49 protein-coding genes (2 of these 49 only partly in view) are annotated in these 57671 nt (G+C 68.5%); 20 read left to right on the top strand and 29 right to left on the bottom strand.

The features are described 5' to 3' along the window. On the top strand, positions 1-373 hold the end of the coding sequence (locus QZM35_RS21620; protein ID WP_301776747.1) for an ion channel. Its footprint begins 590 nt before the window's first position; the window shows 373 of its 963 coding nt (coding positions 591-963); the start codon falls outside the window, past its left edge; it ends in the stop codon at positions 371-373. Between the two features lie 52 nt (positions 374-425). Here QZM35_RS21620 and QZM35_RS21615 read toward each other — a convergent pair whose 3' ends face one another. Then, positions 426-1040: a glutathione S-transferase family protein gene (locus QZM35_RS21615; RefSeq protein WP_089426459.1), complete on the bottom strand. Its 615-nt coding sequence runs from the start codon at positions 1038-1040 to the stop codon at positions 426-428. 357 nt (positions 1041-1397) lie between these two features. Between QZM35_RS21615 and QZM35_RS21610 the strand changes: the two genes are divergently transcribed. Both QZM35_RS21610 and QZM35_RS21605 read left to right on the top strand, forming a co-directional pair. Continuing rightward, positions 1398-1955: a sugar O-acetyltransferase gene (locus QZM35_RS21610; RefSeq protein ID WP_089426458.1), complete on the top strand. Its 558-nt coding sequence runs from the start codon at positions 1398-1400 to the stop codon at positions 1953-1955. A gap of 2298 nt (positions 1956-4253) precedes the next feature. Further along, the gene (locus QZM35_RS21605; protein WP_301776746.1) at positions 4254-7826 is read left to right on the top strand and encodes an indolepyruvate ferredoxin oxidoreductase family protein; all 3573 of its coding nucleotides are present in this window, start codon (positions 4254-4256) and stop codon (positions 7824-7826) included. Between the two features lie 92 nt (positions 7827-7918). Here the strand turns inward: QZM35_RS21605 and QZM35_RS21600 are convergent, their stop codons facing one another. Continuing rightward, a complete protein-coding gene (locus QZM35_RS21600) occupies positions 7919-9586 on the bottom strand; it encodes a Na+/H+ antiporter (protein ID WP_089426456.1) in 1668 nt (555 codons plus the stop codon). Between the two features lie 298 nt (positions 9587-9884). Between QZM35_RS21600 and QZM35_RS21595 the strand changes: the two genes are divergently transcribed. The 3 genes from QZM35_RS21595 (at position 9885) to QZM35_RS21585 (ending at position 12245) form a co-directional block, all read left to right on the top strand. After that, positions 9885-11171, top strand: a complete 1287-nt coding sequence (locus QZM35_RS21595) for an EAL domain-containing protein (RefSeq protein WP_089426455.1) — start codon at positions 9885-9887, stop codon at positions 11169-11171. A gap of 88 nt (positions 11172-11259) precedes the next feature. Further along, positions 11260-11985 (top strand): copper homeostasis protein CutC, encoded by a 726-nt coding sequence (locus QZM35_RS21590; RefSeq protein WP_089426454.1) that lies wholly within the window; start codon positions 11260-11262, stop codon positions 11983-11985. Positions 11986-12101: 116 nt separating this feature from the next. Beyond that, a complete protein-coding gene (locus QZM35_RS21585; protein ID WP_301776745.1) occupies positions 12102-12245 on the top strand; it encodes a hypothetical protein in 144 nt (47 codons plus the stop codon). Positions 12246-12296: 51 nt separating this feature from the next. Here QZM35_RS21585 and bioB read toward each other — a convergent pair whose 3' ends face one another. The 10 genes from bioB to aceK all read right to left on the bottom strand — a co-directional run bounded on the left by bioB (position 12297) and on the right by aceK (position 22870). Then, positions 12297-13319 (bottom strand): biotin synthase BioB, encoded by a 1023-nt coding sequence (bioB, locus tag QZM35_RS21580; protein WP_089441144.1) that lies wholly within the window; start codon positions 13317-13319, stop codon positions 12297-12299. 54 nt (positions 13320-13373) lie between these two features. Further along, positions 13374-14093: a dethiobiotin synthase gene (gene bioD / locus QZM35_RS21575; protein ID WP_089426452.1), complete on the bottom strand. Its 720-nt coding sequence runs from the start codon at positions 14091-14093 to the stop codon at positions 13374-13376. Beyond that, positions 14090-15508, bottom strand: a complete 1419-nt coding sequence (gene bioF / locus QZM35_RS21570; protein WP_301776744.1) for an 8-amino-7-oxononanoate synthase — start codon at positions 15506-15508, stop codon at positions 14090-14092. Before bioF ends, bioD begins: the two co-directional genes overlap by 4 nt. Continuing rightward, entirely contained in the window at positions 15505-16851 is a 1347-nt protein-coding gene (gene bioA / locus QZM35_RS21565) for an adenosylmethionine--8-amino-7-oxononanoate transaminase (protein ID WP_174973153.1), read from the bottom strand. Before bioA ends, bioF begins: the two co-directional genes overlap by 4 nt. 175 nt (positions 16852-17026) lie before the next feature. Further along, the gene (locus QZM35_RS21560; RefSeq protein ID WP_301776743.1) at positions 17027-17431 is read right to left on the bottom strand and encodes a hypothetical protein; all 405 of its coding nucleotides are present in this window, start codon (positions 17429-17431) and stop codon (positions 17027-17029) included. Between the two features lie 144 nt (positions 17432-17575). Beyond that, positions 17576-18850, bottom strand: coding sequence for a dienelactone hydrolase family protein (locus QZM35_RS21555; protein ID WP_089426448.1), 1275 nt, complete (start codon positions 18848-18850; stop codon positions 17576-17578). Positions 18851-18956: 106 nt separating this feature from the next. After that, the gene (locus QZM35_RS21550; RefSeq protein WP_069248996.1) at positions 18957-19394 is read right to left on the bottom strand and encodes a YchJ family protein; all 438 of its coding nucleotides are present in this window, start codon (positions 19392-19394) and stop codon (positions 18957-18959) included. Positions 19395-19439: 45 nt separating this feature from the next. Next, complete coding sequence (locus QZM35_RS21545) at positions 19440-20117, bottom strand: SDR family oxidoreductase (RefSeq protein WP_089426447.1); 678 nt, start codon at positions 20115-20117, stop codon at positions 19440-19442. A gap of 112 nt (positions 20118-20229) precedes the next feature. Continuing rightward, a complete protein-coding gene (can, locus tag QZM35_RS21540; protein WP_039346539.1) occupies positions 20230-20997 on the bottom strand; it encodes a carbonate dehydratase in 768 nt (255 codons plus the stop codon). Positions 20998-21052: 55 nt separating this feature from the next. Further along, on the bottom strand, positions 21053-22870 hold the full coding sequence (gene aceK / locus QZM35_RS21535; RefSeq protein WP_174973149.1) for a bifunctional isocitrate dehydrogenase kinase/phosphatase: 1818 nt from the start codon (positions 22868-22870) through the stop codon (positions 21053-21055). Positions 22871-23174: 304 nt separating this feature from the next. Between aceK and QZM35_RS21530 the strand changes: the two genes are divergently transcribed. Then, positions 23175-24254 (top strand): MBL fold metallo-hydrolase, encoded by a 1080-nt coding sequence (locus QZM35_RS21530; RefSeq protein WP_089431774.1) that lies wholly within the window; start codon positions 23175-23177, stop codon positions 24252-24254. 16 nt (positions 24255-24270) lie between these two features. Here QZM35_RS21530 and QZM35_RS21525 read toward each other — a convergent pair whose 3' ends face one another. From QZM35_RS21525 to argS, 6 genes are all read right to left on the bottom strand, one after another. After that, positions 24271-25917, bottom strand: coding sequence for an ABC-F family ATP-binding cassette domain-containing protein (locus QZM35_RS21525; protein WP_174973146.1), 1647 nt, complete (start codon positions 25915-25917; stop codon positions 24271-24273). A gap of 199 nt (positions 25918-26116) precedes the next feature. Beyond that, positions 26117-27712 (bottom strand): ABC transporter substrate-binding protein, encoded by a 1596-nt coding sequence (locus tag QZM35_RS21520; RefSeq protein ID WP_301776742.1) that lies wholly within the window; start codon positions 27710-27712, stop codon positions 26117-26119. A 522-nt stretch (positions 27713-28234) separates the two neighbouring features. Next, positions 28235-29008 (bottom strand): SDR family oxidoreductase, encoded by a 774-nt coding sequence (locus tag QZM35_RS21515; RefSeq protein ID WP_089431742.1) that lies wholly within the window; start codon positions 29006-29008, stop codon positions 28235-28237. A gap of 19 nt (positions 29009-29027) precedes the next feature. Then, a complete protein-coding gene (locus QZM35_RS21510) occupies positions 29028-29666 on the bottom strand; it encodes a thiol:disulfide interchange protein DsbA/DsbL (protein ID WP_089426442.1) in 639 nt (212 codons plus the stop codon). Positions 29667-29735: 69 nt separating this feature from the next. Beyond that, positions 29736-30641 carry an SPOR domain-containing protein gene (locus QZM35_RS21505; protein ID WP_089426441.1) on the bottom strand — a complete coding sequence of 302 codons (906 nt, stop codon included), beginning with the start codon at positions 30639-30641 and terminating at the stop codon, positions 29736-29738. Between the two features lie 119 nt (positions 30642-30760). After that, positions 30761-32542, bottom strand: a complete 1782-nt coding sequence (argS, locus tag QZM35_RS21500) for an arginine--tRNA ligase (RefSeq protein WP_089426440.1) — start codon at positions 32540-32542, stop codon at positions 30761-30763. A 200-nt stretch (positions 32543-32742) separates the two neighbouring features. Between argS and QZM35_RS21495 the strand changes: the two genes are divergently transcribed. Beyond that, the gene (locus QZM35_RS21495) at positions 32743-33066 is read left to right on the top strand and encodes a DUF1840 domain-containing protein (RefSeq protein ID WP_089426439.1); all 324 of its coding nucleotides are present in this window, start codon (positions 32743-32745) and stop codon (positions 33064-33066) included. Between the two features lie 115 nt (positions 33067-33181). On the opposite strand, the gene metH is transcribed toward QZM35_RS21495, so the two are convergent. From metH to QZM35_RS21470, 5 genes are all read right to left on the bottom strand, one after another. Further along, complete coding sequence (gene metH / locus QZM35_RS21490) at positions 33182-35899, bottom strand: methionine synthase (protein ID WP_179255071.1); 2718 nt, start codon at positions 35897-35899, stop codon at positions 33182-33184. 42 nt (positions 35900-35941) lie between these two features. Further along, positions 35942-37009, bottom strand: a complete 1068-nt coding sequence (locus tag QZM35_RS21485; protein ID WP_089426438.1) for a homocysteine S-methyltransferase family protein — start codon at positions 37007-37009, stop codon at positions 35942-35944. Between the two features lie 201 nt (positions 37010-37210). Further along, positions 37211-37468, bottom strand: coding sequence for a DUF3567 domain-containing protein (locus tag QZM35_RS21480; RefSeq protein WP_006477667.1), 258 nt, complete (start codon positions 37466-37468; stop codon positions 37211-37213). A 254-nt stretch (positions 37469-37722) separates the two neighbouring features. Then, positions 37723-39012, bottom strand: a complete 1290-nt coding sequence (locus QZM35_RS21475) for a DUF3108 domain-containing protein (protein ID WP_301776741.1) — start codon at positions 39010-39012, stop codon at positions 37723-37725. A gap of 126 nt (positions 39013-39138) precedes the next feature. Then, a complete protein-coding gene (locus QZM35_RS21470) occupies positions 39139-40005 on the bottom strand; it encodes an IclR family transcriptional regulator (RefSeq protein WP_301776740.1) in 867 nt (288 codons plus the stop codon). A 167-nt stretch (positions 40006-40172) separates the two neighbouring features. Between QZM35_RS21470 and QZM35_RS21465 the strand changes: the two genes are divergently transcribed. From QZM35_RS21465 to rfaE2, 6 genes are all read left to right on the top strand, one after another. Then, positions 40173-41165, top strand: a complete 993-nt coding sequence (locus QZM35_RS21465) for a fumarylacetoacetate hydrolase family protein (protein ID WP_039346348.1) — start codon at positions 40173-40175, stop codon at positions 41163-41165. Between the two features lie 137 nt (positions 41166-41302). Continuing rightward, positions 41303-42130: an enoyl-CoA hydratase/isomerase family protein gene (locus QZM35_RS21460; protein ID WP_039346345.1), complete on the top strand. Its 828-nt coding sequence runs from the start codon at positions 41303-41305 to the stop codon at positions 42128-42130. Between the two features lie 88 nt (positions 42131-42218). Next, complete coding sequence (locus QZM35_RS21455; protein ID WP_301776739.1) at positions 42219-42980, top strand: PhaM family polyhydroxyalkanoate granule multifunctional regulatory protein; 762 nt, start codon at positions 42219-42221, stop codon at positions 42978-42980. A 24-nt stretch (positions 42981-43004) separates the two neighbouring features. Beyond that, positions 43005-44231, top strand: coding sequence for a patatin-like phospholipase family protein (locus QZM35_RS21450; protein WP_089431737.1), 1227 nt, complete (start codon positions 43005-43007; stop codon positions 44229-44231). Positions 44232-44699: 468 nt separating this feature from the next. Next, entirely contained in the window at positions 44700-45578 is an 879-nt protein-coding gene (locus QZM35_RS21445) for a diiron oxygenase (RefSeq protein ID WP_011353352.1), read from the top strand. Positions 45579-45728: 150 nt separating this feature from the next. Next, positions 45729-46214, top strand: coding sequence for a D-glycero-beta-D-manno-heptose 1-phosphate adenylyltransferase (rfaE2, locus tag QZM35_RS21440; RefSeq protein ID WP_089426432.1), 486 nt, complete (start codon positions 45729-45731; stop codon positions 46212-46214). Between the two features lie 16 nt (positions 46215-46230). Here rfaE2 and QZM35_RS21435 read toward each other — a convergent pair whose 3' ends face one another. The 6 genes from QZM35_RS21435 to QZM35_RS21410 form a co-directional block, all read right to left on the bottom strand. Continuing rightward, a complete protein-coding gene (locus QZM35_RS21435; protein WP_089426666.1) occupies positions 46231-46473 on the bottom strand; it encodes a hypothetical protein in 243 nt (80 codons plus the stop codon). 206 nt (positions 46474-46679) lie between these two features. Beyond that, the gene (locus QZM35_RS21430; RefSeq protein WP_089426431.1) at positions 46680-47480 is read right to left on the bottom strand and encodes a type III pantothenate kinase; all 801 of its coding nucleotides are present in this window, start codon (positions 47478-47480) and stop codon (positions 46680-46682) included. Further along, positions 47477-48397 (bottom strand): biotin--[acetyl-CoA-carboxylase] ligase, encoded by a 921-nt coding sequence (locus tag QZM35_RS21425; protein WP_301776738.1) that lies wholly within the window; start codon positions 48395-48397, stop codon positions 47477-47479. Before QZM35_RS21425 ends, QZM35_RS21430 begins: the two co-directional genes overlap by 4 nt. Positions 48398-48507: 110 nt before the next feature. Next, the gene (locus QZM35_RS21420) at positions 48508-49053 is read right to left on the bottom strand and encodes a hypothetical protein (RefSeq protein WP_174973133.1); all 546 of its coding nucleotides are present in this window, start codon (positions 49051-49053) and stop codon (positions 48508-48510) included. Positions 49054-49264: 211 nt separating this feature from the next. Next, positions 49265-50110 carry a tetratricopeptide repeat protein gene (locus tag QZM35_RS21415; protein WP_301776737.1) on the bottom strand — a complete coding sequence of 282 codons (846 nt, stop codon included), beginning with the start codon at positions 50108-50110 and terminating at the stop codon, positions 49265-49267. An 8-nt stretch (positions 50111-50118) separates the two neighbouring features. After that, complete coding sequence (locus QZM35_RS21410) at positions 50119-52188, bottom strand: bifunctional 2',3'-cyclic-nucleotide 2'-phosphodiesterase/3'-nucleotidase (RefSeq protein ID WP_301776736.1); 2070 nt, start codon at positions 52186-52188, stop codon at positions 50119-50121. Between the two features lie 224 nt (positions 52189-52412). On the opposite strand from QZM35_RS21410, the gene QZM35_RS21405 reads away from it, so the two are divergent. The 6 genes from QZM35_RS21405 to QZM35_RS21380 all read left to right on the top strand — a co-directional run. Then, a complete protein-coding gene (locus QZM35_RS21405) occupies positions 52413-53606 on the top strand; it encodes an ABC transporter permease (protein ID WP_254600189.1) in 1194 nt (397 codons plus the stop codon). Then, positions 53603-54517: an ABC transporter ATP-binding protein gene (locus QZM35_RS21400; RefSeq protein ID WP_089426422.1), complete on the top strand. Its 915-nt coding sequence runs from the start codon at positions 53603-53605 to the stop codon at positions 54515-54517. The genes QZM35_RS21405 and QZM35_RS21400 overlap by 4 nt, the downstream gene beginning before the upstream one ends. Positions 54518-54535: 18 nt before the next feature. Then, positions 54536-55465: an MlaD family protein gene (locus tag QZM35_RS21395; RefSeq protein WP_301776735.1), complete on the top strand. Its 930-nt coding sequence runs from the start codon at positions 54536-54538 to the stop codon at positions 55463-55465. A gap of 38 nt (positions 55466-55503) precedes the next feature. Next, complete coding sequence (locus tag QZM35_RS21390; RefSeq protein ID WP_089473622.1) at positions 55504-56127, top strand: ABC-type transport auxiliary lipoprotein family protein; 624 nt, start codon at positions 55504-55506, stop codon at positions 56125-56127. A gap of 19 nt (positions 56128-56146) precedes the next feature. Further along, a complete protein-coding gene (locus tag QZM35_RS21385) occupies positions 56147-57298 on the top strand; it encodes a VanZ family protein (protein ID WP_089426420.1) in 1152 nt (383 codons plus the stop codon). A 144-nt stretch (positions 57299-57442) separates the two neighbouring features. Then, on the top strand, positions 57443-57671 hold the 5' portion of the coding sequence (locus QZM35_RS21380; protein ID WP_301776734.1) for a ferredoxin. The gene runs 89 nt beyond the window's last position; 229 of the gene's 318 nt are visible here — the first part of the coding sequence; it begins with the start codon at positions 57443-57445; its stop codon lies off the right edge, out of view.

The raw sequence follows: 57671 nt of genomic DNA, 5'->3' as shown, positions 1-57671 counted from the left end.
CCTGGCGCTCGTGCGCAGCGAGCATCCGATCTTCCTGCTCGGCTGGAACCTGATGCACGTGATCGACGAATCGAGCGCGCTGTTCGGCGAGACGCCCGAATCGCTTGCCGCGCGCGACGCGTCGTTGCTGATCACGATCGAAGGCTCGGACGAGACCACCGCGCAGGTGATGCAGGCGCGTCATTCCTGGGAGCATGACGAGATCCGCTGGCGTCACCGTTATGTCGACCTGATGCACGACGAAGACGGCATCACGCACATCGACTACACGCATTTTCATGAGGTGGTGCCGGTCGACACCGATACCGACGAGCGCGGCTCGCCGGGTGCGGTGGTCAATGCCGGCGCCGCGACGTCGGGCCCGGCTGCGTAGGCGTGCTCGCGGGCGGCGGGTAGCGCCGCCCCCCGCACGACACGCGTACACGTCACGCATGCAGCAGGCGCGCCGCTTCGCGCTGTTCGATCGCGACCGCGCGGCGGAATGCGTCGCGATCCTCGGCGCGCGCGACGTAGTCGCCGAGCACGCCTTCGTGCGGCAGCAGATGCGCGTCGAAGGCGATCTTCAGCGTGCTGGCGAGCAGCAGGTCGGCCGCGGTGAAGCGGTCGCCGACGAGCCACGGACGATGGGCGAGCGCTTGCGCGAGGGCGCGCTGCACGCGCGTGATGTTGCCCCAGCCGAACGCGACCGGATTGCCCGACGCGCCGGTGAATTTTTCGGCCATCGCCGGTTCGAGGCAGGTCGGCGTGAAGAACATCCATTGGAGGAAACGGCCGCGCAGCGGATCGTCGGGCGCGACGCCGAGCCCGGCGCCGGGGCAGCGGTCGGCAAGATAGAGCAGCACGGCGCCCGATTCGGCGAACGGCACGCTGCCGTCGTCGAGCGCGGGCAGCTTGGCCATCGGGTTGACCTGCACGAACGCGTCGCTGCCCTGTTCGTGCGAACGCAGGTCGATCGGCACGAGTTCATACACCACGCCGAGTTCTTCAAGCATCCACAAGGCCCGGAATGCCCGGGTCTTCGGCCAGTAGTAGAGCTTCATCGTGCCTCCGCGTTGGGGTGCAGCTGTCGGTCCGGTGGATGCTCCAGCGTACCCGAGCAGCGGCGGTTCGGACAGAGGCGCCCGGCGAGGGGCGGCTATCCGCGTGTGATGACCCGATGCGCTGTGTGTCGGGCGTGAATCAGGCAGAAGACCGGGCAAAGCCTTATGGTACAAGGATGTATGTTGATAACTAGTTATATTTAAACTAGTTATGGATGTGACGGATATCACGGTTAGGCCGGCATTCCGCACACGGCATCACGGAGCCAGCAACGTCCGTGCACACGCCAACACGGGCATCGTTCCGCGAGCGCGGATGCATCACGAAACAGGGAAGTCATGAGAGACAACTCACGCATGGCAAACGACGATCGCACCACGATCATTCCGAGAAGAACGCCGGAATCGGCGGCGATGGTGGCCGAGGTCAGGCGGGCGATGTCGATCGCCGCGCGGATCAATCGCCTGACGTTCGACGATGCCGCCGAGGTTCGCACATTATTCGGAGAACTGATCGGCACGCAGGTGGACGACGGCTTCATGTTGATCCCGCCGTTCCATGCGACGGGCGGCACCGGCATGAAGCTCGGGCGCAACGTGTTCGTCAACCAGAACTGCACGTTCTACGATCTCGGCGGGCTCGAGATTGGCGACGACGTGATGATCGGGCCGAACGTCAGCCTCATCACGTCCGGCCATCCCGTCGAACCTTCGGGGCGGCGCGACTTCGTCGTCGCGAAGCCGATCGTGATCGAACGGAACGTCTGGATCGGCGCCGGCGCGACGATCATCGGCGGTGTGACGGTGGGGGAGAACTCGGTGGTCGCGGCCGGGGCCGTCGTCACGCGGGATGTTCCGCCGGATGTGCTGGTCGGCGGCAATCCGGCGGCGGTCATCCGGTCGATTGCCGAGTAATCCGGATTGAGGGCGCGTGCCTGGTCGAGGCAGCCTTGTTGGACTGATGTGGATAACGCACCTCAACGGCGACTCGAAACGCTGTGCATTTGAACGGTGAGCGTGCCGCCGAGGCAGTCTGGAGGGGGCTTTCCGGTAAAGGCCCGATAGCGGCTGGCGGATGCGTGCGCCGTTCCGGTCGATGGTCGGACGAAAGTCGCGCCGCGCGATCGGTTGTGGATATCCTCACGCCGAAACGACTCGGCGCCCTGTGCGTTTCACAGGTGAGGGTCACCGGATGATACGGAAGGCATGAAGCGGGTTGTGGACAACTCGCCCGCGAAACGACGCGAAATGCTGTGGAATTCAACGGTGAGGGGCGGCGTCCGATCGGGCGATGCGCCTTTTCTGGCGCGGTTTTCCGATCTTTGCGTGGTTCGAGGCGTCGCGCATTCTAGCCGAACGCGCGCATGCGTGGCGGAACCGCGTGCGTGCCGCGACGTGAAGATCCGGTTCCGGCTGTCACCCGAAAGGCCGTGCATTTTAACGGCGAGTGCGGGTGCGTGGTCTGCAACGTGCAGATTTCGCGGCGCATCGCGGCGTTCGCAAGCGACTCGAAACGCTGCGCAATGCAGCGGCGAGCGCGAATACGCGATCGGCGATCGGCAGTCGGCGATCGGCAGTCGGCAGTCGGCGCGGCAAGACGCGATTGTTCGGCCGGCGGTTCCGTCCGACGTGGCGTGCATGTCCGGTTCGGACGCGAGCGTGCGAGCGGGGCCAACGCGAGCCCCCGTGTGGATATCCGATCACCGAAACGACTCGCGACACTGTGCATTTCGACGGTGAGTGTTAGCACCGATCGGCCGGTGAGCCTTTTCCCGCAAGGATTCCCAGCCGGTCGCACCTTCCGCGGCGCCCATCCGTTATCGCATCGGTAGACGCGCTTGCATGTGGATATCCTGCGTCGCGGACCACTCGAAGCGCTGTGATTTTCAACGGTGAGGGTGCCCGCGTGGTTGGTCGGCAATGCCGGATCGGGCGTGGATAACCACTGTTGCAGACACTCGAAGCCCTGTGTATTTCAACGGTGAGCGCGAGCCCGCGATTGTGCCGCATGCGCGTTGCGGCGTACATGTCCGGCCGATAAACCTACTCGTGCCCAGTGTGTACTTCTGCGGAGAGTGTGAATCTGCGATTGCGCAGCATGGGGGTTCCGGCGTGCCTGTTCGGCCGATAAGCCCGCTCCCGACTCAATGCATTTCCCTGGTGAGCGCGAGCCCGCGATTGTGCGCCATTCGGGTTCCAGCGTGCTCGTCCGGCCGATAAACCCGCTCGCGACCCAAAGCATTTCCACGAAGAGTGCGAGCCCGCGATTGCCCGGCATTCGTGTACCAGTGCGCCCGTCCTGCTGATAAACCCACTCGCGACCCAAAGTATTTCCTTGTTGAGCGCCCGCTCGCGATTGTGCAGCATGCGGGTTCCGGCACGCCTGTCCGGCCAATAAGCCCGCTCGCGATCCAGTGTATTTCCACGATGAGCGCCCGCCCGCGATTGCGCAGCATGCGTGTTCCGGCGTGCCCGTCCTGCTGATAAACCCACTCGCGACCCAACGTACTTCCACCATGAGCGCGAGTCTGCAATTGCCCGGCATGCATGTTTCTGCACGCCTTTCCAGCCGACAAACCCACTCACGACCCTGAGCATTCGAACGTTGAAGGCGAGCCGCCGATCGACACAATACGCCATCGCCGATGTGGATATCCGCAGCCGAAACCCACTCGCCGCGCTGTGAATTTCAACGGTGAGCGTCGAAGCAAGAGCCCAACGCATGCCGACAACGATGTGGACATCCCGGCCTCCACGCCACTCGAAATGCTGTGCAATCGAACGGTGAGCGCGCGAGCCCGATCGGCCGAGGGGCGCGGCGTTGTGGACATCCCGCGCCGCCGACCAATCGCAACGCTGTGCATTTCAATGGTGAGGGTCACCGCCAAGATGCGCTGAAACCCTTGCCACACGGGGCACGAGCGCCACCCGCCCCCTACCCGGAGCCACCATCGGACCGCCACACGTTTCCCCGACAAACGACCCGCCCACCCCGACGCGTGGCCCATCCCGCCCGACCGCCGTGCGCGAAAACTCTCTCAAATCCCGCCAAAAAGCTGCGCAGTTTTTCTCACAGGGGGCCCGCCCGAGCAAGATGAGAAAAAACATTCTCGGCTGCGCGCGAAAAAATAGAGCCATTCGCTGCCGCCAGTCACGCGTCGCCCGACGCCCTGCCGAGCAGCCCAGAACAGCACAATCCGGAGACATCCCCCCATGACTGCCCGCCTGCCCGTCGACGGCACGCCTGCCCTGTCCGACTACCGCCTGACCGACAACCTGACCGCGACGCGCGGCCGGATCTTCCTGACCGGCACGCAGGCGCTGGTTCGCCTGCTGCTGATGCAGCGCACGGTCGACGCCGAACAGGGGCTCAACACGGCCGGCTTCGTCAGCGGCTATCGCGGCTCGCCGCTCGGCATGGTCGACCAGCAGCTGTGGAAGGCGAAGAAACTGCTCGACGCCGGCGGCGTGCGCTTCCTGCCCGCGATCAACGAGGAACTCGGCGGCACGGCCGTGCTCGGCACGCAGCGGGTCGAGGCCGATCCCGAGCGCACGGTCGAGGGCGTGTATGCGATGTGGTACGGCAAGGGGCCGGGCGTCGATCGCGCCGGCGACGCGCTGAAGCACGGCAACGCGTACGGCTCGTCGCCGCATGGCGGCGTGCTGGTGGTGGCGGGCGACGACCACGGCTGCGTGTCGTCGTCGATGCCGCACCAGAGCGACTTCGCGATGATCGCGTGGCACATGCCGGTCGTGAACCCGGCGAACATCGCCGACATGCTCGAATTCGGCCTGTACGGCTGGGCGCTGTCGCGCTATTCGGGCGCATGGGTCGGCTTCAAGGCGATCTCGGAGACGGTCGAATCGGGTTCGACCGTCGACCTCGACGCGTTGCAGACGCAGTGGCCGGCGCCGGAAGGCTTCACGCCGCCGGCGGGCGGCCTGCACAACCGCTGGCCCGACCTGCCGAGCCTCACGATCGAGGCGCGCCTTGCCGCGAAGCTCGACGCGGTGCGCCATTTCGCGCGCACCAACAGCATCGACAAGTGGATCGCGCCGAGCGCGCAGGCGAACGTCGGCATCGTGACCTGCGGCAAGGCGCACCTCGACCTGATGGAAGCGCTGCGCCGCCTCGACCTGACGGTGGCCGATCTCGACGCGGCCGGCGTGCGGATCTACAAGGTCGGCCTGTCGTATCCGCTCGAGATGACGCGCGTCGAAACCTTCGTCGACGGGCTCGCCGAAGTGCTCGTGATCGAGGAGAAGGGTCCCGTCATCGAACAGCAGATCAAGGACTACCTGTACAACCGCACGGAAGGCGCGCGCCCGCGTGTGCTCGGCAAGCACGACGCCGCCGGCGCGTGCCTGCTGTCCGAACTCGGCGAGCTGCGCCCGTCGCGGATCCTGCCGGTGTTCGCCGACTGGCTCGCGCGCCACAAGCCGGCGCTCGACCGCCGCGAGCGCGTGGTCGATCTCGTCGCGCCGCAGATCCTGTCGAACGAGGCGGACGCGGTGAAGCGCACGCCGTACTTCTGCTCGGGCTGCCCGCACAACACGTCGACGAAGGTGCCGGAAGGCTCGATCGCGCAGGCCGGCATCGGCTGCCACTTCATGGCGTCGTGGATGGAGCGCGACACGACGGGCCTGATCCAGATGGGCGGCGAGGGCGTCGACTGGGCCGCGCACGCGATGTTCACCAACACGAAGCACGTGTTCCAGAACCTCGGCGACGGCACCTACTTCCACTCGGGCATCCTCGCGATCCGCCAGGCCGTGGCCGCGAAAGCGAACATCACGTACAAGATCCTCTACAACGACGCGGTCGCGATGACGGGCGGCCAGCCGGTCGACGGCAGCATCTCGGTGCCGCAGATCGCGCGGCAGGTCGAGGCGGAAGGCGTGTCGCGCTTCGTGGTCGTGTCCGACGAGCCGGAGAAGTACGACGGTCATCACGGCCAGTTCCCGACGGGCACGACGTTCCATCACCGCAGCGAACTCGACACCGTGCAGCGCGAGCTGCGCGAGACGCCGGGCGTCACCGTGCTGATCTACGACCAGACCTGCGCGGCCGAGAAGCGCCGCCGCCGCAAGAAGGGCGAATTCCCCGACCCGGACAAGCGCCTGTTCATCAACGACGCCGTGTGCGAAGGCTGCGGCGATTGCGGTGTGCAGTCGAACTGCCTGTCGGTCGAGCCGCTCGAAACACCGCTCGGCCGCAAGCGCCGCATCGACCAGTCGTCGTGCAACAAGGACTACTCGTGCGTGAACGGCTTCTGCCCGAGCTTCGTGACGGTCGAAGGCGCGGCGCTGAAGAAGGCCGCCGGTGCCGCGTTCGACGAAGCCGCGCTCGCCGCGAGGGTCGATGCGCTGCCGGTGCCGGCGACGCATCTCGATGCGGCGCCGTTCGACATGCTCGTGACGGGCGTCGGCGGCACGGGTGTCGTGACGGTCGGCGCGCTGATCAGCATGGCCGCGCACCTCGAAGGCAAGAGCGCGTCGGTGCTCGACTTCATGGGCTTCGCGCAGAAGGGCGGGTCGGTGCTGTCGTTCGTGCGGATCGCGTCGAGCGACCGGTGGCTGAACCAGGTGCGCATCGACACGCAGCAGGCGGACGTGCTGCTCGCGTGCGACATGGTCGTCGGCGCGAGCGCCGAGGCGCTGCAGACGGTGCGTCACGAGCGTTCGCGGATCGTCGTCAACACGCACCGGATCCCGAACGCGTCGTTCGTGCAGAACCCCGATGCGAACCTGCATGCGGACGCGCTGCTCGAGAAGATGCACCACGCGGCCGGCGACGGCTACCTGTCGAGCTGCGACGCGCAGGCGCTCGCTGCGAAGTTCCTCGGCGATTCGATCGGCGCGAACATCCTGATGCTCGGTTACGCATGGCAACTCGGCCTCGTGCCGGTGTCGCTCGCAGCGATGATGCGCGCGATCGAGCTGAACAACGTCGCGGTGCCGATGAACAAGCTCGCGTTCTCGATCGGCCGGATGGCGGCCGGCGACGCGGCGGGCCTCGATGCGTTGTGGAACGCGCGTCACGCGGTGGCCGCGCATGCCGCGCCGGAGACGCTCGCCGAGCTGATCGCCGATCGCGAAGCGCGTCTCGATGCGTACGGCGGCGGGCGCTATGTCGAGCGCTACCGTGCGCTCGTGAGCGCGGCGCGTGCGAAGGGCGATGACGCGCTGACGCGCGCGGTCGCGACGACGTTCTACCGGCTGCTCGCGGTTAAGGACGAATACGAGGTCGCGCGGCTGTACACGGACGACGCGTTCCGCGCGGCGCTCGAAGCGCAGTTCGAAGGCGTGCCGGGGCAGGCCTATCGCGTGAAGTTCAACCTGGCGCCGCCGACGGTCGCGAAGGCCGGCCGCGACGGCAGCGCACCGAAGAAGCGCGTGTTCGGCCAGTGGATGTGGCCGGTGTTCGGCATGCTGGCGCGCGTGCGCAGCCTGCGCGGCACGTGGCTCGATCCGTTCGGCCGCACCGTCGAGCGCAAGATGGAGCGTGCGCTCGCCGACGACTACGAGACGACGCTCGCGCGTGCGCTCGCCGCGATGACGGCCGGCAATGCGGCGCAGGTCACGCAACTGGCCGATCTGCATGCACGTGTGCGCGGCTTCGGGCACGTGAAGGTGCGCAATCTCGCGGGCGTGAAGCGCGCGGAGCGCGAGCTCGCATTGCAGCTCGGCATCGAAGCGGCGACGAGCGCGGCCGTGCAGCACGCGCTCGACGAGATGAAGGGCGCGGGGATGCTGAAGGGGATTCCGGTCGTCGTCGCGAAGTAACGCGAACGCGGGTGGATGTGAAAACGGCGACGCGTGTGCGTCGCCGTTTTTTATTGGGCCGCGGCTGCTGCGTACAGGCAGCGGCCGGCCCTTTAGAGAATGCCTTTCTTGCGCGTCGACAGCGCGGTTTCCGACAGGTCGATCTCGCGGAGCAGCTTCGTCAGCGTCTCGTCGGAAATCTTGCTCTCGCTGCGCAGCCGGTACAGCGCGGAGCGTTCCGCGCGCACGGCCGCGATCCGCATCTGCAGTTCCATCGTTTCGGCCTGCTTCGCTTCCGCGCGCGGTGTGGGGCCGTCCTCGGCGAGCGTCGCGAGGCGGCGGCGGTACTGGTCCATCACGCGTGCGGAGATATCCGCGCAGCGTGCGGCGCCCGATTCGTCGAGATCGACCGAGATCGCGTCGTGCGACGAGTCGATCGCGCGGATCGCGGCCTGCGCGGCGGCCGCGCGCGCGGCGCGTTCCTCGTCGCCGAGCGGGCTGCGCGACGAACGCACGCCGCGCAGCAGCAGCGGCAGGCCGACCACCGCGACGACGAGCGAGCCGAGGATCACGGCCGACGCGACGAAGATCGCCGTGTCGCGGCCCGGCAGCGGCACGCCGTCGGACAGCGCGACCGGAATCGACAGCACGCCGGCGAGCGTGACCGCGCCGCGCACGCCGCCGACCGTCATCACCGCGATCGTGCGCACGCCGGCCATCGTGCCCGCGAGGCCGTGGCGCGCGGCGCGACGGCTCGCGAACCAGCGCAGCAGCCAGACCCACAGGAAGCGGATCGCATACAGCGCGAGCATCATCGCGCAGACGTTGAAGATCATCCGGCCGACGAGCGCGTCGCTCGTGTGGTGCGCGTCGACGAGCGTGCGGCCGATGATGTGCGGCAGCTGCAGCCCGAGCATGATGAACACCATGCCGTTGAACACGAACTCGATCATCGCCCACGTGCTTTCGGCGCGCACACGCGACGCGACGGTGCTTTTACGCGAGAAGCTCGTGTAGTTCATCATCATCCCGGCCGACACGGCCGCCAGCACGCCCGACAGGTCGAGGTGCTCGGCGAACAGGTAGGCCGCGAACGGCACGAGCAGCGTCATCACGATGCCGGGGGCCGGATCGCCTTCCTGCTCGGCATTCAGGAAGCGCGTCGACAGCGCGCTGAACGCCCACGACACGAGCGCGCCCGTCGCGAGCCCGCCGGCCGCGACGATCACGAACGTCACCGACGCGTCGCGCAGCGAGAACATGCCCGTCAGCGCGGCCGCGATCGCGAATTTCAGCGCGACGAGGCCGGACGCGTCGTTCATCAGCGCCTCGCCTTCGAGGATGTGCATCAGTTGCGGCGGGATCCGGCCCTTTCCGGCGATGCCGGACAGCGCGACCGCGTCGGTCGGCGACAGCACGGCCGCGAGCGCGAACGCGATCGGCAGCGGCAACTCGGGTATCAGCCAGTGCGCGAAGTAGCCCACTGCGAGTACCGTCATGAACACGAGCCCGAACGCGAGCATCAGGATCGCGCGGCGCTGCAGGTACAGCTCGCGCTTCGGAATCCGCCAGCCGTCCGCGAACAGCAGCGGCGGAATGAACAGCAGCATGAAGATTTCGGGATCGAACGTGACGTGCAGGTTCAGCTTCGGCCACGCGAGCATCGCGCCGAACGCGATCTGCATCAGCGGCAACGGCAGTTGGAATGGCAGGTTGCGAGTGACGGCGCCGGACAGCGCGACGGTCAGCAGCAGGATCAGAACGGTGAAGACGATTTCCATCGATACGGCGAATACGGGGAATGAAACGATCGTACGGAGTGTAGCGTGCTGGCGTGACGGGTGCGTTCGAGCGGCCGGTGCGCGTGCACGAAAACGGTGCGCGCGACCTGCGCCGGGATGGTGCGGCAACCCGGCGCGAGCCGTGCGGCGCACGGGCTGTCGGCGCCTTGCACGGAGCTTGCTTGAGGTTCGGCAGCCGTCCGGCGTCGACCGGGCAACCGAGGGTCCAACCAATGACATTGCACGCGCCGCTCGCTTCGTCGGGCGCCGCGTTCGAAGGCAATACCAGGAGGAAGGCATGACGATCGTGCAACAGGAGCGTCCGGCCGCCGCGTCGCCGTACCGGTTCGAGCGGGAGGTGAGTTCCGGCTTCGAACGTCTGGCGACGCAGCACCGCGACATGACGCTCACGACCGTGTTCCAGCCGATTTTCAGCCTGTCGCACCAGCGTGCGGTGGGCTACGAGGCGCTGCTGCGCGCGCACGATGCGCTCGATCGCGCGGTGTCGCCGCTCGACGTGTTCGGCGAAGCCGCGCGCCGGGGCGAGCTGCTGCAGCTCGACCGGCTCGCGCAGGCGCTGCATCTCGAGAACTTCGCGCTGCTCGGCGCCGAGCGCGAGTGGCTGTTCCTCAACGTGCATCCGGGCGTGCTCACCGACCCGTTCCAGGCAGCCGCGCTGCTCGCGAACCTGAAGCGGCTCGGCATGCCGCCGCGCCGCGTCGTGCTCGAAGTGCTCGAGCAGCGCGCGGAAGACGTCGAGCGGCTTGCCGAGGCCGTGCGCGAATTCCGCACGCACGGCTTCCTGATCGCGCTCGACGATTTCGGCGCGGGGCACTCGAACCTCGAGCGGATCTGGCAACTGAACCCGGACATCGTGAAGCTCGACCGGATCATGCTGTCGCACGCGGCGCATCGCACGGGGCTCACCGCGATCCTGCACGGGCTCGTGACGCTGCTGCACGAGGCCGGCAAGCTGGTGCTCGTCGAGGGCATCGAGACCGAGCACGAGGCGCAGATCGCGCTGTCGTGCGAGGCCGATTTCGTGCAGGGCTATTACTTCGGCCGGCCGGCGCCGGGGCTGCCGGACAGCGCGGCCGCGACGGGCTGCATCGGCGAGCTGACCGAGCGCTTCCGGCAGCAGACCGACGCGCGCGAACGGCGCGATGCGCAGCGGCTCGCGCCGTACCTGCGCGCGTTCGAACGTGCGGCCGAGCGTCTCGCGGCCGGCGAGCCGCTCGACGAGGTGTGCTGGAACTTCCTCGCGCTCGACGCGGCCGCGCGCTGCTTCCTGCTCGACGCGCACGGCCGCCAGTCGGGCCGCAACGTCGTGCTGCGCGCCGACCGCGCGCTCGCCGAGGCGCGCTTCTCGCCGCTGGCGGACGCGCAGGGCGCGAACTGGCTGCGCCGGCCGTATTTCCGCTCGGCGATCGCCGAGCCGGGGCGCGTGCAGGTCACGCGGCCGTACCTGTCGATCAACGAGGCGCAGCCGTGCGTGACGCTGTCGGTGGCCGTGCGCATCGGCGACGCGCAGCGCGTGCTGTGCGGCGATATCGACTGGCGCGACGACGAGGCGGACGCCGGCTAGCGCCGCGCGCATCGCCGCCGGCACGCTGGCGTCCATCACGCGGCTCGGCTAGGATGCGCGAATTGTCCTGACGATTCGCGGGCCGCCCATGAACCGAAACGCCGCCTCCTCCGTTCTCCTCGAAGTGATCGCCACGACCGTCGGCGATGCGAAGGCCGCCGCCCGCGCGGGCGCCGACCGCCTCGAACTCGTGACCGCGATCACCGAAGGCGGGCTGACGCCGAGCGTCGGCCTGATCGAAGCCGTCGTGGCCGCCGTGCCCATTCCCGTCAACGTGATCGTGCGACCGCACAGCCGGTCGTTCGTCTATGACGCCGACGATCTCCGCGTGATCGAACGCGACGTGCGCGCAGCCGTCGCGGCCGGGGCGAACGGCGTCGTGTTCGGCGCGCTCGACGCACGCGGCGACGTCGATCTCGGCGCGCTGGCGCGCATCGCGGCCGCGGCGGACGGCCGCGCACTGACCTTCCACCGCGCGTTCGACGTGTCGCGCGACCTCAACGCCGCCTTCGACGCGCTGCTGCGCGTGCCGGCCGTCACGTCGGTGCTGACGTCGGGCGGCCATCCGTCGGTGCTCGACGCGGTCGCGACGATCACGCGGCTCGCGCGGCAGGCGGCAGGCTCGACCTGCACGGTGCTGGCCGGCTCGGGGCTCACGGTCGATGCGGTCGGCGATTTCGTCCGCGCGACCGGCGTGCGCGCGGTGCATTTCGGCTCGGGGGTGCGGCCGCGCGGCGAGGTGCTGGCGCCGGTCGATCAAGCACTCGTCGAGCGCGTGCGCGCGGCGATCGACGGCGCGGCGGCACACGTGTGATGCACATGGCGCACGGCAGCGGCCGCTGCCGTACGCGCGGATACGACACACCGGTGCGCCATCCGGAAGGGCCGGCCACATGACGGGGGCGTCACCCGACACGCAGGACGGCGCAGATGACAGCGCACGCGTCGATCCGGTGCAGGCGCAGCGGCGCTGCCGGCGAGCATGCGGTCGACGGGCTCGACGGCGTGCGCTGGCGGGTCGGGAAGACCGTGATTCTCGACGCGCAGGGCAACGCGGTGCAGGCGATCGGGTGAAAAAAAACCGGGGCATGCCCCGGCTTTTTCGTGGGTACGCGATGCTGCCGCTTACGCGTTCGCCGTCATCGCGTCCGCATCGCTCGAACGGATCCCGAGGCGTTCGAACAGCGCACGGTCCTTCTGCGACTGCGGGTTGCTCGTCGTCAGCAGCTGGTCGCCGTAGAACATCGAGTTCGCGCCGGCGAGGAAGCACAGCGCCTGCAGCCCGTCGTCGAGCTGCTCGCGGCCGGCCGACAGGCGCACCACGGCCTTCGGCATCGTGATCCGCGCCACCGCGATCGTGCGCACGAATTCGAACGGGTCGAGCGGTGCGGTGCCTTCGAGCGGCGTGCCTTCGATCGCGACGAGGTTGTTGATCGGCACCGAATCCGGATACGGATTCAGGTTCGCGAGCTGCGAGATCAGGCCCGCGCGTTCGCGGCGCGATTCGCCCATGCCGATGATGCCGCCGCAGCACACGTTGATGCCCGCGTCACGCACGCGGTCGAGCGTGTCGAGGCGATCCTGGTAGGTGCGCGTCGAGATCACCTGGCCGTAGAACTCCGGCGACGTGTCGAGGTTGTGGTTGTAGTAGTCGAGGCCCGCGCTCGCGAGTTCCTGCGCCTGCTCGTCTTCCAGCATGCCGAGCGTCATGCAGGTCTCGAGGCCGAGTTCCTTCACGCCGCGCACCATCTCGGTCAGCGCCGGCATGTGGCGCTCCTTCGGGTTGCGCCACGCGGCGCCCATGCAGAAGCGGCTCGCGCCGTTCGCCTTCGCCGCGCGCGCGGCGTCGAGCACCGCGTCGACGTCCATCAGCTTCTCGGCCTTCAGGCCCGTGTCGTGGTGCGACGACTGCGAGCAGTAGCCGCAATCTTCCTCGCAGCCGCCCGTCTTGATCGACAGCAGCGTCGACAGCTGCACCGCGTTCGCGTCGAAGTGCTCGCGGTGCACCTGCTGCGCGCGGAAGAGCAGGTCGTTGAACGGCAGCTCGAACAGCGCGACGACGTCGGCGACGCGCCAGCGCTGCGAGACCGGAGCGGCCACGGGAATCGCGTCGGGTTGCACGGTGGCGGCGGTCTGGGCTTGGGTCATATCGTTTTCCTGTCCTGGTCGGGGATGAGGGATCGGGGGATCTGTTTCGGTTGGTCAATGCTGCGCGGTGCGCAGCGTCTCGACGAGCGTGGCGATGTCGAGCATCGCCGCGGCGGATTCGGGGGCGGCCGGGCTCAGGTGCGGAATGCGACCGAGCAGCGGCGCGCCATGCTCGCGCGCGAGCCAGTCGCGCATCGTCGCGATGTTCTCGTCGGGGAACGACATCGCCGGGTCGACGTGGTTCGCAACCCAGCCGGCGAGCTTGAGGCCGCGCGCGGCGATCGCGTCGGCGGTGAGCAGCGCGTGGTTGATGCAGCCGAGCCGCACGCCGACCACGAGCACGACCGGCACGCCGAGCGCGACCGCGAGATCGGCCATGTCCTGCGTGTCGTTCATCGGCACGCGGAAGCCGCCGGCGCCTTCGACGACGACGATCTCCGCGCGCGTCAGCGCTTCGCGATGGCACGCGACGATCGTGTCGATGTCGAGCGTCACGCCTTCCTGCGCGGCGACGATATGCGGCGCGGCCGGCGCCTTCAGCAGGAACGGCGTGCGCAGCTCGGGCGGCAGCACGACGTTCGCGGCCGCGTCGAGCTGGTCGGCGTCCTCGTTGCGCCACACGCCGTCGCGTTCATACGCGCCGGCCGCGACGGGTTTCAGCGCGGCCGCGCGCAGGCCATGCCGCGCGAAGCCGTGCAGCATCGCGGCTGAGACGAAGGTCTTGCCGATTTCGGTGTCGGTGCCGGTAACGAACAGCGAGAGCGGGGCGGTCATGCCGCAGTCTCCCGCCGGGCCGCCCCAAGGGAGGCTGCAGCCCCCTCGGGGGGAGCCGTGCATGGGACCGGAGTAAGCGCTGAAGCGCCAACTCCGGTCGACAGCGAACGAAGTGAGCGTGGGGGCTGTTCTGCCTCCTGCGCGGCCTGCGCCTCACTGGCTTCGATCAGCGCGGCTTCGAGCCGCGCGAGATCGTCGAACGAATGCGCGGCCGACAGCGACACGCGCAGCCGCGACGTGCCGACGGGCACCGTCGGCGGCCGGATCGCGGGCACCCACAGGCCGTGCGCGTCGAGCGCGCGCATTGCCGCGAGCGTCGCGTCGTTGCTGCCGATCACGAGCGGCTGCACGGCCGTGTGCGAATCGACCGGCTGCCAGCGCGTGTTGCGCAGCAGCGCGCGCGTGCGGTCGATCAGCGCGGCGAGATGGGCGCGTCGCGCGTCGCCTTCGTCGCCCGCGATCACCTTCAGGCTGGCCGATACCGCGTGCGCGACGGCCGGCGGCGCGGCCGTCGTGAAGATGTAGCTGCGCGCGCGCTGGATCATCCATTCGATCACGGTCTCGTGCGCGATCACGAACGCGCCCGCGACGCCGGCGGCCTTGCCGAGCGTGCCGACGTATACGAGATGCGGCGAGCGCAGCGCGGCGGCCGCGAGCGCGCCGCGGCCTTGCGGGCCGAGCACGCCGAAGCCGTGCGCATCGTCGACGACGAGCCACGCGCCGTGGCGTTCGGCCAGCGCGACGAGTTCGGCGAGCGGCGCGATGTCGCCATCCATGCTGAACACCGTGTCGCTGACGATCAACTTCGTTTCGGCATCCGATGCGTCGAGCAACGCGGCGAGCGCGGCCGTGTCCGCATGCGGATAGACCTGCACGTTCGCGCGCGACAGCCGCATGCCGTCGATCAGCGACGCGTGGTTCAGCGCGTCGGAGAAGATCGTCGCGCCTTTGCCGGTGAGCGCCGTCATCGCGGCGAGGTTCGCCATGTAGCCGGTGCTGAAGTACAGCGCGCGCGGCGCGTCGGAGAAGCCGCCCGAGAAGGCCGCGAGTTCTTCTTCGAGCGTCGCGTGCGCACGCGAATGGCCGCCGAGCAGGTGTGAGCCGCCGCTGCCGGAGCCGTAGCGCTGCGCGCCTTCGGCGAACGCGGCGACGAGCGCCGGATGCGCGGCGAGGCCGAGATAGTCGTTGCTCGCGAAGCCGATGATCTCGCGACCGTCGACGGTCATGCGCGCATCGCACGCGGTGTCGGCGGTGCGGCGCACGCGGCGCAGCCCTTGCGCGTCGAGCGCGGCGAGGCCGCGTTGCAGGGTATCGAGCAGAGGGTTCGTCGCTGCCTCCCGCCGGGCCGCCCCAAGGGAGGCAGCCGCCCCCTCGGGGGGCAGTGAACGAAGTGAGCGTGGGGGCTGTTGTGTCATCCGGTGATCTCCGCGAGCGTTGCATCGAGCGTGTCGCGCGTGCTTTGCGCGAGCCAAGCGATGTCGTCGTCGCTCATCACGTACGGCGGCATCAGGTACACGGTCGTGCCGATCGGGCGCAGCAGCAGCTCGCGTTCCAGCGCGCGCTCGAAGAAGCGACGCGAGAAGCCGCGCGCCGCGTCGCCGTCGAGCGCGACGTCGAACGCGAACAGCGTGCCGCGCTCGCGCAGGTGCCGTACCTGCGGGTGCGCATCGAGCGGCGCGAGCGCGGCGCGCAGCGTCGCCGACTTGCGGGCATTGGCCGCGAGCACGTCGTCGCGCTCGAACAGGTCGAGCGTCGCGACCGCCGCGCGGCACGCGAGCGGGTTGCCCGTGTACGAATGCGAGTGCAGGAAGCCGCGCGTCGTGTCGTCGTCGTAGAACGCGGCGAACACGTCATCGCGCGTGAGCACGAGCGACAGCGGCAGGTAGCCGCCGCTGATGCCTTTCGACAGGCACAGGAAATCGGGCCACACGCCGGCCTGCTCGCACGCGAAGAAAGTGCCGGTGCGGCCGCAGCCGACCGCGATCTCGTCGGCGATCAGGTGCACGCCGAATTCGTCGCACAGCGTGCGCAGCCCGCGGACGTACGACGGATCGTGCATTGCCATGCCGGCCGCGCACTGCACGAGCGGCTCGACGATCAGCGCGGCGATCCGGTCGCCGCGCTCGACGAACAGGCGCCGCACGTCCGCAAGCGCGCGGCCCGCGACGTCGGCGGCCGTTTCGCCCGGCAGCGCGCCGCGTGCGTCGGGTGACGCGACGACGTGCGCATGGCGGATCAGCGGGTCGTACGCGTCCTTGAACAGCGCGACGTCGGTCACGCCGAGCGCGCCGATCGTCTCGCCGTGATAGCTGTTGGCGACGCAGACGAATTCCTGCTTGTTCGCGCAGCCGCGGTTGCGCCACGCGTGGAAGCTCATCTTCAGCGCGATCTCGACCGCCGACGCGCCGTCCGACGCGAAGAACGCATGGCCGAGCGTGCGCTGGGTCAGCGCGTGCAGCCGCTCCGCGAGTTCGATCGCGGGCTCGTGCGTGCAGCCGGCGAGCATCGCGTGCTCGAGCGTGTCGAGCTGGTCCTTCAGCGCCGCGTTGATGTCCGGGTTCGCATGGCCGAACAGGTTGACCCACCACGAGCTGATCGCGTCGAAGTAGCGGCGGCCGTCACGGTCGTACAGCCACAGGCCCGCGCCGCGCGCGACGGGGATCAGCGGCAGGCGCTCGTGATGCTTCATCTGGGTGCAGGGATGCCAGACCGCGCGCAGGCTGCGCGCGACCCAGTCGTCGGTGGCTGGCGTACTCAAGGCGACTCCGGGGGATAAAACGGCTGCGCGGCATCGACGGGATGCCGCGCGGCGGGACACGAAACGCGCTGAGATTAGCGTGTTCCGCGACCCGTTGCACTACCGGTTACAAACACCGCAAAGCCTTGCCGGGCGGGAGTTCGACGCAGATCGGAGCGGCTCGGGACGGTACGGTTCAGATATCCCGAAATGACCGCAGATGACGGCGTTCGAGTGAGACCCCCCAACTGAAAAAAATCGCGGGGCGGATGGGGCGTGATGGCGCAGAAATATGGGGAATGATGAAATGGGTGGTTTGTGGCGACACGGGGAGATCGAATGATCCAGCGTCGCGCGTTGCCCGATCAGGCCGGCGGGTGACCAATCGCGTCGAGATACCGAAGCCACTGCCCCAGGGCGACGCCAGGATCGCCTTTCTCGACGCCTCGTTTTGCTGAACGCGGCGCGAAACGCGCAGACGGGCGAGCGCTTCGCCAACGAGGGCGGCTTCCGCGAGAACGGTTGGGCCGGCGGCGGCTTGATTAACCTTCATGTTCGTAAAATCGATCGTTATGTCGACAGGGATCGAAATAACGATCACGGCTACATGAATTCAAGCTGGATGCTCGTAAAAACGAGCGTTCCCCGGATTGCGCTCGATTTTACGAGCACGAGCGAGGCGTGAAGTGAGGCGCTGAGATGGCCTCGGCGTGACGGGCGAGGGGAGGGAAATGACGGACTTGCGTCAGCGCGAAGCCAGCGCCGGCGTGCCGGTGTCGCGTGCGTTGCCGTCGTCGTTGTCGGCCGTCTGCGTCGCGTCGTTCCACACGACCCGGTCGTTGACCGCATACAGCCGGCACGAACCTGCGCCCTGCTTCGAGCAGTTGTCGAGCGCGAGCGCCATCGGATCGTCGCCGCCTTCGGCCCACGACCACGCGCCTTCCGACGACACCGCGAACGCGCGGCTCGGATGCTGGTTCAGGAAGCGGCGGTAGCCTTCACGGCCGGCTTCGTCGACATACGGCACGGCGTTGACCGCGTCGATCGACGCATAGCCGCTCGCCTTCGGCTCGTGCGGGTTCGCGACCGCGTAGCGCACCGACGTCGGCAGGTTCAGCTGCGCGAGGAACGCGTTGACGGCCGGCCACCACACGGGCACGCCGTCGCGATCGACGATCAGCCGGTGCGCGTCGTCCTTGTAGCGGCCGAAATCGATGAACTGGGCCTGCGTGCCATGCGAAACGTACGCGTCGTGCATTTGCGCGACGAGCCCGGGCGTCCACACCGAGTCGTTGTCGCCGTACAGCCACAGCGACCGCACGGCCGTATGGGCGCCGTACTGGTCGAACGCATCGACGAGGTTTTTCTGCCAGCCGTCGCAGAGGTCCTGGCGCAGCCCGCCGGAGAAGTTGATGATGCCGCGCACGCCCGGTGCGGCTTCGGTGCCGTACGCGACCGATACGAGGCCGCCATGCGACGTGCCGGCGACGACGATGCGCGACGCATCGACGTACGACTGGTGCGACATGTAGCGCACCGTCGCGTCGACGTCGGCCGCCTGCGCGAGGCCGTTCTTGCCGACGTTGCAGCCTTCCTGCTGGTACGTGCCGTCCGAGCCCGCGAAGCCCTGGCGGTTCGGCGCGATCACCGCATAGCCGCGGCGCACGAATTCGCGCGCGAACGCGAGCGGCCGGCTGCGCGGCTGCTGATGGAGATCGCCGGTGTTCTTGCCGTGGTTGAAGACGACGAGCGGGAACGGGCCGGGCCCGTTCGGCTTGAAGAGCGTGGCCTCGAGCGTGACGGTGCCCGATGCGTCGGCCGGAATGCGGAGGATCTGTTCGTTCAGGTCGGCGGCGACCTGCGGCAGGTTCGAATCGGCGTAGTCGAAGCGTTCGGCGTGGGCGAGCGACCCGCTGGCGCCGGCACCCGTCCCCGTATTGGCGTTCGGCAGCGTACCGGCCTGAGCGGCCGACAGCGCACACGCCGCCATCCATCCCACCAATCCCTTGCTGAACGCCATTCGTAAGCCCTGCCATGCAACATGACCAATTCGAGGTCATCGTAGCCGGACAAAATGGGGTTGTGCAATGCGGGAATTACCCGGCGTCTGACACAGCAACTATTTGTCAACGTTCACTGACTTCGCCGTCGACGTAGCGCCAGAAACCCTGTTCGTCGCGCTCGAAACGGCTCGTCTCGTGGAGCCGGTAAGCGCGTCCGCCAACCTTGTAGCGGGCCACGAACTCGACCTCCGCGTGGCGCTCGTCGAGCGGCGCGTGGCGTTTGACCGCGAGGCCGAGCCACCGCGGCGCGTCGGGCGCTTCGGGGTCGGTGTCGAGATCGGGCGGGCAGGTGCGTGCGGCCCAGGTCGCGCGCAGGTAGTCGGTCGCGCCGAGCACGTACGCGCTGTACCGCGAGCGCATCAACTCGAGCGCGGTCGGCGCGGCCTCGCCGCCGTCGATGAAGCGGCCGCAGCAGGCCGCATAGCGGGGCGCCGGCGCTTTGCCGGCGGGAGCGGGGGACGCGCCGCCGCACGGGCACGCGTCAGGTCGGTTCAAAATCATGCGAAACAGGAATTAACGACGCAAAGTTGTCGGCTGCCTACCAGCTCACCAGCTCAGCTCGATACCGTCGTACTGGAAGAAACGGCCGTTTGCCTGCGATACGTCCGCGCCGGATTCGGCGATCACGCGGCGCATGCCGGCCACGCTGGTTTCCGGGTCGATCGCGGCCTGCGCGCCGCCCATGTCGGTGCGCACCCAGCCGGGATGGAGCGAAATGCACGCGGCGTGGCGCGTCTGCAGCGACGCGATGCGCAGCGCGTCGTTCAGCGCGGCCTTGCTCGCGCGGTACAGCCAGCCGGTCGTGCCGGTCGCCTCGGCGATGCTGCCCATCCGGCTCGACACGACGGCCAGCACGCCGCGCGCGTCCTCGACGAGCGGCAGCACGATCGGCAGCAACTGCATCGGCCCGCGCACGTTCGTATGCATCACCGCGTCGAAATCCTCGGCGGTGACCGTCTCGACCCCCTCGGTGCGCGGCCCGTACACCCCCGACACCAGCACGGCCGCATCGAGCCGCTCGCCGTCGAGCTTCCAGCCGAGCGCCGCGATCTGCTCGGGCTGCGTGATGTCGAGCGCATGGGCCTGCGCGCCGAGCGCGCGCAGTGCGTCGAGCGACGCGTCGTCGCGCGCGGTGGCGATCACGTTCCAGCCGTCGCGCCGGTATTGGCGGACGAATTCGCGGCCGAGGCCGCGCGATGCACCGACGATCAATGCGGTTTTCATGCCCGTCGCTCCTTTGCTTGGCGCCGCCGTGGCGGCAGCGCCGAGGTCAGATCCGTTCGATGGGTGGCGCAGCGGCACGCCAGCGTAGCGATCCGCGGCGCAGGCTAGCGCGTTACTTTGCGTCGTCGCACGGCTTCAGCGTGGCGGCGACCGCCTGCGCGACGCCTTCGAGCCGTGCGGCGTCCGCCGCGATCATGTCGTTGTCCGGGGCATGCTCGCCGCCGGCGACGAGCGCGGCCACGCAGCGCTTGTAGGTCTCGTCGAGCGCGTCGAAGCTCGACACGGCCATCCCGAGGTTGCGCATCCGGCCGTCATGCACGCCGTACACGAGCCCGTGCACGGTGAGCGACTGGCCGCGCGCCCACGCGTCGTTGACGATCGTCGTGCGGCACACGTTGACGACCTGCTCGATCGCGTTCAGCTCGATCAGGCGGCGATAGCGCGCTTCGCCCACCGGCCATGCGTCGAGCAGCGCCGTGTGGCGTTCGCGCACGTCCTGCACGTGATGCAGCCAGTTGTCGGCGAGGCCGACGCGGCGGTTGAGCAGGGCGGCGTTCACGCCCGAGCAGCCGTAGTGGCCGACCACCATGATGTGCTTCACGCGCAGGATGTCGACCGCGAACTGGATCACCGACAGGCAGTTCAGGTCGCTGTGCACGACCACGTTCGCGATATTGCGGTGGACGAACACTTCGCCCGGCGGCAGGCCGATGATCTCGTTCGCGGGTACGCGCGAATCCGAGCAGCCGATCCACAGATATTCCGGCGCCTGCTGGTGGGCGAGACGCGCGAAGAACTGCGGGTCGTCCTCGAGCTTGTGCTTGACCCAGGCGTCGTTGTTGTCGAACAGGTGTGAAAGCGGATTGTCTTGGGGGTTCATCGATGTGGATTCCGTTGACGGAAATCGGGTCGCAATCGGTGCGGTCTAGCGGGCGTCAGGCGGCGCGCTGCGCGTCGCCGGCGCCCTCGTTCTGGTCAGTCGCGCCGAAGCGCGCGGGGTAGCGCACGCAAAAGCGCAGCGCGGTGTCGTACGGATAAAAGTCGGGCAATTCGCCCTGGATCAGCTTGTCCTTGCTGGCCTGCCACAGCGCGGGATCGAAAAAGTCCGCGTGATGCTTCATGAAGACGTCGCGCACGCGCGGGTCGCCGAGCAGGAACGGCCCGTAGGTTTCCGGAAAGATGTCGTGCGGGCCGACGGTATACCACGGTTCGCCGGACAGCTCGTCTTCCTCGTTGCGCGGCGCCGGCACGCGGCGCACGTTGCAGTCGGTCAGGTACTCGATCTCGTCGTAGTCGTAGAACACCACGCGGCCGTGGCGCGTGACGCCGAAGTTCTTGTACAGCATGTCGCCGGGGAAGATGTTCGCCTTCATCAGCTCCTTCACCGCGTTGCCGTACTCCTTCACGCCGTGCTCGACGTCGGCATCGGAGCCGTTCTGCAGGTACAGGTTGAGCGGCGTCATCCGGCGCTCGATGTACAGGTGCTCGATCACGAGATTGCCGTCCTCGTATTCGAGCAGCGACGGCACTTCCTTTTCCAGCTCGCGCACGAGCGCGTGGTCGAGCCGCGCGAGCGGCAGCGCGACGCTCGAGTACTCGAGCGTGTCGGCCATTCGCCCGAGGCGGTCGTGGCGCTTCACGAGCTGGTACTTCTCCATGATCTGCGCGCGCGTCGTTTCCTTCGGCGGCGGGAACTGATCCTTGATGATCTTGAACACGTACGGGAACGACGGCAGCGTGAACACGAGCATCACGAGGCCCTTGATCCCGGGCGCGATGATGAAGCGGTCGCTCGAATGCGACAGATGGTGCAGCAGGTCGCGATAGAACAGGTTCTTGCCCTGCTTCTGCAGGCCGACCGACGTGTAGATCTCCGCCTTCGGCTTGCCGGGCATGATCGTGCACAGGAAGTCGACGTACGCGGACGGCACGCCCATGTCGACGAGGAAATACGAGTGCGAGAAGCCGAAGATGATCATCAGCTGGTCGCGGCGCAGCAGGACGGTGTCGAGCGCGAGCACGCCCGGGCGCACGTGGCGGATCGGCACCGCGAACGGCAGCACGCGGTCGGCGTTGATGATGCGGCCGACGATGTACGCGCTCTTGTTGCGGAAGAACAGCGACGACAGCACGTGGATCTGGAAATTCGGCGCTTCGTCGAAGTGGCCGAATTCGTCGTGGATCGCCTGCATCACGCATGCGATGTCGCGCGGGAGATCGTCGAACGCCGGCTCGAGCTGGAAGTTCGTGACGATCCGCTCGAGCGTGGCCGCGAGCCCGTCGGTGCCCGGATAGTACGCGCGGTAGGTCGGCTTCGCGGCCGGCTCGTCGTTCTCCAGATACTCGGTCGAGATCGCCGGGCGCACGAAGATGAAATCGTTGCTGAAGTACGAGCGGTGCAGGATCTTGCAGCACACCGAATTGAAGAAGGTCTCCGCGCACTCGGGCTGGCGGTGCGACGTGAGCAGGCCGATGTAGTGCAGCTTGATCTGCTGCCACACTTCGTCGTCGATGTTCTCCGCGTCGTATTCGTCTTCCAGCACCTCGACGCATTCCTTCACGCGATCGTCGTACGACGTGATCCGCTCGCGCGCGAGCCGCTGCAGCCCATGCCAGTCGCCACGCTCGAACAGCGTCTTCGCCTCGACGGCCGCCTCGCGGAAGATCCGGTAATGGCGGTCGAAGTTTTCGAGCATCGTCTGCGCGACGTCGAAACCGATCTGCGAGGACAGCAGTTTGGGGAAGTGATTCATCGCGTGCAGGCTCGTTCGGGAGGGGCTGTAAGCACTCGCCATTTTAGCGCCCAAGCGGGCGGTTCAAGGGCTTTGCGGCAAGGCGCGGCTGGCCGGCAAGCGGCGGGTTGCCCGCCGTTGGGTGCCGTTCGGTGCATCTTCGCGTAAAGATACGGGTACGGAACCGATTCTGGCACGAACTTTTTTTGACGGGCAGCAAGCCGCCGGGCACGCGTTCCTCGGGACGGCGATAGAATCGGCGGAACGCCCGCCGCGGCCTGCCGCCGGCGCGCAACCGCACCGATAACGACGAGACGCCCCACCGATGAACGCACTGGAACACCAACTCGACTATCCCTTCGCCGATACGCTGCCCGCCGCGGGCGACACGTTCGAGGTCGCGCCCGGCGTGCGCTGGCTGCGCATGCCGCTGCCGTTCTCGCTCGATCACATCAACCTCTGGCTGCTGCGCGACGAAATCGACGGGCAGGCCGGCTGGACGATCGTCGATTGCGGGATCGCGTCGGATGCGATCCGCACGCACTGGGAGCAGATCTTCGACACGCATCTCGACGGCCTGCCCGTGCTGCGCGTGCTCGTCACGCATTGCCACCCCGATCACTTCGGCCTCGCGAACTGGCTGTGCGAAGGCGGCGACAAGGGCCGCTGGAACGTGCGGCTGTGGATGACGCTCGGCGAGTACATGTTCGGCTGCCTGATGGCGGCCGGCAACGGCTCGAACGCGGGCGGCGCGGCCGCCGCCGATCACTTCGCGCGCCACGGGCTGACCGATCCGGCCGCGCTCGACAAGCTGCGCAACCGCCGCAACTACTACTCGGATCTCGTGCCGGCCGTGCCGCCGCGCTACCGGCGCTTGCGCGAAGGCGACGCGGTGACGATCGGCGCGCGCACTTGGCGCGTCGTGACCGGCTTCGGCCATTCGCCTGAACATTGCGCGCTGCACAGCGAAGCGGACGGCGTGCTGATCTCCGGCGACATGGTGCTGCCGCGCATCTCGACGAACGTGTCCGTGTTCGACCTCGAACCGGAAGCGAACCCGCTCGCCTTGTACCTGCAGTCGCTCGGCCGCTACGAGACGATGGCGCCCGATACGCTGGTGCTGCCGTCGCACGGCAAGCCGTTCCGCGGCGTGCGCACGCGCATCACGCAACTGCGCGAACACCACGACGCGCGCCTGGCCGAAGTGCGCGTCGCCTGCGCGGAACAGCCGATGAGCGCGGCCGACATCGTGCCGATCATGTTCCGCCGCCGCGAACTCGACATCCACCAGATGACGTTCGCGCTCGGCGAGGCGCTCGCGCACCTGAACCTGCTGTGGCTCGCGGGTGAGCTCGTGCGCGAGCAGGGCGACGACGGTGTGCTGCGGTTCCGCACCGCCGGCTGACACCGTTTCGTTCTCCTCAAGCGACGGGTTCGTAGCGCCACCCGTCGCGATGCCATTGCATCGTGTGCGTCGGGTCGAGCGCCGCGAGAAACGCGGGGTCGTGCGACGCGACCACGATCGCGCCGGGGAAGCCCGCCAGTGCGGCTTCGATCGCCCGCACCGATTCTAGGTCGAGGTGATTGGTCGGCTCGTCGAGCAGCAGCAGTTGCGCGGGCGTGCCGCGCCACAACGCGCACGCGAGCGCGGCCTTCAGCCGTTCGCCGCCGCTCAGCTGCCGCGCCGGCTGCGTTGCGCGCACCGCGTCGAGCTGCAACAGCGCGAGCCGGCTGCGCAGGTCGCCTTCGGCGAGCGGCGTATCGAGCAGCCCCAGTTGCTCGACGATCGAGCGATCGGGATCGAGCAGCGCGAGTCGCTGGTCGAGATACGCGGCGCTCACGTGTGTCGTGCACGCGCCTGAGCGCGGCGAAAGCTCGCCCGCGAGCATGCGCAGCAACGTCGATTTGCCGCAGCCGTTCGGGCCCGTCAATGCAATGCGCACCGGGCCGCTGGCCGACCACGTGATCGCGTCGGCATCGCCGGCGATGCGCCACGGCAGTTGCGCGCGGTCGAGCGTGAACAGCTGACGGCGTGCGCTGACCTCGGTGCCCGGCAGCGACACGAGCACGGGCGCATCGGCTTCGACGCGCGCGGCCGCTTCCTGTACGCGTTCGTCGAGCGTCGCCTTGAATTCGTTCTGGTGGCGCCGCACCGTGCCCATGATGCTGCGCGCCGCACCCTTGCGACTCTGTTTTGCCCCCGACGACAGGTTGGCCGTCTTCGCGTCGCGCAGCGACGCGGCCGCGTGACGCTGGATCGTGTCGTGTTCCTGTTCGAGCCTGCGCCTGACGCGTCCGCGTTCGGCACGCGCGTTGTCGAGCGCGGACTGCGCGGCATCCTGTTCCGCGTCACGCTGCGCACGATAGAGCGCGTAGTTGCCGCCGTACGAGCGCACGCCTTGTGTCGTCAGCTCGACGATGCGCTGCACGTCGGCGAGCAGCGCACGGTCGTGGCTCACGATGACGAGGCCACCGTGCCAGCCGTCGAGCGCCGCGCGCAGCCACGCACGGCCCGACGCGTCGAGATGGTTGGTCGGTTCGTCGAGCACGAGCAAGCCCGCGCCGGAGAGCAGCGCGCCGATCAGCGCGACGCGCGCGAGCTGCCCGCCGCTCAGTGCCTGCGCGGGCGTGTCGGGTTGCACGTCGTCCAGGCCGGCTGCGTCGAGCGCGGTGCGCAGCCGCTCCGCGAGATCCCAGCGATCGCCGATCAGGTCGAAGTCGTGCGGTTCCGCGCGGCCGTCGGCGAGACGCGCGAGCGCGCCGAGCGGTGCATCGAGCGCGGCGATCTGCGCGACGGTTCGCGAGCCGGCCGATACGCCACCGTAGTCGTGCTGCTGCGCGACGTAGACGACTGGCGTGTGCCGCTCGATCGTCCCCGCGCTCGGCGCGCAGTACCCCGCGATCAATTGCGCGAGCTGGCTCTTGCCGATGCCGTTGCGGCCGACGATGCCGGTCGGCGTGCGATCGATGGAAAGGTCGAGCGAATCGAACAGCGTGAAGCCGTCGTCGAAGCGGAAGGAAACGTGATGAAGCGCGACGAGCGCGCCGGTGGGCGTGGCTGCAGCCATAAGCACCTCCAAAAATGCGTGAAGACCTTCGCGCGCGGCGTGCGTGGCACGGCGGCGAAAACATTTTGGGAAGGCTTAGTTGTTCACTTTGGCTGGCGTCCGGTATGAGGAATAGGCGCGCAGTGTAGCAAGCGCGGCGCGCGGGCCGCAAGCGATGGTCGGACGCACCGTCGCTTGCGCGCCACGCGTGAGGGTCGCGTTACTGCACGGCGACGGACGTGAAGTTCTGCCGTCCGAACGGACTCACGTGATAGCCGCTCACGTTCGTGCGCGTGAGCGCGGCCGCGGTCGGATAGCCGAGCGGAATCCACAGCGCCTGGTCGTGGATGATCTTCTGCGCCGCTTCGTACAGCTTCGTGCGCTTGGCCTGATCGGCGGTCGACTTGCCGTCGGCGATCAGCTTGTCGAGCTGCGTGTCGCAGAAGCGCGCGAAGTTGATGCCCGACTTCACCGCATTGCAGCTGAACAGCGGCGACAGGTAGTTGTCCGGATCGCCGTTGTCGCCGGCCCAGCCCATGAACAGCATGTCATGCTGGCCGAGCTTCGCCTGCTTGATCAGCTCGCCCCATTCGATCACCTTGACCTCGGCCTTCACGCCGATCTTCGCGAGGTCGGCCTGCAACAGCTCCGCGCCGACCTTCGGGTTCGGGTTCAGCACGCTGCCGGTCGGGCGCGTCCAGATCGTCGTCGAGAAGCCGTTCGGGAAGCCGGCCTGCGCGAGCAGCTGCTTCGCCTTCGCCGGATCGTACGCATACGGCGCGACGTCCTTCGCGTAGCTCCACGTGTTCGGCGGATACGGGTTGTTCGCGGCCGTCGCGGTGTTGTCGAACACGACCTTCAGGTAGGTCGCGCGGTCGAACGCGAGGTTCAGCGCCTCGCGCACCTTGTCGTTGTCGAGCGGCTTCTTCTGCGTGTTCAGTGCAACGAACGCGGTCATGAACGCGGGCGTCTGCGCGACCTTCAGTGCGCTTTCGCCCTTCGCGGCGAGCACGTCCTGCGGCTTCGGCGACAGCGCGATCTGGCATTCGCCGGCCTTCACCTTCTGCAGCCGCACCGACGGATCGGGCGTGATCGCATAGATCAGCCGGTCGACCTTCGGCTTCGTGCCCCAGTAGGTCGGGTTCACGTCGTAGCGGATCAGCGCGTCCTTCGTGTAGCTCTTCAGCACGAACGGGCCGGTGCCGACCGGCTTCCCGTTCAGGTCGGCCTGCTTGCCGGCCTTGAGCAGCTGGTCCGCGTATTCGGCCGAGTAGATCGACGCGAAGCCCATCGTCAGGATCGGCACGAACGTCGCATTCGGCTCGTTCAGCACGAACTTCACGGTGCTGTCGTCGACCTTCGTGACCGACTTCACGAGCTTCACGAGCCCCATCGACTGCGCGTGCGGGAAGCCGCTCGCGCCGGCCACCTTGTGCCACGGATTCGAGTCGTCGAGCATCCGCGAGAACGTGAACACGACGTCGTCCGCGTCGAGCGCGCGGGTCGGCTTGAAATAGTCGGTGGTCTGGAACGCGACGCTCGGGCGCAAATGGAACGTGTACGTGAGGCCGTCGGCGCTCGCGTCCCATTTGTCGGCGAGCGCGGGCACGACTTTCTTCGCGGCTTCGTCGTACGACACGAGCGTGTTGAAGATCACGTCCGCCGACGCGTTGGTCGTGACGAGCGAGTTGTACTGGACGACGTCGAAGCCGTCCGGGCTCGATTCCGTGCAGACGGTGAGCGGCTTGGCGGCGGCGAGGCCGGGGGCGGCGAGGGCGGCGGCGAGCGTGGCCGCGGCGAACAGCTTGAGCTGCATAGGATCTCCCACGTGGCTTGTGTTTTTTGCTGGGTGACGGGATGCGGGCGCGGCCCGGAAGCGGACAGGGCCGGCGCGGCTGGCGAATAGCATACCGTCAAAGCGCGAGACGCGTGAAAAAAGGCGCCTGAACGCGGCGAATTGGCCGAAAAACGGCTGCGTTCGCGACGGAACGGGTGTTGGGGCGGCGAGTGGGGCGAAGGAGGCTGCGGACGGAAGAGCGCTGGGGCCTGGGAGGCTGGACGGCAGCGCGTCGGGGATGGCGCGGGCGCGGTGCGGGCGTGTGGTGAATCGAAGCGTCGAAGCCGCCTGGCGTCGGTGGGGTGATGCGGTGATGCGGTGATGCGGTGATGCGGTGAGACGGTGGGACAGAGAGACGGAGAGGCGGAGAGGCGGAGAGGCGGAGAGGCGGAGAGACGGAGAGACGGAGAGACGGAGAGACGGAGAGACGGAGAGACGGAGAGACGGAGAGACGGAGAGACGGCCCGCGAAGCTTCACGCGGGCCGGTGCTCACCGGAGCGTCAGTGCGCCCCGGCCTTCGGCTTGCGCGGCGCCTTCTCGAACAGGCGGTCGTACAGCCAGCGCGGCAACACATGCAGCACCTTCGCGACCACACCCATCTGCCACGGAATCACGCGGAACGCGTGCTGCCGCGCGATCGCCTGGGCCGCACGCGCCGCGAAGCGGTCGGCGTCCATCAGGAACGGCATTCGGTACGGGTTGTGCGCGGTCATCGGCGTGCGGATGTAGCCGGGCGCGATCGTCACGACGCCGACACCGGCCGGCCGCAACTCGACGCGCAGCGCTTCGAGATACTTGATCGCGGCCGATTTCGACGCGCTGTACGCACCGGAACCGGGCAGCCCGCGCACGCCGGCAACGCTCGCGACACCGACCAGCGTGCCGTGGCGCGTGGCCGTCATCGGGCCGACGAACGGCTCGAACGTCGCGACCATCCCGTAATAATTGATGTCCATCACGTCGCGGAACGTCGCGAGATCGCCCTGGCCCGTGACGGCGCCCTGGCTGATGCCGGCGTTCGCGATCACGACGTCGGGGCAGCCGTGCGTCGCGATGAACGACGCGGCGGCCGTCGCGAGCGCGTCGGCGTCGCGCACGTCGGCGGAATAGACGGAGATGGACAGCTTCGGGAAGCGCCGCGCGAACGCATCGAGGGCATCGGTGCGGCGCGCGACGAGTGCGAGCGTGGCGCCCTGGCGGGCGTATTCCTCGGCCATCGCGAGGCCGAGGCCGCTCGATGCGCCGGTGATGAAGACCTTCAGCGGAGTAGTCATGCCGGCGGGCGGGCGGGGATCAGAGCTTCTTGTCCTGAACCTGCTTCACGAGGAAGTCGAGCACCTGGGCCGTGCCCGGGATGCTGTTCGCGTAAGCGGGGCCCGTCTTGTACTTGCCCTGGACGACGACCGTCGGCACGCCGTCGATCGCGTAGTCCTTCAGCAGCTTGGCCGACTGGTTCACTTCGCCCTGCACGCTGAACGAGTTGTACGCGTCCGTGAACTGCTTCTTGTCGACGCCCTGCGTGGCCAGGAAGTCGGCCTGCGCCTGCGGCGTCAGCAGGTAGTTCTTCTGCTTGTGGATCGCGTTGAAGATCGCCGGCGTGACCTTCTCGGAGATGCCGAGCGCGGACACCGCGTAGAACAGCTTCGAGTGCGGGACGAAATCGTCACGGAATGCGACCGGGACGCGCTTGAAGTCGATGTTGTTGCCTTGCTTCTTCACCCAGGCCTCGATCGTCGGCTCGAATTCGTAGCAGTGCGGGCAGCCGTACCAGAAGAATTCGATCACCTCGACCTTGCCGGCCGGTGCGGACACCGGCTGCGGCGACTTCATCACCTCGAAGTCCTTGCCGGCGACCGGCGCGGCGGGCGAAGCCTGCGCGAGGCCGGCGGCCAGACCCAGGGACAGAAGGAGCGTGCTAAGCAGTTTTTTCATGTTGTGAACGTCGAATCAGTTGCTCGGGTTACGAAACGTAACGGGTTCTGAGTGGGCTCGGCCGGTTGCTTACTGCTTCGTGAAACGGATCACCGCCGTGTCGACACCTGCATCGGACAGGCGCTGGCGGGCCGAGTTCATATCCTCGAACTTCGAGAACGGGCCGACACGCACGCGGAAATACGTCACGCCGCTGACATCGCGCTTCGACACCTTCGACTCGAAACCCTGGAAGCCGAGGCGCGCGCGCTGCTGCTCGGCGTCGCCTTCCGTCTTGTACGCGCCCACCTGCAGGAAGTAGCCGGTATTCGCATCGTTCGCGGTCGGCGGCTTTGCCGTCGCGGCGGCCGTGGCCGACGAGGTCGGCTTCGGCGTGTTCGCGGCCAGTTGCTGTTGCTGCTGCTTTTGCGCGGCGGCTTGCTGCGCCTGCTTCTGCGCGGCGAAGCGGGCGAGGTCGTCCTCGCCGCCTTGCTGCTGTTGCTGCTGCGCTTGCTGCGTCTTCTTCGGCGGCGGCGTGGTGTCGGCCGGCTTCGGCGCGACGGCGACGCCGTTGCTCGACGACGTATTGTTCGACGCGGTCGTGTTGTTCGAGCTGCCGGTGTTGTTCGAGCCGCTCGACCCGTTGGCCTGCGGCGGCACTTCGACGATCTGCGGTTCGGGCAGCAGGCCGCCCTGGGTCTGGTTCGCGGCCTGGCCGGGCGCGGTGTTCGGCGGCGCGGGCTGCGCGGCCTGCGGCACCGGCTGGCCGGGCGTCTTGCCCTGCAGCGCGCGGTTCGGATCGAACTGCTGCGGCTGGCTCGCGCCGTTGTCGGCCGGCGGCGGCGCGACCTTCGACACGAACGGCGACGGGGAACGCGTGATGTAGAGCGCCACCACCACGGCGATCGCGAGGCCGACGATCAGGCCCAGCACGATTCCAAGAAATGTCCCTCCGGCTTGTTTCGATTGCTTCGAAGTTCGGCGTGGTTGTGCCATTGCTTGAGTCACCTGCAAAAAGAATCGTGAAAAGGCTGCGACGGGCACCCGGCGGCGGGCACCCGACGGCGGGCGCTCCAGCCGCAGCCATTCGCGCCCGGTTCGGGCCGCTTGCTACGTTACATCTTGGCGGGCGCGGACACGCCGAGCACCGCCAGACCATTCTCGAGCACCTGCCGGGTCGCGGCGAGGAGTGCGGCGCGCGCATTGCGCGGCGCTTCGTCGTCGACCAGCACGCGCTCCGCATTGTAGAACGAGTGGAATTCGCCAGCGAGATCGCGCAGGTAGAACGCAACGGCGTGCGGCGCCAGTTCGTTGGCCGCGTGCGTGAGCATGTCCGGGTACTCGGCCAGCTTCTGCATCAGCGACGCCGCTTGCGTGCTCGTCAGCTGCGACAGGTCGGCGCCCGGCAGCTGCGCGACGTCGACGTTGTAGCGCGACTTCAGCTCGTTGAGCACCGAGCAGATCCGCGCGTGCGCGTACTGGACGTAATAGACCGGGTTTTCGTCGTTCTGTTTCAGCGCGAGGTCGATGTCGAACACGAACTCGGTATCGGCCTTGCGCGAGATCAGGAAGAACCGCACCGCGTCACGGCCGCGCGTGATGGTCGCTTCGTCGATCAGGTCCGGCGCCGCTTCCTGGCCCGCCGCCGCGCCGCCCGACCATTCGATCAGGTCGCGCACCGTCACGTAGCTGCCCGCGCGCTTCGAGATCTTCACTTCCTGGCCGTCGCGCATCACGGTGACCATCTTGTGCAGCACGTAGTCGGGGTAGCCCTTCGGGATCCCGATGTGCAGGCCCTGCAGGCCGGCGCGCACGCGCGCGATCGTGCCGTGGTGGTCCGAACCCTGGATGTTGATCACCTTCGTGAAGCCGCGCTCCCACTTCGTCACGTGGTACGCGACGTCCGGCACGAAGTACGTGTACGTGCCGTCCGACTTGCGCATCACGCGATCCTTGTCGTCGCCTTCGTCGGTCGTGCGCAGCCACAGCGCGCCGTCCTGCTCGTAGGTCATGCCGGCCTTGATCAGCGCGTCGACCGTCTTCTCGACACGGCCTTCGCTGTACAGCGACGACTCGAGGTAGTACTGGTCGAACTTCACGCCGAATGCCTGCAGATCCATGTCCTGCTCGCGACGCAGGTACGTGACCGCGAACTTGCGGATCGCGTCGAGATCCTCGACGTCGCCCGTGCCCTTGACCGGCTCGCCGTCCGACGCGGCGACCGTTTCGCCGTTCAGGAAGTCGCGTGCGATGTCGGCGATGTATTCGCCGTTGTACGCGGCTTCCGGCCAGCCCGCGTCGCCCGGCTTCAGGCCGCGTGCGCGTGCCTGCGTCGAGATCGCGAGGTTGCCGATCTGCACGCCTGCGTCGTTGTAGTAGAACTCGCGGTGCACGGCGTAGCCCTGGCTCGCGATCACGTTTGCGAGCACGTCGCCGAGCGCGGCCTGGCGGCCGTGGCCGACGTGCAGCGGGCCGGTCGGGTTCGCCGACACGAATTCGAGCAGCACCTGCTTGCCTTTCTCGCGATCCGACGTGCCGAACGCGCGGCCCTGGTCGAACACGGCGGCGATCACGGCCTGCTTCGCGGCGGCCGACAGGCGCAGGTTGATGAAGCCGGGGCCGGCGATCTCGGCGGCTTCGACGAGGCCTTGCGCGCCCGGCTGGGCGGTGAGGGCGGCGACGATCTGCTCGGCGAGCTGGCGCGGGTTCGTGCCGAGCGGCTTCGCGAGCTGCATCGCGACGTTGCACGCGACATCGCCGTGCGCGGCGACCTTCGGGCGCTCCAGCGTGATGACGGGGGCGACGGACGCGGCGTCGGCGCCTTTCAGCGCGTGTGCGACCTGCTTGACGCTATCCGCGAGCAGGGCTTCGAGGGTCTGTTTGTGTGCTGGCAGCATGCTGGTAGAAGGCTTCGTTGGTGGCGGCCGGAAACGCCGGCCCGCCGGCGCGCTTTTTAAGCGCGCGTTTCAGGGATCGCAGAATTTTAACAGGTGCTAATATGCCGCTCAGGCGGCCCGCGTCCGCGAGGCCGGACGCCGGTCTGCCGGCGTTCCCCAACCGCGCCGCGCAGGCACAACAAGATGAAAAGGGAATTGTCATGATTACGTTCAAGAGCAAGGCGGCACAGGATCTCGACGTGCTGAAGGATTTCGCCGTGTATGTGCTGGGTCTCGTCGGCAAGCAGCTGGGCGAGCGCGGTGTGATTACGCACGACGAGCTGGACCACGCGATCGCCAAGCTGGAAGGGGCGGTAGCGCAGGCGAAGCAGGAACGCGCCGAGCACGCCGGCCATTTCCATGAGGACGAAGCCGATCACGCGCACCACGAAGTGCCGGCGAGCCTGGCCCAGCGCGTTGCGCCCTTCCTCACGATGCTGCGCGAAGCGAAAGCCGGCGAAGCCGACGTGCACTGGGGCTTCTGAGCCTGCTTGCCCGGCCGGTCTGAAAGGATCGAAAGGCAGAAAAAAGCCCGCGTCCGAGCGGGCTTTTTCTTTTGTCTGATGATAGCGGGCAGCGGCGCGCCCGTCGAAGGGCCGATCAGAGCTGCGGCGCGAGCGCGCGGCGCGCGTCGTCGAGCGACAGCGCCATGCGCTGCGCGTAGTCCTCGAGCTGATCCTGGCCGATTTTGCCGACCGAGAAATACGTGCTGTCCGGATGCGCGAGATAGAAGCCCGACACGCTCGCGGCCGGCAGCATCGCCAGCGAGTCGGTCACGCTCATGCCGATCTCGTCCGCGCGCAGCACGTCGAACATGTCGCGCTTCACCAGGTGGTCGGGGCAGGCCGGGTAGCCCGGTGCCGGGCGGATGCCCGCGTACTTTTCCGCGATCAGCGCATCGTTGTCGAGCGTCTCGCCGCTCGCGTAGCCCCACAGCTCGCGCCGCACGCGCGCGTGCATCGCTTCTGCGAAGGCTTCCGCGAAGCGGTCGGCGAGTGCCTTCAGCATGATCGCGCTGTAGTCGTCGTGGTCGGCTTCGAACTGCTTTTCCTTCGCATCGACGCCGAGGCCGGCCGTCACCGCGAACATCCCGATGTAGTCGGCGACGCCCGATTCCTTCGGTGCGATGAAGTCGGCGAGCGAGCGGTTCGGCCGCATCACGCCGTCGACCACCGGGCGCACGCTCTGCTGGCGCAGGTTGCGCCAGGTAAGCAGCACTTCCGAGCGCGACTCGTCGCTGTAGATCTCGATGTCGTCGTCGTTGACGCTATTCGCCGGCAGCAGCGAGATCACGCCGCTCGCGGTCAGCCAGCGGCCCTGGATCAGGCGCGCGAGCATCGATTTCGCGTCGGAGAACACGCGCCGCGCCGATTCGCCGACGATCTCGTCGTTCAGGATCGCCGGGTACGGACCCGCGAGATCCCAGGTCTGGAAGAACGGGCCCCAGTCGATGTACTGCGCGAGCTCGTTCAGGTCGTAGTTCTTGAACACGCGGCGGCCGATGAACTTCGGCTTCACCGGCTGGTAGCCCGCCCAGTCGACCTTGGTCTTGTTCGCGCGCGCCTCGGCGAGCGTGACCATCGGCTGTGCCTTGCGGTTCGCGTGCTGGTCGCGGATGCGTTCGTAGTCGGACTTCAGCTCGTCGAGGTACTTCGTCGCGCCTTCGTCGGACAGCAGGCTGGAGGCGACCGACACCGAGCGCGACGCGTCCGGCACGTACACCACCGGGCCTTCGTAGTGCGGCGCGATCTTCACGGCCGTGTGCACGCGCGAGGTCGTCGCGCCGCCGATCAGCAGCGGGATCTTCTTCACGCGGAAGTAGTCGTCGCGCTGCATTTCGGACGCGACGTACGCCATTTCCTCGAGGCTCGGCGTGATGAGGCCCGACAGCCCGATGATGTCCGCGCCCTCGACCTTTGCCTTCGCGAGGATCTCGTTGCACGGGACCATCACGCCCATGTTGACGACTTCGAAGTTGTTGCACTGGAGCACGACCGACACGATGTTCTTGCCGATGTCGTGCACGTCGCCCTTCACGGTCGCGATGACGATCTTGCCCTTCGCGCGCACGTCGCCGCCCGCTTCCGCGAGCAGGCGCTTTTCTTCCTCGATGAACGGGATCAGGTGCGCAACCGCCTGCTTCATCACGCGCGCCGACTTCACGACCTGCGGCAGGAACATCTTGCCCTGGCCGAACAGGTCGCCGACGATGTTCATCCCGTCCATCAGCGGCCCTTCGATCACGTTGATCGGGCGGCCGCCGGCCGCGGCGATCTTCGCGCGCACTTCTTCGGTATCCTCGACGATGAAGTTCGTGATGCCGTGCACCAGCGCATGCGAGAGCCGCTTCTCGACCGGCTGGTTGCGCCACTCGAGGTTCTCTTCCTTCTTCGCGCCCCCGGCCTTGAACTTGTCGGCGATCTCGAGCAGGCGGTCGGTCGAATCGTCGCGGCGGTTCAGGATCACGTCCTCGACGCGCTCGCGCAGCTCCGGGTCGAGGTCGGCGTACACGCCGAGCTGGCCCGCGTTGACGATGCCCATGTCCATCCCGGCCTGGATCGCGTGATACAGGAACACGGTGTGGATCGCCTCGCGCACCGGGTCGTTGCCGCGGAACGAGAACGACACGTTCGACACGCCGCCGCTCACCTTTGCGTACGGCAGGTTCTGCTTGATCCAGCGGGTCGCTTCGATGAAGTCGACCGCGTAGTTGTTGTGCTCCTCGATGCCGGTCGCGACCGCGAAGATGTTCGGGTCGAAGATGATGTCTTCCGGCGGGAAGCCGACTTCGTTCACGAGGAAGTCGTACGAGCGCTTGCAGATCTCGGTCTTGCGCGCGAACGTATCGGCCTGGCCGGTTTCGTCGAACGCCATCACGACGGCCGCCGCGCCGTAGCGGCGGATCAGGTGCGCGTGGTGGCGGAACGCGTCCTCTCCTTCCTTCAGCGAGATCGAGTTCACGATCGCCTTGCCCTGCACGCACTTCAGGCCCGCCTCGATCACGTCCCACTTCGACGAGTCGATCATGATCGGCACGCGCGCGATGTCCGGCTCCGACGCGATCAGGTTCAGGAAGCGCACCATCGCCGCCTTCGAATCGAGCATCGCCTCGTCCATGTTGATGTCGATCACCTGCGCGCCGTTCTCGACCTGCTGGCGCGCGACCGCGAGCGCCTCGTCGAACTGGCCGTTGAGGATCATGCGTGCGAACGCCTTCGAGCCGGTGACGTTGGTGCGCTCACCGACGTTGATGAAGAGCGTTCCGGGCGTGACGTTGAACGGCTCGAGGCCGGCGAGGCGCATCATGTGATCGGTCATGGCGGTGCGAATTCTGGTGATGAAGGACGGGGGGCGGTCGGGTCAGGCGTTGTCGCTGTACTGGTTCGGCCAGCGGCGCGGCTTCACGTCGGCGAGCGCCTTCGCGATCTCGGCGATGTGTTCGGGCGTCGTGCCGCAGCAGCCGCCCGCGAGGTTCACGAGCCCGGCTTGCGCGAATTCCTTCAGGAGGCCCGACGTGACGTCCGGCGTCTCGTCGAAGCCCGTCTCGGCCATCGGGTTCGGCAGGCCCGCGTTCGGATAGCACGACACGTACGTGTCGCACAGCTTCGCGAGCTCGGCGATGTACGGGCGCATCAGCGCCGCGCCGAGCGCGCAGTTCAGGCCGAACGTGAGCGGCTTCGCATGGCGCAGCGAATTCCAGAACGCCTCGACCGTCTGGCCCGACAGGATCCGGCCCGACGCATCGGTGACGGTGCCCGAGATCATGATCGGCAGGCGCTCGCCGGTGTCCTCGAACAGCTCGTCGAGCGCGAACAGCGCGGCCTTCGCGTTCAGCGTGTCGAAGATCGTCTCGACGAGGAACAGGTCGACGCCGCCGTCGAGCAGCGCCTTCGCCTGCTGGTAGTACGATGCGCGCAGCTCGTCGAACGTGACGTTGCGTGCGCCCGGGTCGTTGACGTCCGGCGAGATGCTGGCCGTCTTCGGCGTCGGCCCGATCGCGCCCGCGACGAAGCGCGGCTTGTCCGGCGTCGCGTATTTCTCGGCCGCTTCGCGCGCGAGCTTCGCCGATTCGATGTTCATCTCGACGACGAGATCTTCCATCTCGTAGTCGGACTGCGCGACGGTCGTCGCGCCGAACGTGTTGGTCTCGACGATGTCCGCGCCGGCCGCGAAGTACTGGTCGTGGATCTCGCGGATGATCTGCGGCTGCGTGATCGACAGCAGCTCGTTGTTGCCCTTGATGTCGCGCGGGAAATCCTTGAAGCGCTCGCCGCGATACGCGGCTTCGTCGAGCTTGTAGCGCTGGATCATCGTGCCCATCGCGCCGTCGAGGATCAGGATGCGCGATTTGAGCAGCGCAGGCAGAGCGGCGCCGCGCGTATAGGACGCGTCGAGCGGGACGGAAGCGGCGAGAGGAGTCGCAGACATGGGCGAAAGACCGGCGAAGACGGGAAAACCGTCATTGTAGCCGGTGCGCATGGGCGCCGCCCGGCCTTGCGCCGCGCCGGCCGGGCCGCCAAATGAAAACCCCCGCCGGCGAACCGGGCGGGGGCAGGATCGGAGTGCTCGCGGCGCCGCGTCGATGCGCGGCGAATGGCCCGGCCGCACGAGGCGCCGGGCCGCGGGTCGTCAGTGCAGCACGACGGGCATCATCATCAGGCTGTCGAATTGTCCGAGGAATTCGTCGACTTCATCGAGCGACGGCTCATCCTCGATCAACTGCTTCACGTGCGCGCGGAATCGTTCGGCAAGTTCGCCGTCGATGAAGATTTCGCGCTGCGCGTTCTTGTCGACGATTTCATATCCGCCGGCATTCATCAGGTGGTGACCGGCCTGCGGCGCGAATTCGACGACGCAGTAGTTGGGGCTGTTGTAGATCATTTGCATGGCGGCACTCCTCTTCGCAGTGGCATCTGGCCTTGTTGTCCCCTAGGTGGGGCGAGCCTTGCCGGTTTCAAGGGGCTTGCGCTGCACACCCCGTTCCCGTCTGCATGGGGTGTATCGGTTAGAAGCCGATGTCTATGAAACGTTTCCCATTGTCTGCCGGTGGACTGAAATAGTTGTTAAAGAGTGTCATCGGCCATTTCACGGAAATCTGTAATCGGTCGAAATTGCCGAATCGCGTGCGTGTGCGCGCGAGTTCACTGTGTGACAGGCGATGTGACAGGCGAGGGCGCGGGCGGCGCAGCCGGTTGTGCCGGCGGTTGCACGGTGGCCGGCGGCGCGGGTTGTGCCGGTTCCGCGGCGGGAGCGGTTGATGCGTCGGGCGTCGGCGCACCGGCGGGCGCATGCGTTGCGCCGCCTGCGGGTGCTTCGTCGGACGGTACGCCCGGCGCCGCGAGCCGGCCATGCCACAACAGATCGATCTGCGCGCCGTTCGGTTCGGTCTGCACGAGCCGCGCGGGCAGCCAGCCGAGCGACGGTGCGAGCCACATGTCGATGCGGCGCGTATCGCCGTCGCGCCGCGGCAGGCGCATGAAGTGCCGCGCGCCGATGATGCCGGCCTGCGTCTGCACCTGCTCGTCGCCGATCACGGCGATCGGCCAGGTCTCGCCGCTGTTGTTGTCGATCACGAAGAACTGCTGCGTGACGCCCGGCTTGTACGCGGACGGATTGCCGCGCACGAGCCCCGACAGCTGCATCAGCATGCTGAAGCGGTCCTGCACGCCGTCGGGCAGCGGCGCGTTGTTCGGCGTGCGCGTGAACACGACCTGCCGGATCTCGCGGTTGAAGATCGCGATGTCCTCCGGCCGCTTGCCGCGCTTCTCGACGTAGCGCTCGGGCGCGACGCCGAACGCGTCGATGCGGCCTTCGCTGCGGTAGGTGAACGGGCCGACGAACGGCACGGGCATCGACACCGACAGGTCGTAGGTGTGCCCGTCGGTGCGCCAGTGGATCGTGCCGATCATGTTCTGCATGCCGTTGTAGAACGTGTCGTACTGCAGGTCGCCGGACGGCGGCGCGTTGAACTTCACGCCGTTCGTCGCGGGGCCCGGAGTCGCGGTGCTGGCGGCGCTGGCGGCGCCGGCAGCCGACGCGGCATGCGCGCCCGATGCGGCAGGCGCACCACTCGCGGCGGACGCGGCGGCCGGCGGCTCGCCGTGCTCGGCCGTTTGCGTCGACGTGAGGACCGGCTCAGGCGCGGGTTTCGGTGCGGCGGCCTTCGGGGGCGCCGGCGCAGGTGCGGCCGGCTGCTCGACCGGCTTCGGCGCAGGCGGCGCGGGTTGGCGCTCGATCGGTTGCGGTTTCAGCAGCTCGATCTGAATGGGGACTTCGGCGGGCGCGGGCGGCGTGAACGCGTCGCGGTTGCGCATCAGCCAGAACGCGGCGAGCGCGTGCAGCACCAGCACGATGACGAGCGCAATGCCCACGCGCAGCCAGTGGCGGGGCAACGCGTGACTCGGGCGGGTGTCGGCAGGCTGCATGGGCATCGGGACAGGATCGGGGCGTTCGCGTGAGCTCGGGCGCGCGGCGCGCGCCACAGGAATCGGACTGTCGAATGCGCCGCACGTTCGCGCTGCTTGACGGGCAGGTGCCGGGGGCAGTTACCGGATGCGTCAGGCGTCGCGCGCGTCGGGACTATAGCCGAGTTCGTAAGACAGTTTCTGCGCGCAGGTGCGCAGCGCGGTGTCGATCTCGCCGCCCCATGCAATGTCGAACGAGCCTTCCTGGCCGAGCGCGACGATCGCGAGCGCGAGTTCGCCGACCGCATCGAACACGGGCATGCAGAACGCATGGATCGTCGGCAGCAGCATCCCCTCGACGCGCGCGGCCTCGTGCCGGCGCACGTCGGCGAGCACCGCGTCGACCTCGTCGAGCGTGCGCGGGCCGCCGTGGTGCGGCGAGCGGCGCGTATCGGCGAGTTCGCGCTCGAGCATCGCGGCGGTCTTGCTGCGCGGCAGGTACGCGGCGAACAGCAGCCCCGTCGCGGAGCCGAGCAGCGGCATCACGTCGCCGAGCTTCAGCGACGCCTTCGCCGGGTGGCTCGATTCCATCCAGTGCACGATCGTCGGGCCCTGGTTGCCCCACACGGCGATGCCGACCGTCTGGTCGAGCCGGTCGCGGAATTCGGTCAGCGCGATCCGTGCGAGCTTCACGCCGTCGACGCGTGCGAGCCGCGCGAGCCCCATCTGCAGCGCGAAGCCGCCGAGTTCGTAGCGGCCGGAGACGGGATCCTGCGACACCACGCCGAGCCGCGAGAAGCTGACCAGGTAGCGGTGCGCCTTCGCAGGACTCATGCCCGCGCGCTGCGCGAGGTCGCGCAGCATCATCGCGCGCGGCTCGCTCGTCAGCACGTCGAGCAGGCGGAAGCCGACCTCGATCGACTGGATGCCGGAACGGACCTTCTCGCCGTGTTCGCCGGAAGCGGCGTCGTCGGTGTCGGAGTCGGCGAGATCGTCGTCGGGAAGCGGGCTGGGGGGCATGGGCGGCAGGGGCGCGAAAAGCGGCAGGAAGCGGGCTGAAAAACCGGGCTGAAAAACCGGGCCGAAAAATCGGGGCGAAAACGGCACGCACGATCGCAGCGCGCCGCAGGGATTCACCATCGTAAAATAGATTCCCTCCATCGTCACTACAACGCCAGAGTCCCCTTATGAAACTTGCTTCGCTGAAGGACGGCACGCGCGACGGCCAGCTGATCGTCGTGTCGCGCGACCTGCACACCGCGGCGATCGCCGACGCGATCGCGCCGACGCTGCAGCGCGTCCTCGACGACTGGGCGTTCTACGCGCCGCAGCTGCGCGACCTGTACGACGCACTGAACCACGGCCGCGCGCGCAATGCGTTCGCGTTCGATCCGGCCAACTGCATGGCGCCGCTGCCGCGCGCGTTCCAGTGGGCCGACGGCTCCGCGTACGTGAACCACGTCGAGCTCGTGCGCCGCGCGCGCGGCGCGGAGATGCCGCCCGAATTCTGGACCGACCCGCTGATGTACCAGGGCGGCAGCGACGATTTTCTCGGGGCCCGCGACGACGTCGTGTGCCCGTCCGAGGAATGGGGCATCGATTTCGAGGCGGAAGTCGCGGTGATCACCGGCGACGTGCGGATGAGCGCGACGCCCGACGAAGCGCTGAAGGCCGTGCGGCTCGTCACGCTGGTGAACGACGTGTCGCTGCGCAACCTGATTCCGGCCGAGCTCGCGAAGGGCTTCGGCTTCTTCCAGAGCAAGCCGGCCACCGCGTTCGCGCCGGTCGCCGTGACGCCCGACGAGCTCGGCGACGAATGGCGCGAAGGCCGCGTGCACCGGCCGATGATCGTCCACTGGAACGGCAAGAAGGTCGGCCAGCCCGATGCCGGCACCGACATGGTGTTCCACTTCGGCCAGCTGATTGCGCATGCGGCGAAGACGCGCAACCTGCGCGCCGGCTCGATCGTCGGCTCGGGCACCGTGTCGAACAAGGACGCGAAGCGCGGCTACTGCTGCATCGCCGAGAAGCGCTGTCTCGAGACGATCGAGCACGGCGCGCCGCAGACGGAATTCATGCGCTACGGCGACACCGTGCGCATCGAGATGTTCGACACGGCCGGCAAGTCGATCTTCGGCGCGATCGAGCAGTCGGTCGCGCCGCCCGACGGCGCGGCGTAAGTCACGCGGCGCACGCAGCGTTCCGCTTTCGCGAAACCCGGGCCCGGCCCGCGCGCCGGGTTTCGCCTGATGTTTGCCCGCGCGGGCTTGGCTACACTCGATTCAGGGGCGCGAGAGCCTCGAGCAAGGAGCAGCGCATGGCCGATCTCGCCGCGTACGGCGGTTACGAAGCACTGAAGGTGACGCGCCGCGACCATGGCGTGCTCGACATCGTGATGAGCGGCGAGGGCGCGAACCGCAGCGGCCTCGCGACCGCGAACGCACGCATGCATCGCGAGCTCGCCGACATCTGGCGCGACGTCGACCGCGATCCCGACACGCGCGTCGCGGTGATCCGCGGCGAAGGCAAGGGCTTCTCGGCGGGCGGCGACCTCGCGCTCGTCGAGGACATGGCGAACGACTTCGACGTGCGCGCCCGCGTGTGGCGCGAGGCGCGCGACCTCGTCTATAACGTGATCAACTGCAGCAAGCCGATCGTGTCGGCGATGCATGGCCCGGCCGTCGGCGCGGGGCTCGTCGCCGGGCTGCTCGCCGACATCTCGATCGCCGCGAAGGATGCGCGCATCATCGACGGCCACACGCGGCTCGGCGTCGCGGCCGGCGACCATGCGGCGATCGTGTGGCCGCTGCTGTGCGGGATGGCGAAGGCGAAGTACTACCTGATGCTGTGCGAGCCGGTGAGCGGCGAGGAGGCCGAGCGGATCGGGCTGGTCTCGCTCGCGGTCGAGCCGGCCGACCTGCTGCCGAAGGCCTACGAAGTGGCCGAGCGGCTCGCGCACGGTTCGCAGTCGGCGATCCGCTGGACCAAGTACGCATTGAACAACTGGCTGCGCACGGCCGGGCCGACCTTCGACACGTCGCTGGCGCTCGAATTCATGGGTTTTTCGGGGCCCGACGTGCAGGAAGGCATTCGCTCGCTGCGCGAGCGGCGCCCGCCCGAGTTTCCCGGCGACGCGCCGTTCTGACACGCGCTGGCGCTATGATCGATCCAGGCGCGGCACGCGCGACGCATGGCGGCCGCCTCGCTCTCACCCAGTCAACCAGGATGCCCGTATGACGACCGATGCCTCCGGCTCCAACCCTTTCGCCGGCTTTGCCGGCTTCAAGCCCGCCGACATGATGGACCGGATGTGGGACATGATGCGGATGTCGCCGTTCGGCGGGATGACGTCGTTCCCGGGCGCCACGCAAGGACTGCCGCCGTCGCTGTCGAGCATGTCCGACATGATGGCGCCGCTCACGAGCGTCGAGGAGCTCGACAAGCGGATCACCGATCTGCGCGCGGTCGAGCAGTGGCTGAAGCTCAATCTCGGGATGCTGCAGTCCGCGATCCAGGCGCTCGAGGTGCAGCGCGCGACGCTCGCGACGCTGCGTGCATTCGGCGCGTTCGCGCAGAGCTCGATGTCGGCGGCCGAGGAAGCGGCCGTCGCAGCCGCGCATGCGGCGAAACACGCGTCGGGGGCGTCGAGCGATACACCGCCGGCACCGGATGCCGACGCGTCGGCGGCAGCGTCGGGCGACGCCGCGCAGCAAGCCTTCGACCCGTCGGGCTGGTGGAGCCTGCTGCAGTCGCAGTTCAACCAGCTCGCGAGCCTTGCGATGGCGCAGCCGGGCATGCAGCCCGCCGCGCCGGGCGATGCGCCGCCGGACGCGGCCGCTGCGCCGGAGCCGGCCGCGAAGCCGGCACCGGCCGCCGCCGCGCCGCGCAAGCCTGCCGCGAAGCGCGCGAAATCAGCCGGTGTGGCCGGTTCGGCCGCGGCGCGCGCGGCCGCCGCATCGTCGCCCGAAACCCGTCCGCCGAAGCGCTCGACGTGACGCGGCGCAGGTAGCAGGTCGATCATGCGGCTCGCGCTCGTTCTGATGGGAGGCGGTGCACGTGCCGCCTATCAGGTCGGCGTGCTGAAAGCGCTGGCCGAGATCGCGCGCGAGGCCGATCCGCTGCGGCACACGCTGCCGTTCGCGGTCGTGTGCGGCTCGTCGGCCGGCGCGATCAACGCGACGTCGATCGCGAGCCACGCGGACGATTTTTCCCACGGCGTGCGGCGCCTGCTCGAATTCTGGGAGCCGTTGCGCGCCGACTACGTGTATCGCACCGACTGGCTCGGCATCGCGGGCGCCGGCGCACGCTGGCTGGCGACGATGACCTTCGGCTGGGCGGCCCGCCGTTCGCCGCGCGGGTTGCTCGACAACGCGCCGCTCGCGCACCTGCTGCAGCGCGAGCTGAGTTTCCACCGGATCGAGCAGATGCTCGAGGCGCGCCTGCTGCATGCGCTCGCGGTGACGGCGCTCAGCTATTCGAGCGGGCGGCACCTCACGTTCTACCAGGCCGCCCAGCCGATCCAGGCGTGGCGGCGCGCGCAGCGCACCGCGCGGCTGGTCGACCTGTCGGCGTCGCACCTGCTCGCGTCGTCGGCGATTCCGTTCGTGTTCCCGGCCGTGCCGCTCGTGCTCGACGGGCAGATCGAATACTTCGGCGACGGCTCGATCCGGCAGATCGCGCCGCTGTCGCCGGCGATCCACTTCGGCGCGGACCGGATCGTCGTGATCGGCGCGGCCGACCCGCGGCCCGAGATTCCGGCCGCGAACGGCGCCGGGCTGGTACGCGGCTACCCGACGCCCGCGCAGATCGGCCAGCAGGTGCTCGCGAGCGTGTTCCTCGACTCGATCGGCTCGGACATCGAGCGTATCGAGCACATCAACCGGATGATCGAGCACCTGCCGCACCAGGTCGAGATGGACAGCGGCTGGCGGCACGTCGACGTGCTCGCGATCGCGCCGTCCGAGCGCATCGAGCTGATCGCCGCGAAGCACCTGAAGCAGATGCCGGCGACGATGCGCGGGCTGCTCGGCGCGATCGGCGGCAGCCAGCCGGCCGGCGCGTCGTTTGCGAGCTACCTGCTGTTCGAGGAGGCGTTTACGCGCGAACTGATCGAGCTCGGCTACCGCGACGGGCGTGCGCAGCGCGACACGCTGGCCGGCTGGATCGCGCGAGCGGACGGCGGCAGCGCGCCGGCCGCCGGCATGCCGCCGGAAGACGGCCTCGCGACCGGAGAAATACGGGTCTGATGCTTGCGGGAGAATGTAAGGTTGCGTTTTCGCGACGGTCGGCCGCGACCGATCGCCGCACCGCGATTGGCGGCGCACGACCGGGCAGGCGTCTCGGAACCGTCATGCACGCGTGATATCATGGCCGCCGCCGTATACACCATATCGAGCAGCCCGCCGATCCGGCATCCGCACGGGACCTTTCGGGGAACCCGCCTGGGGCAGGGGACGGGCGCGCCAACGAGCCGGCCAGCGCCGGCCCCCCACTCAGGCAAGCGTGCAGCCGGTTCCGTTCGCGGAGCGTGGCTGCGGCATGCCGCAACGGCGGCGGCGCGGCCGCCCGGCTGCCGGACGAGGAATCACCGTCCGGCTGGCCGGTTTCCCGCGTAAAATTAGAGTCTTGGCTGCAAAAGGCGCGCTCGGGCGCGCTTGCGCGGCAACAGTCACGTTTAGAGAAGTCGCATTGCGCAGAACAGGGGTGGGACCATCATGAACACGATGCTTTATCCGGAACTTTACCGATCGCTCGAAGCCGTCCGCTGGGACATGGAGAAGGACATTCCGTGGGACAAGTTCGACGCGTCGCTGCTCACCGACGAGCAGGCGAAGACGATCAAGATGAACGCGATCACCGAATGGTCGGCGCTGCCCGCGACGGAAATGTTCCTGCGCGACAACCAGCACGACAGCGACTTTTCCGCGTTCATGAGCGTGTGGTTCTTCGAAGAGCAGAAGCATTCGCTCGTGCTGATGGAATACCTGCGCCGCTTCAAGCCGGAAATGGTGCCGACCGAAGAGGAACTGCACGCGGTGCGCTTCCAGTTCGACCCGGCGCCGCCGCTCGAGACGCTGATGCTGCACTTCTGCGGCGAGATCCGCCTGAACCACTGGTATCGTTGCGCGGCCGACTGGCACACCGAGCCGGTCATCAAGCAGATCTACGAAACGATCTCGCGCGATGAAGCGCGCCACGGCGGCGCGTACCTGCGCTACATGAAGAAGGCGCTGAACAACTGCGGCGACGTCGCGCGTGCGGCATTCGCGAAGATCGGCGTGCTGATGGCGTCGGCGCGTCGCACCGAGAAGCCGCTGCACCCGACCAACCTGCACGTGAACCAGGCGCTGTTCCCGCGCGACACCGTGCAGTCGCGCCTGCCCGATCCGGAATGGCTCGAGCGCTGGCTCGACGAGCAGATCCGCTTCGACGGCGAGTGGGAAAAGAAAGTGGTCGAGCGGATCCTGCACAACCTGTCGATCCTGTTCGAGCGCACGTTCGCGACCGCGCAGGAGCTGAACCGCTACCGCAAGGAAGTTACCGGCCGCCTGCAGGCCGAAAGCGGCCCGTCGTCGGCCGCGCAGCCGGCCTGAGGCCGGTTGGCGCCGCAGCCGGCGTGCATCGCGCCGGCCGCGTTGCGCGATGTCGTACCCGTTGCATGAAGCCCGCCCGGTCAGTCCGGCGGGCTTTTTATCTGGCGCCACCGCCGCGTGCGCCGTGGCTCATTCCGTCCGACTTCCATCATGTCCGCCACCTTCGAACGCAAGCTGATCACCCGTGATGCCCTCGTCGCCCTGCGCGCGTCGCTGCCGTCGCCCGTCGTGTTCACCAACGGCGTATTCGACATCCTGCATCGCGGCCACGTCACCTATCTTGCCGACGCGAAGGCGCTCGGCGCATGCCTGATCGTCGGCGTGAACAGCGATGCATCGGTACGCATGCTCGGCAAGGGCGACGACCGGCCGATCAATCGCCAGGAAGACCGCGCGGCGCTGCTCGCGGCGCTGGAAAGCGTCGACTGGGTCGTGACGTTCGAGGAAAAGACGCCGGTGTCGCTGATCGAGGCGGTCCGGCCGGACATCCTCGTGAAGGGCGGCGACTACGACATGGATGCGTTGCCGGAATCGGCGCTGGTGCGTGGCTGGGGTGGCCGGGCGTTGGCGATTCCGTTCGAGCACGATCGCTCGACCACCGCGTTGCTGAAGAAGGTGCGCGCCCAGCAGTCCTGAGCGCGGCCCGGCGCCGTCAGGGCGCGGACGCCGCGAGCGGCTCGGCCGTGACGGACGGCGGCGCGATCGGGCCGCCGATGACGGGCTGGTCGGTGGCCCGTGCGAGCGGCGTCACGCGCAGCGCATCGGGCCGCACCTGTCGCGCCAGCACGCCGGGTTCGCGCGGGCCGGCCGCCGGCAGCGGCCCGAACACGCCGCGCGCCACCACGAACGCGAGCATGTTGGCGAGAAAGAGAACAGCGATCAGCCAGCGCAGCATCGTCGACACTCCTCGTCGTCATTGACGTGGTTCACGTCATTCAATCGGGCCGGCCGCATCGCCGGCGATTTCATTCCTTCTCATTCCTGCCGTTGACCGTGCGCGCGGGCGGCCAGCATGGCGCCGCCCGTTCTTCACCGTCATCGTGACGCAGGCCCGCACGGGCTCGCGTTGCCGTGCGCCGGCGCGATGCCGGCGCTTTTCCGTCACGCCTGCGCCGGCGTGGCGGTTGCCGTTTCCGCGGCAATCAGCGCGAGCCCGGACAGGATCAGCGCATCGTGCCGCGTATGCGGAAGCGTCAGCGCACGCGCGACGTCGTCCGCCGCGCCGCCGGCCAGCACGAGCCGAACGGGCGCTTGCCAGGCATCCGCGAGATCGCGCCACGCGCGTTCGATCAGCCCGGCCTGCGCATACAGGCAGCCGGCCGACAGCGAGCGCGGCGTATCGACCTGGAACGGTTCGGCCGGTGCGCCGGCGAGCAGGCCGCTCGCGATGTCGGTGGTCAGCGTCGGCAACTGCGCGGTGTGCGTGCCGAGCGCGCGCATCATCAGCGCCCAGCCCGGTGCGATCAGCCCGCCCGTGAAGCGGCCGTCCGCGCGCAGCGCCTCGAGCGTCGTCGCGGTGCCGAACGTCGCGATCAGCAGGTGCTCGCCCGGAAACGCCGCGTGCGCGCCGATCAGTCCGGCCCAGCGGTCGCTGCCGAGCTGGTCGGGCGTCGTATAGCCGTTCGTCACGCCGCATTGCGTCTGACGCGCGCGTATCGTCGTGCGCGGCAGGCCTGGCCAGCATGCATCGAGCAGCGCGTCGAGCCGGGCGGCCACGTCGGCGCCCGCGACGTTCGAGATCCACGCACCGCGCGGACGCGGCAGGGCCGACCAGTCGGGATCGGCGCCGCCGTCGCGTGTGTGGCCGAACGCGCCCGTCTCGACGAGCGTGCGCTGCGCATCGGCGAGCGCCCACTTGATCCGGCTGTTGCCGGCGTCGATCAGCAGGTGCGGCTCGTTCATTGCGCTTCGCGCAGCGACACGTCGCCGGCGGCGATTGCCTGCATGCCGTCAGGCGTGTCGAGCAGCAGCTGGCCGGTCGCGTCGATGCCCGTCGCGGTGCCGCGCACGCGTTCGACGCCCTGTTCGAGCAGCACGACTTCGCGCCCCGCGTACGCGTGCAGCGCGTGCCAGCGCGGCAGGAACGGCGCGAGCCCTTCGGCGCCGAACTGCGCGAGCGCGGGCGTGAGTGCGTTCAGCGACGCGGCGAGCGTGTCGGTGAGGTTGGCCGATGCGCACGCGATCGACAGCGCGGCGGGCGGCAGCCCGCTCGCGAGCGTCGCTTCGCGCGCGCGCAGCGCGTCGACCTGCGCGGCGACGGCTTCCGCGCCGCGCACGTTGATGCCGAAGCCGATCACGACGGCGGTGGCGTCGGCGCTGGTCCACGCGGTTTCGATCAGGATCCCGGCGAGCTTGCCGACGATGCGCGGCGTGCCGTCGTCGGTGGCGGTCAGCAGCAGGTCGTTCGGCCATTTGAGCGCGACGCGCGTATGGGCGTCGAGCGGCAGTGTGGCCAGCCCTTCGGCGAGCGCGACGCCGATCGCGATGCTGAGGCCGCCGAGTGCTTCGACGGGACGCGGCACGATGCAGCCGACCGAGCACAGCAGCGCATTGCCGGGCTGCGCGAACCACGGGCGGCCCTGCCGGCCGCGGCCGGCCGTCTGCTCGAACGCGACGCGCACGAGCGGCGCGGGCAGCGCGTTCGCATTGCGCGGCAGCGCCTTGAGCCGGGTGGCGACGTCGGCGTTGGTCGAGCCGGTGGCGGCGACGATGTCGAGCGGCCACGCACGCGGCGCGGCGTCCAGGTGCGCCTCGAGCCGGTTGCGCGCGATGTGCGCGTCGCCGGAATCGGGCGTGTCGGAGGAGGTGGGGGCGTTCATGGCGCCTATTGTAGCGACAGGGGGCGCTGGCGCGCGTCGGGCGGCGCACGCGGCCGGGCAGGGCAGCGCGCGGCCGCCCGCATGCGAACGGCGCCGCAGCGCCGCCTGGCTCAATGCCTTTCCATCCGCTCCAGCGCCTTGATGTCCTCCTCGGACGTCATTTCGCAGGCCAGCAGCGTCTTGCCCTTCAGCGCCGGGCCCTGGCGGGCCGACACGAGGATCAGCGCACCACCCGGGCCGCGGACCGTCAGCCTGCGCGAATAGCCGACGGACGACGCGCCCAGCAGGTGGCCCTTCTCGAGGGCGAGCTGGTAGCGTTTCGCGAGCTGGTCGGCGACTTCGCCGTCCACGAGCACGCCGATTCCGGTACTGACGAACACGACCTGCTGCGTCGTGAAGCCGTCGCGGTGGATCGGCTCCGGCAGTCGATAGACCGCGGCGCCCAGCATCGATTCGTCCGGCTTCGGATCGGACGCCTTGGCGATGTTGTAGATCGCGTCCATCAGATCCGACGTGAACGGCGGCTTGCAAAGCGCGGCGTTGAAGATGTCGGGCTGGGCGGGCGGCGCGGCGCGTGCGGTGAGCGGTGCGCCGGCAATGACGAGGGCGACGGCGCCGACGGCAGCGGCGCCAAGCCTGGAAAGGCGATGGGACATGGATGCAGTTCTCTCAGGTTTTATTGTGAGGCTGCATGTTAATGCAATGCCGCGTATCGAACGGTCGACGTGGAGCAGCCGGGGGCGGCAATGCAACAGGCGCGTACGCCCGCGCCCCTCGATCGATTCCGTTGCCGGGTGATCGATGCGCGGGGCGTCGGGGCATGCGCGTCATGCAGCCGGTGGGATGCCGGTGCGTGCGGACGAACCGTTACGGCGCGACGACCGGGTGTTTCAGCGCATGCGCGGTCTCGATCCACTGCGCGTGGAACTCGTCCGCGTCGGGCTTGAGCCCGAGTTCGCCGTTGCGATAGGCCATCGCGAGCGTCTGCACGGCTTCCGGCAGCTCGTGCTCGGCGGCGCGGCGATACAGCGCCAGCGCGCGCGCGTCGTCGCGCGGCACGCCGCTGCCTTCGCGGTACGCGTTCGCGAGCATGAAGTCCGCGGCCGGGATGTCCGCGCGCGACGCGACGTCGAACCAGTGCGCGGCCTGCACGGGATCGGCGGCGACGCCGTAGCCGCTGCGATAGATCAGCCCGAGGTAATACGCGGCGGCCGGGTCGCCCTGCGCGGCCGCTTCGCCGAGCAGCGTGCGGGCGCGTGCGTAGTCCTTCGGCATGTCGCTGCTGCCGAGCAGCAGCGCCTTGCCGAGCGCGAGCTGCGCACGCCGGGCGGCGGGCGCGTCGGCCTTGCCGTCTGCCGCCGCGGCCGTTTCCAGCCAGCCGCGCCCTTCGTCGCGCAGCCCCGGTTCGCGCGCGTCGACGAGCGCGATGCCGAGCGCCGCCTGCGCGTCGCCCGAGCCGCGGCGCGCCAGCGTGCGCAACTGCGCGAGCGCATGCGGCTCGGTGGCCTGGGTGACCATCGCCTGCCACTCGTCGAGCTGCGCGGCGCTCGGCGCGGGGCCGCCGCCGCGCAGGCCGGCTGCCGCGACGACGGCCGCGACGGTCACGGCCGCCGCCGCGAGCAGCGCGGCCGGCGGGAGTTTCGCGCGCAGCAGGCGCCGCGCGGCGGCGGCGAGGCCGGTTTCGGCTGGCCGCATCGTCCGGATCGGTTGCATCGCGGGTCTCATTGCGTGAGGTCGATTTCGTAAGTGGCGAGGTTCTTGCCCGAGCCGTCGTCGGCCGCGACCTGCGTGATGCCGGTCAGGCCGGCCGCCGCCGCGTCGCCGAGGCGGTTCGGCGCGGACGCGAACTGCACGTGCGCGACCGAGCCCGCGAGCTTCGTGAAGCGCCAGCTGCGCTGTGCGCCGTCGGCCACGCGCGTGATGGCGCCGCGCTTCTTGACGAACGCGATCAGCACGTCGCGGTTCGCGTCGGGCGACGCGAAGATCGTCTTGCTGCCGTCGAGGCCCGGGAAGTTGCCGCCGCCGCTCGCGCGGTAGTTGTTGGTCGCGACGATGAACTGCGCGTTCGGGTCGATCGCCGCGCCCTTGTACGTCAGGTTCTTGATCCGGCTGCCGACCGGCTGCGTGACGTCGATTTCATACGCGAGATCGGCCGACGTGAACATGTCGAAGTTGTAGCCGGGGAACGTGCTGACGAGCGGCTGGACGGTCGCCTTGGTCGGGTCGATGCGATTGAAGCGCTTCGCGGCCGTTTCGAGCCAGTTCTTCACGTCGGCGCCGCTCACCTTCACCGCGTACACGGTGTTCGGGTACAGGTACAGGTCGGCCGCGTTGTTGATCGCGAGCGCGCCCGGCGCGACATCGGTGTAGTCGGTGCCGCCGCCGAAGCCGCTCTTGAACGGCGCGCTGACCGACAGCACCGGCAGCGACGCGTATTGCGGCAGGTTCGCCTGCACGTAGGTCTTCACGTAGTCGGCCTGCGCCTCGTTGACGATCTGGATCGCACCCGGATCGCCGACATCGGCGAAGTACGAGTTCATCCGGTAGTCGGTCGAGCCGATCGGCGTCTTCACGTAGTCGATCGTCGCCTGGTGCTCGGCGGCGATCGCGGCGGACACGGACGGATCGGCCGCGACGTAGCTCTTGTCGGCGTTCTGGATCGGCCGCGCCTCGACGGTCGTCTGCGACTTGTCGACGCTCCACGTCTTGCCGTCGAACTTCAGGCCGAGCTTGATCACGCCGAGGTGCTTGCCCCAGTAGTTGGCCATCACGGTCGGCACGCCGTTGACGGTGCCCTTGACCTTGTCGACGCCCGGCAGGTTGAACTGCGACACGGTGCTGTTCGCGTCCGGGAACACCTGGTGCGAGTGGCCGATCAGCATCGCGTCGATGCCGGTCACCTTCGACAGCCACCAGCTGCCGTTCTCCATCGTCGGCGAATACGCGGAATTGTCGAGGCCGCCGTGCGAGATCGCGACGACGAGATCGGCGCCCTTCGCGCGCATCTCCGGAATGTACTTCTCGGCGGCTTCCTTCAGGCCGGTCGTATAGACCTTGCCGTCGAGCCAGCGCTTGTCCCAGCTCATGATCGCGGGCGGCGTGAAGCCGATGATGCCGATCTTCACGGGCGCGCTGACCGTCTTGCCGTCCGGCGTCGTCGCGGTCACGGTGCGGGTCAGGATCGTGTACGGCGTGAACAGCGGCGCGTTGGTCTTCGCGCTGATCACGTTCGCGAGCACCTGCGGGAAGTTCGGGCCCGCGCACTTCTTCTGCTGGGCCGGCGCCGGCAGGCCGTCGACCTCGAACGTGTTGCCGGTCACCTGCGACAGGTACGGCAGCCCGTAGTTGAATTCGTGGTTGCCGATCCCGCCGCCGTCGAATTTCGCGGCGTTCATCACCTTGTAGATCGCGAGCGTCTGGTCGCAGCCGACCGGCTTCACGAGCGCCTGGTAGTCCGACAGCGCGGTGCCCTGGATCGTGTCGCCGTTGTCGAGCAGCAGCGTGTTCGGATACTGCGCGCGCGCTTGCGCGATCAGCGTCGACACGCGCTCGAAGCCGAGCGAGTTGTCGGCGGCGAGCTTGAAATAGTCATACGACAGCACGTTGGTGTGCAGGTCGGTCGTCTCGAGCAGGGCGAGCGTGGCCGTCGTGCCGACGGGCGCCTGGGCCGCCGGCGGCGTCGCGGGCGGCGAGGTGACGTCGTCGCCGCCGCAGGCGGCGAGGATGAAGGCGAGGCTGGCGAGCGCGGCGATCGCCGGCACGCGACGGCGGGAAAGCAGGGGAAGACGCATCGGTTGTCCTGTTCGGTGTTCTGTTTTATGAAAGGCGAGAGTCGCAACGATTGGCGGCGCGGGGCGCCGACGGCCTGATGTGCGGCGCGTGAGAGTATCGAAAGGAATCGTGACGGAAGAATGAAAGGTGATGAAGCCGGCAACGGGCCGGCAGCGGCGGCTTCCACGCGGCTCCCGGGGCGGGCGTTCCCGGTCAGGCGCCCCGGGCCAGGCGCCCCACGGAAATCCTCACGTCGCGTCGTCGGGCGGTTCGCTACAATGGCCGCTGTCACCTTTTTGCAAACAACCTGCCCTTGGACTTCGAGACTCCTCCCGGCCTGTCGGTCGACGCCGGCAGCCAGGGCCAGACGGTGCGCCTGTACGGCCAGTGGACCGCGCTCGCGCTTGCACGCAATCGCGGCGCGGTGGCGCGCCGTATCGCGAGCATCGCGTCCGGGCACGTGAGCGAATGGGATCTGTCCGGCATCGAGCGGCTCGACCACGTCGGCGGCCAGGCGCTGTGGCGCGTGTGGGGCCGCAAGCTGCCGGCCGGCGTCGCGCTGAGCGTGACGCAGCGCACGATCTTCGAGCGCATCGAGCGGCTCGACAGCGAGCGCGAGGCGCCCGAACGGGTGGTGCGCTTCGGCCCGATCACGCGCTTGGGCTTCATGCTGTTCACGTTCGGCGAACACCTGAAGGGCGGTATCGCGATGTTCGGCCTCGTGATCCTCGATGCATTGTCGGTGCTGCGCCGCCCGAAGACGATGCCGTGGAAGGAAACCTCGGCGAACATCTACAGCGCCGGCGCGCAGGCGCTGCCGATCACCGCGCTCGTCGCGTTCCTGATCGGCATCGTGCTCAGCTACCTGTCCGCGCAGCAGCTGCAGATGTTCGGCGCGAACCGCTATATCGTGAACATTCTCGGGCTGTCGGTGATCCGCGAGCTCGGCCCGGTGCTGTCGGCGATTCTCGTCGCCGGCCGCTCGGGTTCGGCGATCACCGCGCAGATCGGCGTGATGCGCGTGACCGAGGAGCTCGACGCGATGCGCGTGATGGGCATCCCGCACGGGCTGCGGCTGATCCTGCCGCGCGTGCTCGCGCTCGGCATCGCGATGCCGCTGCTCGTGATGTGGACCAACATCATCGCGCTGACGGGCGGCGCGCTCGCCGCGAAGCTCGTGCTCGGCATCGACGTCAACTATTTCGTGCGCTCGCTGCCGGGCGTCGTGCCGATCGCGAACCTGTACATCGGGGTGGGCAAGGGCGTCGTGTTCGGCATGCTGATCGCGCTGGTCGCCTGCCATTTCGGCTTCCGGATCAAGGCGAACTCGCAGAGCCTCGGCGAAGGCACGACCACGTCGGTCGTGACGTCGATCACGGTCGTGATCCTCGCCGACGCGGTGTTCGCGATCCTGTTCCAGAACGTGGGGCTCGGATGAACGCATCGAACGAAACGACCGCGCATGCCGCGGCCATCGGCGCCGGCTCGGTCGGCACCCGGCCGGCCGCGGCGGCCGACGGCGGCGACCTCGTGATCGAGGTGCGCAACCTGACCAAGCGCTACGGGCGCAACATCATTCACCAGAAGCTCGACTTCGACGTGCGGCGCGGCGAGATCGTGTCGATCGTCGGCGGCTCGGGCTCCGGCAAGACCACGCTCGTGCGGCAGATCCTCGGCCTCGAGCGGCCGACGTCGGGCACGATCAAGGTATTCGGTGAAGATACCGCGACGATCGACGACGCGAGCGCGCGGATGATGCGCACGCGCTCCGGGATGCTGTTCCAGCAGGGCGCGCTGTTCTCGTCGATGACGGTGTTCGACAACGTCGCGCAGCCGCTGCGCGAGCTCGGCCGCGTGCCGCCGGACCTGCTGCACGACATCGTGATGCTGAAGCTCGAGATGGTCGGGCTGCCGTGCAAGCACGCGTCGAAGATGCCGGCCGCGCTGTCGGGCGGGATGGTCAAGCGGGTGGGCATCGCGCGCGCGATCGCGCTCGAGCCTGAACTGCTGTTCCTCGACGAGCCGACGGCCGGCCTCGATCCGCAGGCGTCGGACGAATTCGTCGAGCTGATCGCGACGCTGCACCGCACGCTCGGGCTGACCGTCGTGATGGTGACGCACGATCTCGACACGATGGTTGCGCTGTCGACGCGCGTCGCGGTGCTGGCCGACCGCAAGGTGCTGGTCGCCGCGCCGGTCGAGGAGGCCGCGAACGTCGACCATCCGTTCATCCACGAATATTTCCTGGGGCTGCGCGGGCGCCGCGCATTGCAGGCGCTGCCGCCCGAGCGGCGCGCGAAGCTGCCGAAGGCGGCCCTCGAACCGGCGCTGTCGAGCGTCGAGCTGTAGGCACGAAGGAATCCGCGAATGGAAAACAAATCACATGCGTTCTGGGCCGGCCTGTTCACGATCGTGCTGACGCTCGCGATCGCGGGCACCGTGTTCTGGTTCAACGTCGACCGCACCGTGCGCGTGCCGTACGACCTGCTCGCGCGCACCAACGTGACGGGGCTGTTTCCGGACGCGGCCGTGCGCTTTCGCGGCCTCGACGTCGGCAAGGTGCAGTCGATCGGTTTCGATCGCACGCATCCGGGCCAGATCCGGATCCGCATTCTCGTCGACCATGACGCGCCGATCACGCAGTCGACCTACGGCAGCCTCGGCTTCCAGGGCGTGACGGGCATCGCGTTCGTGCAGCTCGAGGACACGGGCCGCGACCTGGCGCCGCTGCCGTCGTCGCCGAAGGCGATCGCGCAGATCCCGATGCGGCCGAGCCTGTTCGACCAGATCCAGGAGCGCGGCGACGTGCTGCTGCGGCAGCTCGAACTGGCCGCGAAGAGCGCGAATGCGCTGATGTCGCCCGAGATGCGCGAGCAGTTGCGCGCGACCGCCGAAAGCCTGCAGCACGCGGCCGATGGCGCCGCCACGCTGACGAAGCAGCTCGGCCCGGCGGTCACTGCGCTGCCGGAAACGATGCACGAGGTGAACCGCGCGATGGCGTCGGCGAACACGCTGCTGCAGCCGAACGGGCCGCTCGTGTCGAACCTGAACAAGGCCGGCACGGCCGCCGAGCAGATCAGCGTCGCGCTGAACGGTCTCAACACGCGCGTGCAGTACGACACGCTGCCGCGTTTCAACGCGCTCGCCGGCAGCGTCGGCGACGCATCGCGGCAATTGAAGGACGTGGCCGGTGAACTTGGCCGCAATCCGCGCAGTCTGTTGTTCGGTTCGCCCGGCGCGGCGCCGGGGCCCGGCGAGCCGGGCTTCGTCTGGCCGGGTGCGACGGCCGGGCAGTGACACCCATCGAAACCGGAAACTCCATGCAGGAACACGCCATGCCACGAATCCTTGACCGCGCGCTGCGTCCCGCCGCGGCCGCGCTTGCCGTGCTGACGCTGTCGCTCGCGGCCGGCTGCGCCGGCAACAGCGCGGTGCTGTCGAATGTCCGCTATGACCTCGGGCCGGCCACGTCGGTCGTGACCGCAGGCCCGGGCCCCGCGCTGAAGGTGCTCGACGTCGCCGCGCCCGACGCGCTCGACTCCGACAAATTCGCCTACCGCCTCGCATACGTGGACGCGCAGCACGTGGCCGCCTATCGCGACAGCCGCTGGACCGCGCCGCCCGCGCAATTGCTCACGCAGCGGCTGCGCGGCGCGCTGTCGTCGCGCGGCACGGTGCTCGAAGGCTCCGACGGCGTGCGCGCGCCGACGCTCAAGGTCGACCTGAACGAATTCGAACAGGTGTTCGACGGCCAGTCGCAGAGCCACGGCGCCGTCACCGCACGCGCGACGCTGATGCTGGACGGCAAGGTGCTCGGCCAGCGCACGTTCGTTGCACGCGCACCGTCCAGCACGCCGGACGCGGCGGGCGGCGCCCGCGCGCTCGCGACGGCGAGCGACCAGCTCGTGTCGCAGATCGCCGCGTGGGTCGGCATGCAGGCGTACGCGGGCACGCCGTGACGCGTGCCGCGCAGCCGCGATGAGCGCGACCGGCACCCTTCGCGCATCGCCGCTCGCGCGGCAGGCCTTTGCCGCTTACGCGGCCCTCATCGTCTACGCGTCGCTGTATCCGTTCGCGGGCTGGGTGTCGCTCGGCATCGGGCCGTTCGACTACCTGTTCGCGCCGATGCAGCGCTACGTGACCGCATTCGACGTGGTCACGAACGTGCTCGGCTATATGCCGTTCGGCGCGCTTGCCGTGCTTGCACTGCACCCGCGCTGGCGCGGCGTGGCCGCGACGCTGATCGCAGCCGGGCTCGGCATGCTGCTGTCGGGCGCGATGGAAGCGCTGCAAACCTACCTGCCGACGCGCGTCGCGTCGAATCTCGATCTCGCGGCCAACGCGCTCGGCGCGCTGCTGGGCGCCGCGCTCGTCGCGCCGGCCACCGGTGCGCTGCTCGATCGCGGCGCGCTGCGCCGGCTGCGCTTCGCGTGGTTCGAGGACGACGGCGCGACGCCGCTGCTGCTCGCCGGGCTGTGGCCGTTCGCGATCCTGTTTCCGTCGCCGTTCCTGTTCGGCATCGGCGACTGGCCGGCCGCGCTGTGGGAGCGCGCCGACGTGTCGATGCAGGACGCGCTGCTCGCGTGGCTGCCGGCCGCATGGCGCGTGGGCGAATGGCCGGAGCGCGTCGACGGCTGGCTGTCCGACTCCGGTTGGGAGGCCGCGCTCGGCGGGCTGATGCTGTTCGCCGCGCTGACGATCGCGTCGCTCGCGATGCGGCCGCGCGCGCCGCGCATCCGGCTCCTGATCGCGCTCGTCGTCGCGACGCTCGTGCTGAAGGCGGCCGCGACCTTCATGCAGTCGGCCACCGGCCTCGTCGTCGTGTGGGCGACGCCTGGCGCGCGGCTCGGGATCGAGCTCGGCTTCGCGGCCGCGCTCGTCGCGCTGCACGTGCCGGCGACCTGGCGCGCGACGCTTGCGGCGCTCGCGCTGCTGGCCGGCGTGGCGCTCGTGAACCTGCTGCCGGTCAATCCGTTCTTCGACTTCACGCTGTCGGGCTGGCGGCAGGGCCGCTACGTGCACTTCAACAGCCTCGCGCGCTGGCTCGCGTGGATCTGGCCCTACGCGGCGCTGATCTGGCTCGGCCAGCGCGTCGAGCACGCATGGCTGCCGGCCGTGCTGCGCCGCTGACGCGCTGGCTGATGTGGCGCGGCGGCGGTATCGCAGGCAGCGGCGTGCGCCGGTCGCTATAATCGTCCGAACCCGCCGTTGCCCCGCGCAGCGGCAACCGCTCCTCTTTCCGCACGGCCTCGCGCCGGGCCGCTCGTCACCATCATGGATTCCTACTACCAGCACCACGTCTTCTTCTGCCTGAACCAGCGCGAACCGGGCGCCGAACGCCCGAGCTGCGCGCAATGCGACGCGCAGACCATGCAGGAATACGCGAAAAAGCGCGTGAAGGCGCTCGGCCTCGCGGGGCCCGGCAAGGTTCGCATCAACAAGGCCGGCTGCCTCGACCGCTGCGAGGAGGGGCCCGTGATGGTCGTGTATCCGGAAGGCACGT

It is taken from the genome of Burkholderia sp. AU45274, assembly GCF_030482505.1.
Lineage (GTDB): Bacteria > Pseudomonadota > Gammaproteobacteria > Burkholderiales > Burkholderiaceae > Burkholderia.
This window is presented reverse-complemented; position numbering and strand designations above follow the sequence as displayed.

What these genes read in the sequence shown, in the direction of transcription:
- QZM35_RS21505 (WP_089426441.1), bottom strand. Translation starts at nt 30,641, where the DNA reads ATGGCACAACCACGCCGAACTTCGAAGCAATCGAAACAAGCCGGAGGG.
- QZM35_RS21410 (WP_301776736.1), bottom strand. Translation starts at nt 52,188, where the DNA reads ATGCGTCTTCCCCTGCTTTCCCGCCGTCGCGTGCCGGCGATCGCCGCG.
- QZM35_RS21530 (WP_089431774.1), top strand. Translation starts at nt 23,175, where the DNA reads ATGAACGCACTGGAACACCAACTCGACTATCCCTTCGCCGATACGCTG.
- QZM35_RS21475 (WP_301776741.1), bottom strand. Translation starts at nt 39,012, where the DNA reads ATGCCCATGCAGCCTGCCGACACCCGCCCGAGTCACGCGTTGCCCCGC.
- QZM35_RS21525 (WP_174973146.1), bottom strand. Translation starts at nt 25,917, where the DNA reads ATGGCTGCAGCCACGCCCACCGGCGCGCTCGTCGCGCTTCATCACGTT.
- QZM35_RS21585 (WP_301776745.1), top strand. Translation starts at nt 12,102, where the DNA reads ATGACAGCGCACGCGTCGATCCGGTGCAGGCGCAGCGGCGCTGCCGGC.
- QZM35_RS21605 (WP_301776746.1), top strand. Translation starts at nt 4,254, where the DNA reads ATGACTGCCCGCCTGCCCGTCGACGGCACGCCTGCCCTGTCCGACTAC.
- QZM35_RS21615 (WP_089426459.1), bottom strand. Translation starts at nt 1,040, where the DNA reads ATGAAGCTCTACTACTGGCCGAAGACCCGGGCATTCCGGGCCTTGTGG.
- QZM35_RS21385 (WP_089426420.1), top strand. Translation starts at nt 56,147, where the DNA reads ATGAGCGCGACCGGCACCCTTCGCGCATCGCCGCTCGCGCGGCAGGCC.
- QZM35_RS21590 (WP_089426454.1), top strand. Translation starts at nt 11,260, where the DNA reads ATGAACCGAAACGCCGCCTCCTCCGTTCTCCTCGAAGTGATCGCCACG.
- QZM35_RS21450 (WP_089431737.1), top strand. Translation starts at nt 43,005, where the DNA reads ATGCGGCTCGCGCTCGTTCTGATGGGAGGCGGTGCACGTGCCGCCTAT.
- aceK (WP_174973149.1), bottom strand. Translation starts at nt 22,870, where the DNA reads ATGAATCACTTCCCCAAACTGCTGTCCTCGCAGATCGGTTTCGACGTC.
- rfaE2 (WP_089426432.1), top strand. Translation starts at nt 45,729, where the DNA reads ATGTCCGCCACCTTCGAACGCAAGCTGATCACCCGTGATGCCCTCGTC.
- metH (WP_179255071.1), bottom strand. Translation starts at nt 35,899, where the DNA reads ATGACCGATCACATGATGCGCCTCGCCGGCCTCGAGCCGTTCAACGTC.
- QZM35_RS21495 (WP_089426439.1), top strand. Translation starts at nt 32,743, where the DNA reads ATGATTACGTTCAAGAGCAAGGCGGCACAGGATCTCGACGTGCTGAAG.
- QZM35_RS21420 (WP_174973133.1), bottom strand. Translation starts at nt 49,053, where the DNA reads ATGTCCCATCGCCTTTCCAGGCTTGGCGCCGCTGCCGTCGGCGCCGTC.
- QZM35_RS21600 (WP_089426456.1), bottom strand. Translation starts at nt 9,586, where the DNA reads ATGGAAATCGTCTTCACCGTTCTGATCCTGCTGCTGACCGTCGCGCTG.
- QZM35_RS21455 (WP_301776739.1), top strand. Translation starts at nt 42,219, where the DNA reads ATGACGACCGATGCCTCCGGCTCCAACCCTTTCGCCGGCTTTGCCGGC.
- QZM35_RS21550 (WP_069248996.1), bottom strand. Translation starts at nt 19,394, where the DNA reads ATGATTTTGAACCGACCTGACGCGTGCCCGTGCGGCGGCGCGTCCCCC.
- QZM35_RS21425 (WP_301776738.1), bottom strand. Translation starts at nt 48,397, where the DNA reads ATGAACGCCCCCACCTCCTCCGACACGCCCGATTCCGGCGACGCGCAC.
- QZM35_RS21395 (WP_301776735.1), top strand. Translation starts at nt 54,536, where the DNA reads ATGGAAAACAAATCACATGCGTTCTGGGCCGGCCTGTTCACGATCGTG.
- QZM35_RS21485 (WP_089426438.1), bottom strand. Translation starts at nt 37,009, where the DNA reads ATGTCTGCGACTCCTCTCGCCGCTTCCGTCCCGCTCGACGCGTCCTAT.
- bioD (WP_089426452.1), bottom strand. Translation starts at nt 14,093, where the DNA reads ATGACCGCCCCGCTCTCGCTGTTCGTTACCGGCACCGACACCGAAATC.
- argS (WP_089426440.1), bottom strand. Translation starts at nt 32,542, where the DNA reads ATGCTGCCAGCACACAAACAGACCCTCGAAGCCCTGCTCGCGGATAGC.
- bioB (WP_089441144.1), bottom strand. Translation starts at nt 13,319, where the DNA reads ATGACCCAAGCCCAGACCGCCGCCACCGTGCAACCCGACGCGATTCCC.
- bioF (WP_301776744.1), bottom strand. Translation starts at nt 15,508, where the DNA reads ATGACACAACAGCCCCCACGCTCACTTCGTTCACTGCCCCCCGAGGGG.
- QZM35_RS21465 (WP_039346348.1), top strand. Translation starts at nt 40,173, where the DNA reads ATGAAACTTGCTTCGCTGAAGGACGGCACGCGCGACGGCCAGCTGATC.
- QZM35_RS21445 (WP_011353352.1), top strand. Translation starts at nt 44,700, where the DNA reads ATGAACACGATGCTTTATCCGGAACTTTACCGATCGCTCGAAGCCGTC.
- QZM35_RS21520 (WP_301776742.1), bottom strand. Translation starts at nt 27,712, where the DNA reads ATGCAGCTCAAGCTGTTCGCCGCGGCCACGCTCGCCGCCGCCCTCGCC.
- QZM35_RS21435 (WP_089426666.1), bottom strand. Translation starts at nt 46,473, where the DNA reads ATGCTGCGCTGGCTGATCGCTGTTCTCTTTCTCGCCAACATGCTCGCG.
- QZM35_RS21460 (WP_039346345.1), top strand. Translation starts at nt 41,303, where the DNA reads ATGGCCGATCTCGCCGCGTACGGCGGTTACGAAGCACTGAAGGTGACG.
- QZM35_RS21430 (WP_089426431.1), bottom strand. Translation starts at nt 47,480, where the DNA reads ATGAACGAGCCGCACCTGCTGATCGACGCCGGCAACAGCCGGATCAAG.
- QZM35_RS21545 (WP_089426447.1), bottom strand. Translation starts at nt 20,117, where the DNA reads ATGAAAACCGCATTGATCGTCGGTGCATCGCGCGGCCTCGGCCGCGAA.
- QZM35_RS21470 (WP_301776740.1), bottom strand. Translation starts at nt 40,005, where the DNA reads ATGCCCCCCAGCCCGCTTCCCGACGACGATCTCGCCGACTCCGACACC.
- can (WP_039346539.1), bottom strand. Translation starts at nt 20,997, where the DNA reads ATGAACCCCCAAGACAATCCGCTTTCACACCTGTTCGACAACAACGAC.
- QZM35_RS21515 (WP_089431742.1), bottom strand. Translation starts at nt 29,008, where the DNA reads ATGACTACTCCGCTGAAGGTCTTCATCACCGGCGCATCGAGCGGCCTC.
- QZM35_RS21610 (WP_089426458.1), top strand. Translation starts at nt 1,398, where the DNA reads ATGGCAAACGACGATCGCACCACGATCATTCCGAGAAGAACGCCGGAA.
- QZM35_RS21480 (WP_006477667.1), bottom strand. Translation starts at nt 37,468, where the DNA reads ATGCAAATGATCTACAACAGCCCCAACTACTGCGTCGTCGAATTCGCG.
- QZM35_RS21595 (WP_089426455.1), top strand. Translation starts at nt 9,885, where the DNA reads ATGACGATCGTGCAACAGGAGCGTCCGGCCGCCGCGTCGCCGTACCGG.
- QZM35_RS21555 (WP_089426448.1), bottom strand. Translation starts at nt 18,850, where the DNA reads ATGGCGTTCAGCAAGGGATTGGTGGGATGGATGGCGGCGTGTGCGCTG.
- QZM35_RS21415 (WP_301776737.1), bottom strand. Translation starts at nt 50,110, where the DNA reads ATGCAACCGATCCGGACGATGCGGCCAGCCGAAACCGGCCTCGCCGCC.
- QZM35_RS21390 (WP_089473622.1), top strand. Translation starts at nt 55,504, where the DNA reads ATGCCACGAATCCTTGACCGCGCGCTGCGTCCCGCCGCGGCCGCGCTT.
- QZM35_RS21400 (WP_089426422.1), top strand. Translation starts at nt 53,603, where the DNA reads ATGAACGCATCGAACGAAACGACCGCGCATGCCGCGGCCATCGGCGCC.
- QZM35_RS21510 (WP_089426442.1), bottom strand. Translation starts at nt 29,666, where the DNA reads ATGAAAAAACTGCTTAGCACGCTCCTTCTGTCCCTGGGTCTGGCCGCC.